The sequence below is a fragment of the Planosporangium spinosum genome (genome assembly GCF_049999945.1).
In the GTDB taxonomy this organism is placed as follows: domain Bacteria; phylum Actinomycetota; class Actinomycetes; order Mycobacteriales; family Micromonosporaceae; genus Planosporangium; species Planosporangium spinosum.
The window spans coordinates 1-53,768 of sequence record NZ_JBLYUB010000010.1 but is presented as its reverse complement, the minus strand read 5'-3'; the positions used below and the strand labels follow the sequence as shown (position 1 = coordinate 53,768).

The following is a 53,768-nucleotide window of genomic DNA, read 5'->3' as shown; positions in this document are numbered from 1 at the left end:
TCTCGTCGCAGCTCATCGGCGATGCGCTGGTACTTCGGGGCCTTGGCGCCCAGGTCGCTGGTCATGATTCCTCCTGCCCCGGCACCAATCGGGTAAGCGCTTGGCTCCAGCAGCGTCCCGACGACGAACCCCTGCTCGCGCTGGTCACCGCATACCACGGCATCGGCGCCCCGATCGCGTTCCTGCCTCTGCCACCGGCCCTCACCCTCCTCGACGGGGTGTGGAACCTCGTGAACCAGGCCGGCGACGACAAGGACACCTGCTCGTGACTGCCCACCAACCGCTCCGACCGAACTGGAGCTGCGTCGGTTGCGGGTACCCGTGGCCCTGCCCGAGTCGGCGCCGGCAACTGCTCGCCGAGTACGCGCACGCCCCGGTATCCCTGTGGCTCGTCCTCGGTTCCGCCCTGGTCGACGCGACAGCAGACCTGCCCACCACGGAAGCCGGCGAACTTCGCAGTCGGTTCCTGGGCTGGCTTCCGGCTTCCCGGCCGCGAGCGGAAACCACGATCCCGCGCGCCGACGCATCACGGCGCCGCATCAGTCCGGAAGACCGACTCAGTGATCCCGATGCCACCGGTACCGGGTGACGTCCTCGGATGGTCCCTTCTCCCCGACTAGCCAACGGGTCGGGAGCCACACCCTCCAGGCGTATCAGGCTGCGCGGCTTCGCATCCCCTACGGGCGCTTGTCCCCGCCCCGCCGCGACCGACGCCAGATCGCCTTGCCCGCGGCAATCCCCATGCCGACCAGGACACCGGCCACCGCGGACAGCAGCACGACCTGCCAGGAACTCATGCCGGAAGCCTAGATCTCCAGTCCCGCAGTACATCCGTCAGCCCAGGAGAACCGACGCCCGAACACACCGTGGTCATGCGCCGGCCGGCGGTACGGACCCTTCGGCGAGAAGTCGGGTGCCGTCGTGGAGTCGCACGGCGACGTCCCGGGCGTCGAGCGCGTCGAGCGCGTCGAGTACCCGTACCGCGAAGACCTCCGGCATCCGGGCGTTCACCTCGTCGGCGGTCCACCAGTCGACATTGGCGCTCTCCTCGGTCGGCCCGGCACGGCCGCCGACGACGCGGGCCCGGAAGACGAGCGCGACGACTCCCAGTTTCAGGTTCTTGTAGACACCGGTGAGCCGGTCGGGCTCGACCTTCAGGCCGGTCTCCTCCTCGACCTCGCGGCGGACACCATCCTGGATCGACTCGTACAGTTCGAGGACGCCGCCGGGTACCTCCCACCTGCCGTTGTCACGGCGCTGTACGACGAGCACCCGACCGTCGTCGTCAGTCACGACCGCCGCGACGCTGACGGAGTGCCGACTGTCGGCGGACGTCATACTCACTCCCCGTCGAAGAGGCAGAGGGCTACCGTGGCGTCGTCGTGGCGCTTGGAGTGAGGCTTGTAGTACCCGGCGAGTTCGGCTCGCCGTACCTGGCGGGTCAGTTCCGCCGGACCCCGAACCGTGAGCACGTCGAGCAGCTGTGGCCAGTCCAACAGACCGAACCGCTCGACCACGCGGGAAGCGCCGTCGGTGAGCAGAGCTGCCCGACGTACCCGCCCAGGCCCGTGTAACGGCAGAATGCCGGTGACTGCCTCGTACGCGGCCCGCGGATCAGCCGCGGCGATCCAGTACCCACCGGGCCGGTTGGTGTACCGGTACTTGCCCGGCGTGTACAGAGCTGCCCCCTCCTCACCGCCGGCCACCTCCGCTCCGCCGGACACCGGGGCCGCCTCGCGGATCCGGGCGACCGTCCGCGCGAACCGTTCGTCGGCGATTACCTCGACCCCGCCCCCGCCGCGGTCCAGCACGAGCGGGCTGTCACCGAGCACGAGGTACTCCAGATCCTCACCGTTGACCCGGAGCAGGCACACCGTCGACGCCGGGGTACGCGGACACGCCAGGTCGCAACCGTCGCCATGGTCGCCACGTACCTCCTCGATCGCGGTCGCGAGCAGCCGCGCCAGGCTCGCGGTGGGCACGTCGGCCTGCGCCCGGACGAGGTGCGCGACCAACCGCCGGACGTACCAGGCGGGGCCGTGCCGACAGCCGCTTTCCAGCCCCGGGCTCTCGGTCACCCCGTCGAGCACACCGGCGAGGTCGCCGTACACGAACGCGTGGTCCTCGTTGACGGGGCGGCCGGGCGCCGCCACGGACACGATCCGGACTTCCATCACCGCGACACGCTAGCCGCGGAGTCGTCGTAACGCAGCGCTCACAGGTGACCGGCCCCGACCGGTTCAACACTCGGCGCGTCGGCTCAGGCGCCGGGTCGTAGGCTGCAGGCCGATCAATACGCCCGCCGGGTCGATGATGTAGCACGCGGATCCGACGCCGGGCACGGCGAAGGGTTCGACGACGACGTGGCCGCCGTGCTGGCGAACGAGCACCATGGCGCCCTCAAGGTCGTCCACCCGGACGACCGGCACGATACGGGGCTGTCCATCCCTCGACGCCAGGAGGCCGGTATCCACACCGGGACCGTCGCCGTGCGGCGCGACGAGGTAGTGCGGCACGGCGAACGGCCGCAGTTCCCGCCCGAACACCGCGGACGCGAGGCAGCAAGATCAGCTTGGCTGGGAGCGGCACCATGGCCGACGTCAAGATCACCAGTGCGTTCACCGCTGAGTAGCCCGGTTGCGCCCAGGGTCGATCAAGCCATCGAGGGCACGGACGCGAAAGGGGCCGTTTCCGATCACCGAAAACGACCCCTGACCTCTCTGGTGGAGCTGAGGGAATTTGAACCCCTGACCCCCTCGATGCGAACTACCGGCGTAGCGGTCAGATGCGGCGTCGTCCGAGGTCACGCGGCTTGTCGGGGTACGACGCGGCCGGATGGGGCCGGCACGGCTGCTGTACTTCGCTGCTGTACTCCGCGAACCGGCCCGATGTCAGCAAGGTGTTACATCCAAGCCGTGCGCCAGCGCAGGAGCACTCCTCGTGCGGTCGAAGGTCGCCCGCGTCAGTGCTTCTTCACGTACACCGCCACGCCGGCCTGGGTCTCGGTCAGCCCCTCGGCGCGCAGCAGCATCATCGCCTTGCCGATGACCGTGTCCGAGCACTGATACTCGCGCATCAGCTCGGCCCGGCTCGGTAGGCGGGATCCGGGCGGATACTCGCCGTTCTTGATCTTTCCCCGGAGGTCGTCGGCGACCTCTTCGTAGCGCTGTTTGGGCATGGTGACACTCCCCGGTTGGCGGGGATATTCGATCACTGTGCCACCTTCTCCCGCAACCGCTACCGATCGATGGTCTGTCCTCCTACTGGTTGACCTCCAACTGGTACCAATCGTAGGTTAGAAGCGACCGCCCCGGTTGGCGCCGGGTGGTCAACCGGTCCAGGGCGGGAATCCCTCCCAAGACTCCCTGCCCTGGACCCCCGGCAACCCCTCACCTATCCCCCGGCGCACCGGGAAGGCCTGGCAATGGACCAGCGCACAGACATCGAGCAGACGCTGCGCGAGCACTACCGCCGCGCGCTACGACGATGGCGCTGCCGCTGCGGGCGACTGTGGCCCTGCACCGCCTGGCAGCTCGCTGCCGAACAGCGCTTCGACCTCAACTGCCGCGCCCGGCTGAATGACGTCATTGCCCAGATGGGCAACGACAGTGCGCCACCAGTCATGAAGGACAACCGGTGACCGCTGACCCCGCACCCTTTGAACACGCGCTGTCGACGGTGCTCGAATACGACCTCAGGCTCGACGAAGACGACGGCAAGCCCACCCTGGCCGTCCGCGACGGCCAGACCGTGGTCGCCCGAATCTCCGGGTCCGACGACCACGACGAGACCTTGGCCGGCATCCGCAAGCTAGTCAACGGCCTATGGCTACTACAGACCGCCGTCGTCGGGCAGAAGTACCAGCAAGAGCACCAGGCTCACGGGGCGGCCGATGAGTCTGCGGCCGTCGACAGCGACGGTCAGCCGGAAGACCTGGGGGGCACCGGCCCAGATACATCGACCCAATCACAGCGGTCTTGAAATGAACGTCCGGCTTCCGCATAGGCGTCCGGGATCCCATCCCTAACCCGCACCGACCTGGTCATCGGCTGTGCCGTCGTTGCTGCCGTCATTGTCATATGTACGGCCATGTACGGCGTCCGACGGCGGTTCCCGGACCAGCCATGGACCAGATGCAGAGTCGTCTGAACCCGCATCCCTTCCAAGTGCAGACAGTGAGGTCGCCTGCGGATGGATGCGAGGTCAGGCGGCGGCTGGTGGTTCGAGGACTGACCCAGGTGCATGAAGCGCCGGCTAGGCCGACTCTAAGCGCGTCAGGTTCGCAACCCGACTGCTCCGTTGATCTCTCCGGCTAGCCCCATCAGTGGCGCTACGCTCTGCAGACCTGTACGGAAGGCCGTACATTTTTCTTGACAGTCCGTACGGAACGACGTACGGTTTCAGTGGTCGGGAGGCTTGCAGAGTCCCCGGACCAAGACCAGAAGAGGGAGCCCCCATGACCCACATGGCGCCGTTGACTGAAGTTAGGGACAACCTACGAGAAGTTGTAGACACCGTTGTCAGTACGGGCGCTGAGTACGTGATCACTCGCCATGGGAAGCCTGTAGCTGTGGTGTTGGCGTATGACGAGTACGAGTCACTGGTGGAGACGCTCAACATTCTGTCCGATGAGGACACCATGGCCGCCATCCGCGAGGGTGAGGCCGAACTAGCCGAGGACAAGTAGACAGATGGCAGTGCTGACCAAGCGGGCCGCGCGGGATCTGGAAGAGTTACCTGAGCCGCTCCAGGCGAAAGCTCGCAATATCATTGAGCGACTTGATGCAGAGCCCTCGCTAGGCAAGAAGCTACTTGGACCTCTGGCAGGTAAGCGCTCGGTGCGCTTAGGTCGCACGCATCGCATCATTTACGTCACTGAACCGACGATCACCGTCCTTACAATAAGCATGCGAAGGGATGCATACCGGTGACAGGTGAGGGGCTGTTTGCATCCACGGGAAAGGAACGAGAGTTATTCCTTGTCGCCCTACGCGCGTTCAGTGACGAGTGTGAGGCGCCCAAGCTAACGCCCTCTTGCCCATTCTACCAGATGACGTCGGCCGGACCATTCTGTGGAGAGCAGTGTCATGACATGTTGGCGGCACATCACCATCAGCTGCCAACTCGCGGCGTGATTGATTTTGGTGACGGTATATTGGCCATTCCTCGCGCGCGTCGGCCGCGCCGGGGCCCAGAACCTACGGCGCGGCCGTTTGACGCCGGCGAGATCCGCCTGCGAGACGGGGATCGCCCGACTGATAATCGGCACACCGTTTCGCTGATAAGTGAGTTAGCGGAGCATTTGCGGACGCCGCCCGAACTCGCTGACGATCGTGAAGAACGAGCGTACTTAATCAGGGCATCCATCGACGAACTAGAAAAGCGAGGTTTCGATCGCTCCGACCTGTTGGCCGGAGCGGCCAGGATCGTTGCCACTACGATGGTTTCAGCGATAGCGGCCTTGCTATTCCTTGAGGCGTCCGAGCAAGAGAGCGAGAAGGGCAAACTAAATCCCGCGTGGGATAAGATCCGGCACGCGTGGGCACCGCAAGAAGAGGGACAAGCCCCGTGGGGGACACTTGACCGTATTCTCGCTCCCGAACTCGTTCTAAAGTTAGTAGCCTGGAACCTTTCTCGAACCGCTGAACAGCTCATCGAGTGGCAAGCGCCGCCTATCGACTTTCTCAACGTACCCTTAAGGTCTGCGTCGCTGAGTAGCACGGAACGCGGAACCTGGCTGTTTGACCGTTTTACGAAGACGTATTTTGCGGAATGGTCGATATATTCTCTTGATCTTGAATGGGAGTATCTCCACAGCGCAACGCCGGGATGTGGAGATGCAAGCCAGATGTCACTTCGCAGAATAGACGTTAACGCACTTGCCAAGGAACTGGCAGACCGATCGGTGCAGCGTAGAAAAGGAGAGAAAGAGGAAGACTCCCGATCGATCGATCCCACAGACTTCATCCCAATTGCTGTCGATCATTTACGGGCCGGTCGATACGAAGCTGCTGTGGCATTGTTCGAGGGTGTTCATAAACTTCGCCCAACCGATCCAGTTGTGTTGAATAACCTTGGCTTTTGCCTGATTCCGGTTGACCCCGACCGGGCCATAACGGCACTGGAAGAATCGGCACGATTGGCGCCGAATCCGCGCGCTTTGACTTACGCTAACCTTGCCTTCGTTTACCTTCGTCACGGCGACATTGCCGAGGCCCAAGAGTCGGTGGCGAGGTGCCTTGCTCTTCCCGCTGAGCAAAACGTATGGCTATGGAAGATCAATAAGAGCGGCGCGCTCGAAATCAATAACGGAAATCAGACATCGCAATACGTGCGGACTCTACTTGGTGAGATAGCGGAATCGGACTAGGCCATCCCGTCCGCCGTCGACCCGCCCTTCGGGAGCGGGCCGCCGCCTGGGCCGCCACGTCAAGCGGACCTTGACGCGCGTACGGGCGCTGGCGGCCCGGGCGGTGGTCTGCTCGGCTCGCCCCGGTCGACGGTGGGCGGGATGGCTCAGCGCAACCACCCACCTACCGCGACGGCCGCACGGAGACCCGGCCATCCCGGGGCCGGAGCGCCCCCGCCGGAGGCAAGGAGCCCGACCACCGCGGCGCGTACCTCGCGTTACGGCGCGGCGTGGCTGCCACGCCGCGCGCCCAGCTCGCCGCCGGCCGGCTGCCGGCCCACCTACATCAGCAGCCCTCGGCGCTGTCCGTACTTCGGCGGCCCCGAGTGCTTCTCGCTATCCGCGCCAGTCGATGGGCGTCGGCCTGGTCGCCGCCGAGCGACAGCGGGAGCGGCGGCCAGGCGCCCGATCGGCGGCGCGTGCGGCCCGGTTCGGGCCGCCTTGATAGATGTACAGAAAGTCCTCCCAGATCGCGGCAGACGGGCCGTGACGCGGCAGGCGGTTGGCTACCCGACATTGCGAGCGACCACGATGGATTGACTCGTCGGAATCCGGTGCTACTCTGGCGACGTCGAGCACGCCAGCGCGGCCATCCCGCCGCACCGCTGGTCCCGACTTCGAGACGCCGAGCGGCCTTCCTGCCGCTGATGCGGGCCATACCCGCCGGTTCTCAATCGCGCCGGCCTGACGTGCCGGTCCCTGAATCCGCTGAGCGGCCCAGCACGGCCTTTGCCGTCGATGATGGTCCGGATTCGCCGACCCCGCTGGTGGAGGGGCCTGCGGCAACTCGCCGGATGCCGATGATCAGGCTCCTCCACCCCTGCCAGCCTCGCCATCAGGTTGACAGCACCTCGGACAACCAACCCCGTCAGCGGTAATGGCCAGCCAGCCATCCGCCTCCGGCGTGAGCCGCCCCTCTTCGGCGGTGCCAGGAGACACCACGAACGCCACCAGCGGATTGCGTGCCGCACGTGGTGGCCGATCGTCGTTCGTCCCTACACCACCGAGAGGAGAGGTCATGTCCGCCCCACTCACATCGCTCGACGTCTACCGACCTGGCGTCCCGGCCGGTCGTGATGTCCGGGCCCTGTACCGGGCCGCCACCACCCCGGACTACGTCGGCTGGCTGGAGCACACGAAGGCAGCCGGCGGCTGTACCCGGCCGGTCCGGCTCGCCGGTGCCCTCACCGTCGTCGAGGCGGCTACCGGTCGCGTGCTCCGGGAACAGCGCACCGACGAGCTGCCCGACGGCATCGTGTACAAGGCCTGTGGCAACCGCCGTGCGGCCCAGTGCCCGGACTGCGCCTGGGTCTACGCCAGCGACGCTTTCCACGTGGTCCGCTGTGGACTCGCCGGCGGCAAGGGCGTCCCCGCCTCGGTCGCCCGGCATCCGGTCGTCTTCGCGACCTTCACCGCTCCGTCGTTCGGTGCCGTGCACCGCCGGCACATCCCACGCCATACCTGCGCCGACCGGCGTCGCTGCAGCTGCCGCCCCGAGCCCTGCCACGCCCGCCGGTCCGTGTCCGCCTGTGGCCACGGGCAGTCCGCGGCCTGCTTCGCCCGGCACGAGGCTGACGATCCGCAGCTCGGGCAGCCGCTCTGCCTGGACTGCTACGACCACGATCACCAGGTCGTCTGGAACTACTTCTCCGGCGAGCTGTGGCGGCGTACCAAGCAGGCCGTTGAACGGTATCTGGCCGCGCTGTGCCGACGACGCCGCATCCCCGCGGTCCGGGTGACCAGCAATTCCGGCGCGGTACGGACCGTCCCGCCTATCCGGGTCTCGCACGGCAAGGTGGCCGAGCTGCAACGGCGGGGTGCAGTGCACTTCCACGTGCTGCTCCGGGTCGACGGCGTCGACCCACTCAACCGGGACGCCCTGGTGCCGCCACCGGCCGGTATCACCACCGATGACCTGGACGCCGCCGCCAACGCCGCCGCCCGGCAGATCGCCTTCACCACGCCGGCCCATCCTGACCGGCCGCAGGGCTGGGCGGTGGCCTGGGGTGAGCAGATCGACGTCCGGCGCATCGGCACCGTCGACGGCGACCTCACCGACTCCTCGGTGGCCGGCTACCTCGCCACGTACGCCACCAAGTCGACCGAGGTGACCGGCCACTGCTTACCCCGGCTCACCCGGGACACCGTCGACGACTACGCCGACCCGGAAGGCGGTCACCTGGCCCGGCTCATCGACGCCTGCTGGCGTCTCGGCCGGCCCGCTCAGTCCACGACAGCCCGGAACGCCGCAACGGCACGCGACCGTCAACGCGGCCTTGACAGCAGACCCAACCCGTACGCCGGGCTGCGCCGCTGGGCGCACATGCTCGGGTTCGGCGGCCACTTCCTGACCAAGGCCCGCCGGTACTCGGTCACCTTCGGGCTGCTGCGCCGAGGATGACGCCGAAGAGACCAGCACCGTCGGCGCACTCCCGTTCGCCGCCCCGGTCTCCTTGCTGATCTTGACGTGCACCCCGGGCCGCGACACAGATCCTCCGGCACGCCGACTTCACGGTCACGATGGAGATCCACACCCAGGTCTCGTACAGGCAGACCCGCGATGCCCTCAAGCGGCTCGGCGAGAGCCTGGACGGATCATGACCGCTGCTGTACTTCGCTGCTGTACGGACGCGAAAGGGGCCGTTTCCGATGATCGGAAACGGCCCCTGACCTCTGGTGGAGCTGAGGGGATTTGAACCCCTGACCCCCTCGATGCGAACGAGGTGCGCTACCAGTCTGCGCCACAGCCCCTTTCGATCCGCTACCTCGCGGTAGCTGACCGGCGACCACCATAACAGGTCGCGAGCACAGCCGGCGAATCGGATCGCCGCGACACTCCGAGATCTTGGAAATTCCGACCGCACCCGGCGGTACCAGAGTTACCAAGATCCACGAAACGTCTCACCAGTCCTGCCCGACAGCGCGGGCCTCGTACGGGCGGCCACGCACCGCCGACTGCGCGGCGATCCGCGCCGCCTCCCGGCGGGCCCGCTCGCGCTCCAGCAACTGCTCGCGCAGCAGCTCCCGCCGGGCCGCCGCGCGGCGGGCCTGCTCGCGGCGCACGGCGGCCTGCCGGGCCGCCACCCAGGCCGCGTAACGCACCTCCTCGCGGCGGCGCCGCTGCTCGACCGTCGCCCGGTTCCGCAGGTGCGCCACGTACGCGACCAGCAGCATCCCGGTGACGCCGGCGCTGATCCAGAAGCCGGGGCCGACGCAGACGACCCCGACCAGCTCGACGAGGTTCAGCAGGACCAGCGCGGCGAACACCCGGCGGCGGCGGTAGACCGCGCTCGGGTGCCGCAGCCGCTTGGGCGCCCGCTTGGGCCGGCCACCGGCCCGACCTCCGGCGCGCTCCCCGGCACCATCCGCGGGCCGGTCGGCGGCGCGCTCCACCCGGGTATCCGTGCTCTCCGGCGGGGCGCCTTCAACGGCCGGCTCGGCCGAGCCGCCCACGGCGACCCCGGCCCCGGCCACGGCGACCCCGGCCCCGCCCACGGCGACCCCGGCGGTCATCCGGGCCACCACGAAGCGGGGCGGGTTGACCGGCCGGCGTCCGGGCACGGTGCGGCGTCGGCGGTGCGCCTGGGCTCCGATGCGGGCCAGTACGCGAGCCGTCGACAACGCCCGCTCCGCCACCAGCCGCTCGGTGGCGTCGTACCGGCGAACGAGCGCCGGTGCGAACGCCAGCAGGCCCGCGGCGGCGAGGACGGCGAGGAGCACCGAGGTCGGCACCCTCACCCCTCCCGTCACACCTGTTTGGCAAAAACCTGTTTGGCTAAGAAAGAGCTACCGCGCAGCAACTCCGTGCAGCCGAGGTTACGGCCACCGATCGAGTATTTTCTGGCGCCACGCTGCGTAATAGGTACATGGACCAATTGGCACCTAACAGACGCCACAGGAAGTCCGAAAGGATGATCAGGCGGCGGCGCGCAGCCGATGCCAGCGGGCCAGCAGTCCACCTTCGGCAAGGACGTCCTCTGTGGTCACCGCGTATCCGATGTGGTCGCGCCATTCGCCGTCGATGTGCAGGTACCGCTCGTGGTACGCCTCCTGGCGGAAGCCGAGCTTCTCCACCACGCGCCGGCTCGGCCCGTTCTCCGGCCGGATGTTGACCTCGACGCGGTGCAGCCCGCCGACGGCGAAGGCATGGTCGACCACGAGGGCCAGCGCGGTCGGGATGACCCCCTGGCCGGCGGCCCGCGAGTCGACCCAGTATCCGGCGTACCCGGAGCAGAACGCCCGCCGCACGATGCTGCCGAGGGTCAGTTGCCCCACCAGGCGCTCCTCGCCGCCGGTGACCAGGCACACCGCGAACGGCATCGCGATGCCCTGGCGGGCGGACCGGCGCAGGTCGGAGTGGACCGACCGGAACGCCGCCGGCGAGTTCAGGTCGTACCAGGATCCGTACGGCGTGGGCTCCCAGGGCGCCAGCCACGCCTCGTTGGCCCGCCGCACCTCCGACCAGGCGCCGGCGTCGCGACGCCGGTACGGCCGCAGCAGGACCGGCCCGTCGCGCAGTACCGCCGGCCAGCCCGGCTGCATCACCGCCGCCGGTCCAGCAGCAGAACGTCCACGGTGGACCCGGCCGGGGCCGTCGTCACCTTCTCCCCCAGCACCATCAGTCCGTTCGCTTCCGCCAGACCGGACAATGTGTACGGTCCACCCGCGAGCGGCGCGACCGTGTACCCACCGCCGCGGCGCTCGGCCACGTACGCCGGGCGGAACTCGCGCAGGCCGACCGGCGACTTGATGGTCTCCAGCAGGTGTGCCCGGACGCTCGGCCGGAAGACCGGGTCGGCTCCGGCGAGGACCTGGATGACCGGCCGGGCGAGGACCTCGAAGCCGATCAGGGCCGCGCCGGTGTCACCGGGCAGGCAGACGATGGGTACCCCCTCCGCCCCGGCCATCGACGGCACGGCGCCGTAACCCAACGACGTACACGGATACACCGACACGTCGGTGAACAGTACCGACGGCCGCGGTCCCTCGCGCCGGGAGAGCACCCGCCGCACCATGTCGCCGGGTCCGGTGCCGGTGCCGCCGGTGGTGATGATGAGGTCGGCCCGCAGCGTCTGGTCCTCCAGCAGGCCGCGCAGCCCCTCCGGGTCGTCGTCGCAGATGCCCACCCGGTACGCGTGCGCGCCGGCCTCCGCGGCCGCCGCGGTCAGCGCGTGCGAGTTGGCGTCGACGAGCTGGCCGGGCTGGCTGGTGCGGCCGACGTCGACCAGCTCGTCGCCGGTCGCCACGATCACCACGCGGGGGCTGGGCCGCACCACCACGTGGCCGATGCCGCAGCTGGCCAGCAGCGCCACCAGCGCCGGGTTGACGTACGTGCCGGCGCGGGCGAGGACCGCGCCGGCCGGGATCTCGTCACCGGCCCGGCGCAGCCCGTACCCGCGCTTGGGCGGCGCCCCGTACACCTCGACCGCGGCCATGCCCTGGTCGGTGAGGTGTGCGGGGACCACCACGTCGGCGGCGGCCGGCAGCAGCGCGCCGGACCCGATCGAGAAACAGGTACCGGGGGTCAGCCGCACCGGCCGCCAGCTCGCCGCACCGAGGTCGCCGATCACGTTGAGGCGTACCGGCCGGCCCGGCGAGGCGTCGGCGACGTCCTCGAACCGCGCGGCGTACCCGTCGATGGCCGCGTGGTCGAAGGCCGGCAGCGGCCCGGGCGCGTGCACGTCCTCGGCGAGGACGTTCCCGTACGCCTGGGTGAGGTCGAGGTCGAGCGCCGGCAGCGGGCGCAGTCCCCGCAACACCCCGGCCAGGTACTCGGCGAGCGGGGTCAGCTCGGCGCCAGCCGGATGGACGGTCGGGTCGAAATCCGTGGGGACCATCTTCATACCGCTCGCCTCCTTTCCAATCTCGAACTCTCCTGCCGGCCATATCCCGAGGGTCTCGGGCGGCTATGACTCCGCGGAGCCTTCAGAATCATCAATTGCGTCCACGAACCCGCGCAGCCACGTCTTGAATGCCGGTCCGATATCCGCCCGCAGCGTCGCCAACTGGACAACCGCCTGCAGATATCCGAGTGGCTGCCCGGTGTCGTACCGGATGCCCCGGTAAATGACACCGTGCACCGGTGTCCCCTCGGCGAGCAGCAGTGCCATCGCGTCGGTGAGCTGGATCTCCCCGCCGCTGCCGGGCTCGGTCCGCTTGATCGCGTCGAAGATGGTGGGCGGAAGCACGTACCGACCGACCACGGCGAGATTGCTCGGGGCCGCCTCGGGTGTGGGCTTCTCCACCAGACCTGTGACTCGTACCACTTCGTGGCCCAGATCGGGCAGGCCGGGTTCGGCCGGCTCGATCGAGGCGATGCCGTACCGGCGCACCTCGTCGGGTTCGACCTCGATGAAGGCGAGCACGATCCCGCCGGTACGGGCCTGCAGGTCCAGCATCGCCGGCAGCAGCGGTGACGACTCGTCGACGAACTCGTCACCGAGCAGCACCGCGAACGGTTCGCCGGCGACATGGGACTCGCCACTGCCGACCGCGTGGCCCAGGCCCAGCGGCTCGTGCTGCCGGCAGGTGTAGATCTCGGCCAGCTCACTGGGGCGCTTGACCGCGGCGAGCCGCTCCTCGTCACCTTTCTCGATGAGCCGGGCCTCCAGGTCAGGCCGGCGGTCGAAGTGGTCCACCATCGAGGTCTTGCCCCGCCCGGTGATGAGCAGCACGTCGGTGATCCCGGCGTGGGCCGCCTCCTCGACGATGTACTCCAGGACCGGCCGGTCCACCACGGGCAGCAGTTCCTTGGGAACTGCCTTGGTGGCCGGTAAGAAACGGGTGGCGAGGCCGGCTGCCGGAATGACAGCCTTGACCGCGCGGCGGTGTTCCGAAATGGACGGCAACGGGTCGCCGATGGTTTCCGTGGTTGTACGCGCGCTCTCGACCATGTCCGGAGACTAACCGCCATGGCTGCGTCGCGGCGTCTGTGGCACGTTGGGCGCGCCGCCCGACGTGACGGCCACCGCATCCGCGTTGTCGGCCGTCCCGTCCGATCCGGTACCGCCCACGCGTGCGGCAATGGTGACCTCCGCGCGGGGCCGGGCCACCCGGAACGTATCCCTCCCACCCGATTTTGCCTGGTAGAGCGCGTCATCTGCCGCTTCGAGCACGGCCGCGCCGGTGGCGCCGTGGTCCGGGTAGACCGCGATCCCGATCGACACGGTCACCGGAATCCGCACCGCCTGCCCCGACCGGGCGGACCGGACGAACACCGGGGTGCGCCGGATCGCCGCGGCCAGCCGGTCGGCCACCACGACGCCGCCGGCGGCGTCGGTCTCGGGCAGGATCACCACGAACTCCTCGCCGCCCTGCCGGAACGCGAGGTCGACCTCGCGGATCTCGACGCGTACCCGGCGGGCGAACTCGGCGAGGACGGCGTCGCCGGCCGCGTGCCCGTACGTGTCGTTGACCTCCTTGAAGCGGTCGAGGTCCAGCGCGAGCACGGCGAGCCGGCGGCCGAAGCGGCTGGACCGCTCCACCTCGCGGCGCAGCGCGTCCGTGAGGTACCGGTAGTTGGACAGCCCGGTCAGCGGGTCGGTCAGCGACAGCCGCTGCGCCTCCTGGTGCACCCGGACGTTGTCCAGCGCGACCGCGGCCTGGCCGGCGAACGTCCGCAGCGTCACCAGGTCGGCGTCGTCGAACTCGTCGAAGCCGTGCCGGTCGTACAGCGCCAGCACCCCGCGCGACGGCGCCGGCGCGCCGAACTCCGGGGTCGCCTCGGCGGCGGCCGGGCTCAGGCCGCCGGTGGGGCCGGCGACGGGGCTCAGGCCGGGCGCGGTGAACGGCACCACCACGTACGTGCGGCAGCGCGGCTCGTTCGGGGCCGGCCGGGGGCCGTCGCGCTCGATCACGCCCCGGCGCGCCTCGCCGCTGGCGGCCACCGTGCCGAGCAGCCCCTCCCCCATCCGGATCCGCAGCTCCTCGGCCGTGAACGGGGCGCCGCCGGCGTCCTGGTCGGCCAGCCCTTCCGCGCACCGGCCGACCAGGATGCCGGTCGCCGGGTCGCTCAGCAGCAGCACGCCGGCGCGCGCACCGGTCGCCGACAGCGCGCTGGCCAGGATCACCTCGAGGATCCGGTCGACGTCGTGGGTGCTGGACAGGGTGTCGCCGAGCAGTCCGAGATGCCCGCGCAACTGGTCCCGGCTGGCCGTGAGCGCCTGCAGGTAGTCCTGCATCTCGCGGGCCATCCGGTTGAACGTGGCGCCCAGCCGGCCGACCTCGTCGCGGCTGCGGACCGGTACCCGCACGCTCAGGTCGCCGCCGGCCGCCCGTTCGACGGCGTGGGACAGTTCGGTCAGCGGCCGGGCCGTCGAGCGGGCCAGCCACCGCGCCGCCAGCACCGACAGCAGCGCGGTGCCGGCCACCACGGCAACGAGGACCGCGTACAGGCTGCGCGGCTGTTCGCGGGGTACCGACAGCGCGAGCGGCAGCGGCTGTCCCGGGCCCGGGTCGATCCGGCGGACCGCGCGGCCGCCGTCGGTGCGGGTGGCGGTGCCCGGCCGCAGCGCGTCGGCTGCCCGGATGACCTGGTCGAGGTCGGCGTCGCGCTCGGTGGTCCAGCGGCGGTCCGCGTGCCGCACCGTCACCGCCGCCCCGGCCGCGGTCGCGAGCCGGCGCACCAGTGTGCGGTCGACCGGCTCCACGGCGTACGCACGCCCGAGCGGCTTGCCGCCGGCGTCGACCACCTCGACGCTCGCGGCGACGGCGGCGAACTCCGCGGTACCGGAGCCGGCGGTGCCTGTGCAGTCCGCCCACGGCCGCCCCGGCAGCGTGCCGGCGGTGTAGACGACCGTGCCGGCCGGGTCGACCAACTGGACCGCACCGGCGAGCTGCCGGTCGACGACCCGCTGCGCGGCGGCGGGGTCGAGACTGCCGCCGAGGACGGCCGCCGCCTCCGCCGCGGTACGCAGTCGCTGGCAGAGCGAATTCACTGCGGTACGCAGCCCGGTGGCGGCCAGATCGAGCCGTTCGGCGGCGCGGCCATCACCGACGGCATTGACGGTCACCGCCACGAAACCGGCCCCGAGCAGCACAGGACCGAGGACGACCGCGAGAAACGCGGCCGTCAACCGCGTGCGCAGCGTCACTCGTCCTCCCGGCGTCAGCGGGGTCGTTTGGTCACGCTCGTGTGATGCTGTCATAACGTACGGCGTTCCACTGACTACCGCTGAGGTCCTTGGTGTCCGGTTTATCTAGTCTGTGCATCTTAGCCCGAAAAGATGACGTTACCGTGTGTGCCGCGCCGGGACGCGTGAAGCAGGAGATCCGCCCGGCGGTGCTCGCCGCGCGCGGGACACTGTCACCGCGGGCACGAGCGGACGCCGACGCCGCGATCCGGGCCACCCTCGCCACGGTGGTCGCCACGGTCGGACCCGACACCGTCTGCGCGTACCTGCCGATGGTCGGTGAACCGGGCGGCCACCTCCTGCCCGACCTGCCCGGGGCCGGTCGGGTGCTCCTGCCGGTCCTGCGCACCGACCTCGATCTCGACTGGGCCTCGTACCCCGCCCCCCTCGTCCCCGGCCGGTACGGGCTGTCCGAACCCGACGGCCCCCGCCTCGGCGTCGATGCGATCGCCGGGGCCGACCTGGTGGTGGCCCCGGCACTGGCGGTGTCGACCGACGGCGTCCGACTCGGCCGCGGCGGCGGCTCGTACGACCGGGCACTGGCCCGGGTGTCGCCGTCGGCCGTCGTGGTCGTCCCGCTCTACGACGGCGAACTCATGGAGTGGCTACCGGCCGAGCCGCACGACCGACCGGTGGACGCGGTGGTCACGCCCTCGGGCGTACGTCTGGTGGCTCACACTGGACGAAACCGGCCCCGATGACGCACCATTGGCACTCGAAGACCCCGAGTGCCAACATCCCGGAGGCTGCCGTGCCCACCTACCAGTACGCGTGCACCGCGTGCGGCCACCAGCTCGAAGCGGTTCAGTCGTTCAGCGACGAGCCGCTGACCGAGTGCCCCGAGTGCGCGGGCAAGCTGCGTAAGCAGTTCTCGGCGGTGGGCATCGTGTTCAAGGGCTCGGGCTTCTACCGCACCGACTCCCGCTCGAACTCGTCGTCGTCCTCGACGACCAGCTCCTCGAAGGCCAGCTCCGGAGGCGGCGAGACCTCGAAGCCGGCGGCCGAGAGCAAGCCCGCGGCGAGCCCATCGGATACCACGTCCAACAAGACCCCCGCCGGCTCGACCTCGGCGAGCTGACCCGGCACACGGGCTGACGCCGTACCCGGGCTGACCACTGACCCGGCACACGGGCTGACCCCGTACCCGGGCCGATCAACGCATGGAGCAACCCGGCCCCGGGCGGCGGGCGGCGGGCGGCGGCAGCCTCTACGAAACGACGGACGCCGGCCCGCGGGAACGGGTGGCGTCAACCTCGACGCGCGGCGTCAGCCCCAGTGCGGCGGCCGGTCGGCCAGCAGACGCTCGTCGTTGCTGCTGGCGCGCTCCCCCCAGCCGGCGTCGGTGTCGTCGCCGGTCTGGTCGGGCAGGATCACCAGGTCGTCGACGAAGGCCACCTCGCGGTGATCGTCGGCGGATTCGGGCCGGTAGTCGGGCTCTTCGGTTCTGCGAGACACACACGCAGCGTAGTCGCATGCGCCCAGATATGAGGGTTCCGTCCCCGGGCGGTGTGCCGCACACTGGTGCGGTCACCCATCGAAGGGAATCTCCATGGGTATCGAGGAGCAGCCCCCGAACATCGACGTGCCGGCCCCCTTCGGCACGAAGAGCGCCGCGCCGAGCCGGCCGCCGGCCCCGACCTGGGCCGACGAGTCCACCGTCGCGGTACCGCTGGCCGAACTGTTCGGCGACGACGCCGAGGAGTGAGCACCGGCGTCCGGTAGCGTCGGGCCCGTGAGCAGCCCGAGCGCCGACGACCGGTCCGGCCCGCAAAGCCCCGCCGAGCGGCCCGGCCCTTACGCCGGGCCCGGCCCGCAGACCAGCCCCGCCGGGCGGCCCGGACCCGGCGACGACGCGGATGCGCAGTGGCGACGCCCTGACACCGGGACCCCGTCACTGATACCGCCACCCGGCGCCGTACCCGCGCGCGAGCCGGTGGCGTACACCGGGCCGCCGCCGACCAACCGGCCGCCCGCCGGTTGGCGGCCACGTCTGGTCGTACAGGCGCCGCCGCCCAGAAGACTGCCGGCCCAGGACCCGCCCGCGATGGACGAGGCCGAGCAGCGGGCCCGTACGGTCACGCTCGGCGTCGCCCTGGTGGGCGGCGCCGTCATGATCGTCCTGATGCTGGTGCTGTGCGGCCGTGCGCTGTTCTTGTGACGACGTCCATGCCGTCGCCGACGGCCTCCACGTCTCTTCCGACCGCGTCCACGTCTCGTCTGACGGCGTCCACGTCTCGCCCGACGGCGTTAGCGGCATAACACCGACAAAATGGGCACGACTGTGACCAGGCTCCCTTGAGCAGCGGCATCCCGCGTGTTCTGATGGATGGATGTCCGGCGAAGAAGTGCTACGGTCCCGCGGTCTGCGGGTCACCCGGCAGCGCCTTGCCGTCCTCGAGGTCCTCGAGAACGACCACGGACACCTCGACGTGGAGCAGATCACGGCGAAGGTGCGCACCCGGCTGGACTCCATCTCGGTACAGGCCGTCTACGACGTACTGGCCGCCCTGTCCCGGGCCGGCCTGGCCCGGCGGATCGAGCCGGCCGGCGGTCCCGCCCGGTTCGAACGCCGCGTCGGCGACAACCACCACCACATCGTGTGCCGAGGCTGCCTCGCGATCGCCGACGTGGACTGCGCCGTCGGCTCCGCGCCCTGCCTGGACCCCTCCCAACTGCACGGGTACGAACTCGACGAGGCCGAGGTCACGTTCTGGGGCCTGTGCCCGCAGTGCCAGGCCCGGCGCGCCGACGACTGAGTTCGTGGCACGCTGGCCGCATGAGCACTGGTACGGCGGACGATCTGGGGCTGTTCGGCCCCGGCTCGGTGACCTGGCGGGTGCACGCGGAACCGATCCTCGCCCTGGGCGGCCTGCGGGCGCTGTACCTGCAGACCGTGCATCCGCGGGCGATGGCCGGCGTCGCGCAGAACTCCGGGTACCGGTCCGACCCGTGGGGTCGGCTGGAACGCACGGCGATCTACGTCGCCACGGTGGTGTACGGCACGACCGCCGAGGCACGGTACGCCGGTGACCGGCTGCGTGCGTTGCACGCACGCATGTCGGCGACCGATCCCGACACCGGAGAGCGGTTCCGCATCGACGAGCCGGACCTGCTCCGCTGGGTACACGTCACCGAGATCGACTCGTTCCTGACCATCGCCCGCCGGGCCGGCCTGGCGCTCACCGACGCCGAGGCCGACCGGTACGTCCACGAGCAGCGGCGGGCCGCCGAACTGGTCGGCCTGGCACCGGACGACGTGCCCGGCTCCGTCGGCGAGGTGGCCGACTACTACCGGGAGGTGCTCCCCCGGTTGCGGATGACCCGCGAGGCAGCGGAGAGCCTGCTGTTCCTGAGCGTGCCCCCGATGCCGTGGGGTCTCGGGTACACCCCGGCACGCGCCGGCTGGGCGGGGCTCGCCGCGCTCGCGGTCGGCCTGCTGCCGCCCTGGGCACGCACGCTGTACGGCCTGCCGAACCTGCCCGGCACCGACCTGACCGCGTCGCTGTCGACCCGCGCGCTGCGCCTCACCCTCCGGACCCTGCCCCGTCGCCTGTTCGAGGGGCCGATCTACAGGTCGGCGATGGCGCGGGCCGCACTGGCCGCCAACGCCGCCCCGGCCGCCTAGCCGCGCTGCTCCCCCGCCTGCTCCGGCCCCCGCTGTCCTCCTCCGCCGCCTCCGGCCAGTGCGGTGTCGCCCTCCGTCCCGGCGGCCGAGTGGCGCTCGATCGCGGCCCACGGCTCGCGCTCGGAGGCGCCGGCACCGGCCGGGCAGACCCGCCGGAAGTCGCACCAGGAGCAGATCGGCCCCGGCGTGGTGGGGAACGCCTCGTCCGGGTCGGCACCGGCCGCCACCGCCTCCTCCGCGGCGATCGCGTCCTGAGCGGTCTGCTCGGCCCGGCGCAGATGCCTGGCCAGGGACTCCTCGGTGTGCTCGTGTGCGGCCACGGTGCCGGTCGGCAGGTGGTGCAACTCGACCCGACGGCAACGGCGCCGGAACACCCGCTCCGCGGCGTACGCGTACAGGGCCAGCGCCCGCGAGCCGCGCGCGTCGTCGCTGTCGAGGTCGGCGCGCCCGGTCTTGTAGTCGACGATCACCAGCTCGTCGCCGACCTGGTCGATGCGGTCCACCCGCCCCGACAGCGCCAGCACCTCGGTCCGCGCGGCGACCACCCGCTCCACGCCGACCGGTTCGGCGTCGGGGTCCAGGCCCGCCACGTAGGCCTCCAGCCACCCCAGGGCGCGGTGGAACGCCTCCCGCTCCTGCTCCTCGTCGCGGTAGCCCTCGGTGACCCAGGTGGCGCGCAAGAGCCTTGGCAGAGCCACCGGGGTGCGCTCGGGCACGGGCAGCGCGTACCAGTTCTTCAGCGCCGTGTGCACGCTCGCGCCGAGGGAGTTGTGCGCCCAGGGCGGCCCGCGACGCGGCGCCGGCCGGTCGACGTAGGTGTACCGGTAGCGGCGGGGACAGTCCTCGTACGCCCCCAGCCGGCTCGGCGTACAGCTGAACAGCCGCTTGGGCGCGGCGAAGAGGCCCAGCTGACCGTCCGGCTCGACGGATGGGGCGGGGGCGGATGCGCGGGTCGGCCGCTGGTTGGGCACGTGACGATCCTGCCACCCGGGTGCGACACTTGTCCGACCGCCATCGTGGCGGTGCGGTTTGCGTCCGACGCGCCACGGTGGCGTGGCCAGCTTCCGCAGTGGCGGCACCGGGAGGTCCCATGGGGTTCATGCGATGGTTGCGCGGAGGTGACGAGGACAGTAGCGCCACGAGCATGGTCTCCGCGGGTCTTGCCGAGATCGACGGGCTGTTCCGGCCGTCGAAGCACAAGCAGACCGAGCACGTCGAGGAGCAGAAGCGACGCCGGATCGACGTCTCCCACGCCGGCGGCATCGACCTCGACCGGGGCGTGGCGGTGATCCGCCCGCAACGGTCCGCGCCGGCCACCACGCCTCCGGGCGACCACCCGGAATAAGCCGGGCGACCACCCGGAGCCGAAGGGGCTCAGCCGGAGCAGAAGCGGTCCGGCCCGCGCGGGTACGGGCTCAGTGCGTGTAGGCACGGATGAACGCGGCCGCCGCGTCCGCGATCAGCTGCACCGCGATCGCGGCGACCAGTAGGCCGGCGATCCGGGTGAGCACCTCGATGCCGCTGGGGCGCAGCACCCGCACGATGACGCCGGAGAACCGCAGCGCCAGCCAGACCAGCAGCAGCACGACCACCATCCCCAGCGCGATGGCGGCGTAGTCGCCGCCTTCGTGCGACCGCCGCACGAACAGCATCGTCGCCACGATCGCACCGGGGCCGGCCAGCAGCGGTGTACCCAGCGGCACGAGGGCGATGTTGGAGGTCGTCTGCTGGGAGGACGGGTCGTCGGCCTTGCCGGTCAGCAACTCCAGCGCGACCAGCAGAAGCAGCAGGCCACCGGCCCCTTGCAGGGCCGGCAGGTCGATGCCGAGGTATCGCAGGATCTGCTGCCCGGCGACCGCGAAGACCACGATGACGCCGCCGGCCAGCGCGACCGCCTGCCAGGCCGCCTGGTTACGCGCCCGCGCCGGCAACTTCCCCGTCATGGCGAGGAAGATGGGCACCATGCCGGGCGGGTCCATGATCACGAAGAGGGTGACCAGTACCTCGCCGAGCAATTTTGTGTTCATTGCACCGGATCGTACCCTTTTGCCGCCCCGATGATCCGCTCGTACACCTCCGGCGCGGTCGTACAGGCGCCCAGCGGCACGGTCTTGTTGGTGCCGTGGAAGTCACTGGACCCGGTCACCACGAGCCCGAGGTCGGCGGCGAGGGCCCGCACGTGCGCGCGCTCGGCGGGCGTATGGTCCTCGTGGTCGGCTTCCAGCCCGAACAGCCCCGCTGCCGCCATCTGCGCGATCGCCTCGTCCGGCACGACCAGCCCCCGCCGGCGCGCGTGCGGGTGGGCGAACACCGTCACCCCGCCCGCGTCGTGGACCAGCCGCAGCGCGTCGAACACGTCGATGTCGTGCTTGGGCAACCGGTACCGGGCCCCGAGCAGGTGGCTGCCGAACGCCTCGGAGACGCTGCCGGCCAGCCCGCGCCGGATGAGCGCCTGGGCCAGGTGCGGGCGGCCGACGGTACCGCCCGCGGCGTAGTGGACGATCTCGTCCCACGTCACGTCGATGCCGTCGGCGCGCATCAGGTCGACCATCCGCTGGGCGCGCCGCTCCCGGTCGGCCCGTACCGCGGCCAGCTCCGCGCTCAACGCGGGGTCCGTCGGGTCGAACAGGTAGGCGAGCAGGTGCAACGCGATCGTCTGGTCCGAGCCGTACCAGCGGCAGGACAGCTCCGCGCCGGGCACCAGGGTCAGGCCCTTCGGCAGCGCCTCCCGGGCGGCGTCCCAGCCTCTGGTCGTGTCGTGGTCGGTGATGGCGACGACGTCCAGCCCGGCGGCGGCCGCCGCGGTCATCAGCTCCGCCGGGCTCAGCGTGCCGTCACTGGCCGTGGAGTGGGTGTGCAGGTCAACTCGCATCAAGGTCGACGCTACGTCATGCGGCCGGTCGGCCTTCGGCTCACCCGCCGGCCCGCGCGACCACCAACCACCGTTCTGATGTGGACGGCACCGGCAGCTCCCGCGGGTGCCCGGGGTCGGCCACGTCGACCTCCAGCAGCCGGTTGTCCCCGGCGACGACGAAGGTGCCGGAGTCGACCCACACCGGCACCGCCGGCCACATCCCGTTGGTCGCCGGCACCCTGGCGACCAGGACACCGGTCGCGGCGTCCGCGATGCCGACCTCCTGCTCGACCAGGGCGAGGAACCGCCGCCCGTCCGGTGACACCGCGTGCCAGTCGACGCTCAGGTACGGCTGGCCGCACACCCGGTCGACGACGGTGAACCCGGCCGCCGGGTCGAGCCTGGCCGCACAGGTCTGACCGGTGCCGTTGTCCCTGGTCGCACCGACCACGTACCGGACGTCCGGCGTGGCGACGTAAACGCCGGTCACCGCGGGGTTGAACGTCGGCGTGTACGACTCGCTGGAGATGTCGAGCAGATCGAATCCCTGGTAGTCGAGTCCCGCCCGGTTGCCGATCACCAACCGCCCGCCGGCCCAGCCCACCAGTTCGGCACCGGTACGCCCCTGGGACCCGTCGGTGCCGGGCACCTGGAAGGACGCCTTGAGGGACGCCGTGCCGTTGCCGATCGTCTGCACGGTCACCGTGTTCCCCTGCTGGTACGCGATCGACCGCCCGTCGTCGGCGATCACGAAGTTCGTCGGCAGGGCGTCGATCAGCAGGGCCGCCTGCCCCTTGCCGCTGACCTGCCACAGCTGGTGGGTGGCCTTGGCGCCGCGTACCACCAGCCAGCCTTCGTCCGTCCGGACCGCGTCGTACACGTCGCCCGTGCCGGGCAGCCGGATCGGCGCGCCGCCCGCCGGGCGCAGCTCACCGCCCACCACCAGGTCCAGGCGGATCTGGTGGGAGGGGCGGGCCGAGCCGGTCGGTACCCCCGGGGCGGCCAGCCGGGCCCGCTGCTCCGACTGCCCGCCCGCCCGCCAACCGCCGAACCAGGCGCCGGAGAGCACCACCGCGACCGCGACGACGGCGGCCGCACCGGCGGTGATCCGGTGTCGCCGCCGCACGGCGCGACCCCGGGCGATGGCCGTACCGGCCCGGTCGCGGACAGGCGGCACCTCGGCCACCCGGCCGGAGAAGGTGGCGCGCAGCTCGTCCTCAAGCATGGTCACCGGAGTGTCCCCTCCATTCGCGGCGCGGCGCGCTCCGGGCCCGCCGCCGGTTCGATGCCCTGCTCGCCCATGCGCTTGCGGAGCGTGGCGAGGGCACGGGAGCACTGGCTCTTGACCGTGCCGACCGACACGCCGAGCAGCGTGGCGGTATCCACTTCGGAAAGATCTTCGTAGAAGCGCAGCACCAGCACGGCCCGCTGACGGGCCGGCAGTTCCTTCACCTGCGCCCACAGCGCGTCCCGTTCGAGCCGCGCGTCCAGGCCGTCCGGCTCCGCACGCTCCGGCAGCACCTCCGTGGGGCGCTCGCCGTGCCACCGGCGCCGCCACCAGCTGGTGGCGGTGGTGACCAGCACCCGGCGCGTGTACGGCTCGACCGCTTCGATGTGACCGAGCCGACGCCAGGCGAGATAGGTCTTGGTCAGGGCGACCTGGAGCAGGTCCTCCGCGGCACCCCAGTCCCCCGACAGCAGGTAAGCGGTGCGCAGAAGGGCCGTGGAGCGGGCCGCGACGAACTCGCGGAACTCCACGTCCAGGTCGCTGGCCGGTGGCGCCACGCCGACTCCTTCCTCCGATGTACCCACACAACGCGCTGGGGTACCGGAAAGGTTGTCAGCGGGAATGGACAGATTCGCATGCCGTGTCGGTGCCGGCCTGTCGGTCGGCCCGTCAGGTGCCGTCGTCCTCGCCGTACTCGCCCTCGGTGGCGCGGCCCAACCGGGCCTCCACCGCCTCCGGCTCGTACATCTCCTCGACGATGCGCAAGTACAGCTCATTGGGGTTGGGAAGGTTCGCGACCTTGCGCAGGGCCTGTTCCTGGCCGGCGGACTCCAGTTCGAAGCTGCCGTAGTTGAGGAGCCGGCCCAGGGGCGACTGCACGTACTTCATGTCGGTGACCCGCGTCAGGGGCATCATCGCCACGTTGCGGGTGACGATGCCACTGACGACCATGACCCGCTTGTTGGTGAGGATGAACCGGTCGAACCACCAGTCGCCGACGCGCCAGCCGAGCCAGACCATCACGAAGAGCCAGAGCAGGATGACGATGGTGACGCCGCTGGGGATGTTGTGCTTGGCCATGAACCCGGTCGCGTACCCCATGACGATCGTCACCACGAGGCCGATGGCGATCTCCTTACCGAGCTGGACCCAGTGGCGCTTCCACTCGCCACGGAACTTCTCGGTGGGGAACAGGTACCGCTGGACCACCCCGCTCGGCTCGTCCTCCAGCGGCATGACCCGTCGGGTGGTCAGCACCGGCGGAGCGACCGGCTCGCCCCGCAGGCCGGCCAACTCCTCCTCAGTGAGTGGGAGTGGCTCGTCGACGACGTAGTAGGCGCCGCCCGCCCCGACGCCACCGTATCCGCCGGCGCGCGCCTCCGCCGGCTCGTCCACCGGTGGCCGGGAGAACTGCTCGGTGTCCTGGTCTTGCCAGCGACGGGAGGGCTCGTCCCCGTCGGGCGGCTCCGGCGTCGTCATCGTCAGCTGACGAGCCTCGTGAAGAAGTCACCGAAGCCCGATCCGATGTCGACGATGCCGCTGCCGAGGGACTTCACCACCTGGGCGGCGGAAGCCGGGCGATAAGCAATGAAGAACACCAAGAATGCAACGGAAGCCCAGGTGAGGACCTTCTTGACCATCTCGGCCTTCCCTCCCCACGGCCTCGGTGTCGTGCCGCGGCCAACTCACCGTATCAACAGGGCGCCTCAGGGTGAATGTTCACTCATCCGTCCGGCTACCCCGATCCTAGTGGTGTACGCCTATGCCGAGCTATGCGGAACCGTGGAGATAGGGCGACGGGGCCCCAAAAACAAGTTCACTCGGGAGTAACTCCACCAGGTCACAGAGTGACAAATCCTCCGCCACCAGGTACCCGGCGGAGGCCGGCCACGCGACCGCGTACAACCACATGCCCTTGGCCTCGCCGACGTACGCCGAGCGGTCGTCGGCGGATTTCACCGACCACAGCGCGGTCGGCCACCCGGCGGCCCGCACCTTCGCGTGCGGCGGCGAGCCGTCGAACACGCCCTCGAGGTACGGGCCCGGATCGGGGCCCGGGATGCCGGCGAACCGCGCGCCGAGCCCGACGCCGGGCTCCTCGGCCACCAGGAGGAGGTCGGCCGGGCCGCGGTCGACCGGAGCCGGGCCGCTACAGGCGAGGGCGGTGGCGCGCACCCCGGAGCGGCAGTCGCCGGCCCAGCCGACGCCGGTCACCGTCCAGCCGGACGGCAGTGGCCACAGGGCCCACAGCGGCGTGGGCGTCGGCGCACCGCCCGCCGCCACCTTGGCGACGGCGGTCTCGACGATCTCGGCGTTGATGTGCTCGGCAACGTGGAACGGCAGTACCGGACCGTCGATGTCACACCGCCAGGCACTGTTCATCAGGTCGGGCGGCCGGACCCGACCGCCGCACCTGGGACAGCTCACCGCCACACCCATAGTGACTACGGTGCGTCGCGGTCACCGGGCAGTCAAGCCGACGACACGAAGGTGTCTCGTACGGTTTGCCCCAGTAGCTGATCCCCGGCGCGGTACACCGGCGTCACCGCGGCGGACCGGCATGGGCGCGGATCCACGCGTGCATAGCGATCCCGCTGGCCACGCCGGCGTTGATCGAGCGCGTCGAGCCGTACTGGGCGATCGAGTACACCCGGTCGCAGGCGGCCCGGGCGGCGTCGGACAGTCCCGGGCCCTCCTGGCCGAAGAGCAGCACGCACCGGCGGGGCAGGACGACCGACTCCAGCGGTGACGCCCCGGGCAGGTTGTCGATCCCGACGACCGTCAGGTCCTCGCTGTGCGCCCAGGCCAGCAGGTCCCTGATCGTCTCGTGGTAGCGCACGTGCTGGTACCGGTCGGTCACCATCGCGCCGCGCCGGTTCCAGCGGCGCCGGCCGACGATGTGCACCGCCGCGGCCAGGAACGCGTTCGCGTTGCGTACGACCGTGCCGATGTTCAGGTCGTGCTGCCAGTTCTCGATCGCCACGTGGAAGTCGTGGCGGTGGGTGTCGAGGTCGGCGATGATCGCGTCGACCCGCCAGTAGCGGTACCGGTCGACGACGTTGCGGCGGTCACCGGCCGCCAGCAGTTCCGGATCGTAGTGCGGCTCGACCGGCCACGGCCCCACCCACGGGCCGACGCCGACCGCGGGCTCGACCTCCACGGTTTCACTCACGACGGCAAAGGTACGGGTTCAGACGATCAACGCCAGCGCCAGGTCGGCGAGGAAGCGCTGCTCGGCCGGCGCGGCGCGGCCGCGCACCCGCGCCGCGGAACAGACCGCGGCGGCGATGTCGACCAGCCAGTCCCGGTAGGCGGCGGCGTCCCCGGTGGCACCGCGCCGTTCGAGGATCCGGACGGCGGTGCGGCAGTCGGCGAGCACGCGGGCGATGCCCGACCGCGGGTCGGCGAACTCCGCCGGGTCGATGTCGTCGACCTGCTCGGCGTAGATCGCCGCCACCACGTCGTGCAGCAGGTGGCCGGGCGCGGTCCGGCCGGCCGCGATCGCCTCGACGCCGGCAAGGTTCTCGGCGACGGTGTGCGTGGGTCGGTCCCGCGCGACCAGCGTGGCGGCGATCAGTACCCGACCGGGTAACCGAACCAGGAGATCCCACTCCGCCCGCGGAAACGACAGCGCGACGGTTGACCGGCCTGGTGGATGGTGCGGCATGACGACCCTCCCGCGCTCAGCATAGGCGCGCCGGCGAGCATGATCGTCGCAGCCCGGCACCGCGGGCCGGCGGCCCCGGCGGCCGACAGGACGCGGCGGTCGGGGCACCCGGACGCGGCGGTCGGGGCACCCGGGTACGGCGATCACGTCACCGGCGCGCAGGCGTCAGGAGGTGGCCTTGGGCTCCGGGAAGCTGGGCTGCTCCGGCCCCGCGAACTCCTTCTTGGGCACCATCACCCGGCGGCGGAACACGCAGACCAGGGTGCCGTCCTGCTTGTAGCCGCGGGTCTCCACGCTGACCACGCCACGGTCGGGCTTCGACTCCGACTCCCGCTTGTCGAGCACGGTCGTCTCGCCGTAGATCGTGTCGCCGTGGAAGGTCGGCGCGACATGGCGCAACGACTCGACCTCCAGGTTGGCGATCGCCTTGCCGGACACGTCGGGCACGGACATGCCGAGCAGAATCGAGTAGATGTAGTTGCCGACGACCACGTTGCGCTTGAAATGCGTGGACGTCTCGGCATAGTGAGCGTCCATGTGCAGCGGGTGGTGGTTCATCGTCAGCAGGCAGAAAAGGTGGTCGTCGTACTCGGTGACCGTTTTACCGGGCCAATGCCGGTAAACCGCGCCGACCTCGAATTCCTCGAAGTACCGACCGAACTGCATCGCGACCCCTTCCCCTCGTCCGGAGCTGACATTACCCGCTGGTAACCACACCGGATACGGAGACGTCGACCACAGAATGCAATGAACGGCGGGGCCCTCCCCGGCACCCGCCGCCCACGCTCTGTTGCGGAGAATCCTGCCCGGTGTCGCAACGCTACGTATAGAGACGCGGATCACAGTTACCAAATCGTGAAGTTTTATCTCGACATTACCGCGCAGGCCACGGAGGGTCGGTTACGAGAAGTGCACAAAAACTCACTACGGGCTGTAAGTGAAATGACGCCCACCGATTCTCTTACCCAGCGTGGCCGCCGGTGGCGGATGGTGGCCACGCTGACCGTCGCGGGGCTGCTGCTGGCCGGCACGGTCGCGGGCAGCGACGACGACTTCCCCTTCGGCCCCTTCCGGATGTACGCCAGCGCCGACAACCCCGACGCCCCGGTCGCCGATACCCGGATCGAGGCGATCGACACGGCCGGCAACCGACGGACGCTGACCGAGACCGACACCGGCATCCGCCGCGCCGAGATCGAAGGCCAGCTCGACCGATTCGCCGCGAACCCGTCCCGGCTGTCCACCGTGGCCCGGGCGTACCAGCGACGCAACCCGGGCGCCGCACCACTGGTGCGGATCAGTGTCGTGGTGCGCTGGCACGAGGTACGCGACGGCCGGCCGACCGGGCACTCCTGGGACGACACGACCGTGGTGTGGCGGCCGTGACCGGTTGGCTGACCGAACCGGTACCCCGCGCCCGGGTCGCCTGGCTGCGCACCCTCGTGTACCTGTTCATCGCGGCCGATCTCGTCGTCTTCACCCCGTGGGTACGCCACCACGGCCAGGTGCCCGGCGAGTTCTACCGCCCGCTGCTACTGGGGCGGCTGCTGCACCTACCCACTCCCACCGGCCCACTGGTCGACACGGTGTACTGGCTGCTCCTGCCCGCCGCGGTCGCGGCGGCCAGCGGCCGAGCGCCGCGCCTGCTGGGCTGGACCGTCTTCGCCCTGTACACCGAGTGGATGGTCGTGGCGATGAGCTACGGCAAGGTCGACCACGACCGGTTCGCGCTGCTGGTCGCGCTCGCCGTACTGCCGACCGCCGGACCGGCCCGGCACCGCGACACCGGGTACACCGAACGCGGCGGCTGGGCGCTGCGCATGACCCAACTCGCGGCGGTCGCCACGTACTTCCTGGCAGCCTGGGCCAAACTGCGCTTCGGCGGGCCTGGATGGGTCACCGGAGCCACACTGAACTGGGCGCTGCTGCGCCGCGGTACCGAACTGGGCCGGGCGCTCACCGGGCTGCCCTGGCTGCTGGTCGCCGCCCAGTTCGGCATCATGGCGTTCGAACTGGGCAGCCCACTGGTGTTCGCCGTACCGCGGCGACGGCGGGCCGTCGTGGTCACCTTCTTCTACGCATTCCACCTGGCCGTGTTCGCAACGGTCACCATCTCGTTCATCCCGCAGCAGGTGGCCCTGGCCAGCTTCCTGCCGCTCGAACGCCTGGGCCGACGCCGGGACCGCGACTCCCCCGTACCCCGCCAACCCCCCACGGACCGCGGGACAAACCAGCCGGACGCCGCCCCGGTCTCCTAGACCGACGGAGTCTCGTAGACCGACGGGGTCTCTAGACCGACGGAGGCGACGCCGGCACGGGCGTACGGGGCAGCGCACACGCCGCGGTCCCGCCGGGCAGACGATGCCGGTTGCGGGCCACCCATCGGTACACCGGCCAGGCCACCGCGAGCGCGGGCCGGGTGCCGAGCACCGCACCGGCCGGCCGCCACACCAGGCGACCGCTGACCCCGCCGGCCTGCCGCAGCAGGCGGGCGATGGCCGACGGCCCGGCCGCGACCTCGCCGTCGGCGCCGACCCACTGCACGGCATCGGCGCACCGCTCGTCGCTCAGCCCGAGCGCGGCCAGATCGAGCCGCTGCCAGGCCGCGACGAACGCGGGCGTGTGGATACGCCGCTCGATGAAGCGCGCACACGTCGAACAGAAGGCGCAGTCACCGTCGTAGACGAACGTCGCTCGCATGGATCAATTGTGCGGTGGTTTAGCCGGTCGGTGGGGGGTACGCCTGAGGTGACAATCCGCACGCTGTGGACTGGAATCGCGGCGACCGGCCGGTCGTTGCAGACGGAGTACCCGCAGGATGCAGATCGGAGACGAGACAATGGCGACAGTAGCGCTCACCGCTGAGAACTTCGCGGAGACCGTTTCCGGCGAGGGAATCGTGCTCGTCGACTTCTGGGCCGGCTGGTGTGGACCCTGCCGCGCGTTCGCGCCCGTCTACGAGCGCGCCTCGGAGAACCACCCCGACATCACCTTCGCGAAGGTCGACACCGAAGCCGAGCAGCTGCTCGCGAGCGAGTTCGAGATCCGCTCGATCCCGACCGTGATGGCGATCCGCGACGGAATCATGGTGTTCGCGCAGCCGGGCGCCCTGCCGGAGAGCGCACTGGAGTCGCTCATCAGCCAGATCCGCGCCCTCGACATGGACGAGGTACGCCGCCAGGTCGCCGCGAACGCGTCCTGACCACACCACCCCACGTCACCGCACCACCCCACGTCCCGGCGCGCCCGCTGGACAGCCGGTCGAACTAGTGTTCGAATAGGCGGGTGCGCTGGGAGAACCTTTCGATCAACGGCACGAGCGGCAAGGGCGCGGACGGCACCGCTGCCGGAGGCGGCAGCAACGGCACCGCCCCCGACGGCGAGCCCGCCCTGCCCATCCCGATCGCCGGGGCCGTCGCGCGCACGTTCGACACACCCGAGTTCCGCGGCATGACCTTCTACGAGGTGCGCGCGAAGTCCATCATCAACCGGGTGCCGGGCACCTCCCGGGTTCCGTTCGAGTGGACGCTCAACCCGTACCGGGGATGCAGTCATGCGTGTGCCTACTGCCTGACCGGCGACACCCCCGTCCTGATGGCGGACGGCCGCACGAAGCCGATCGCGGACCTCAAGGTGGGCGACCGGATCTACGGCACGGTCCAGGAGGGCGACTACCGCCGCTACGTGCCGACCGAGGTCCTGGCCCACTGGTCGACGGTCAAGCCGGCGTACCGGCTGACGTTGGAGGACGGCACGCGACTCGTCACGAGCGGCGACCACCGGTTCCTGACCGAGCGGGGTTGGACGTTCGTGACCGGTGGGCACCAGGGCGCGGCGCGCCGGCCGCACCTGACGACCGGCAACAAGCTGATGGGTACGGGGCAGTTCGCCCCGCCACCGAAGGACTCGCCGGAGTACCGGCGGGGCTACCTGTGCGGCATGATCCGCGGAGCTGGCCACGTCGGGCCGTACACCTACGCGGAGGAGAGAGTCCACCGCTTCCGGCTGGCCCTCGACCGGGAGGCGCTGGACCGGGCACGTGACTACCTCGCCGACTTCCACGTTCCCACCGCGGAGTTCGTCTTCCAGCAGGCGACCGGGAGCAGGCAGGACGCTTCGGCGATCCGGGCATCGGGCCAACCGGCGGTCGCCACGCTCCGCAAGCTGATCCGCTGGCCGGAGCAGCCGGACGACGACTGGCGCCTCGGGTTCCTGGCCGGCATCTTCGACGCGGAAGGTGGGAACAGCGGACGCGTCCTGCGCATCACGGACACTGATCCCGACATGCTCCGGTGGACCCTCGGCTGCCTGCGGCACTTCGGCTTCGATCCGGTTCTGGAACGGACCAACCACGCGAATGGTCTGTGTCACGTCCGGGTCCGTGGTGGACTGTCCGAGCACCTCCGCTTCTTCCACAGCGTCGATCCGGCGATCACCCGTAAGCGCACGATCGACGGCACGGCCATCAAGAGCAAGGCGAAGCTCGGGGTCGTGTCGATCGAGTCACTCGAGCTCGATCTCCCGCTCTACGACATCACGACCGGCACCGGAGACTTCATCGCCAACGGGGTGGTCAGCCACAACTGCTTCGCCCGTCACACGCACACGTACCTGGACCTCGATGCCGGTCACGACTTCGACACCCGGGTCGTGGTGAAGGTGAACGCCGGTGAGCTGCTGCGCAGGGAACTGGCATCACCGCGCTGGCGGGGCGAGCAGATCGCGATGGGCAGCAACGTGGACTGTTACCAGCGGGCCGAGGGTCGGTACCGGCTGATGCGCGACATCCTCGCCGCGCTGCGCGACTTCGCCAACCCGTTCTCGATCCTCACCAAGGGCACCCTGATTCTGCGCGACCTCGACCTGCTAAAGCAGGCCGCCGAGGTCACCGGGGTCGGACTGTCCATGTCGGTCGGCTTCGTCGACGAGGCGCTGTGGCGCTCGGTCGAGCCGGGCGCCCCGAGCCCCCGTCGCCGCCTGGACGTGGTGCGGCGGCTGTCCGACGAGGGTTTCGCGGTCGGGGTGCTGATGGCGCCGATCCTGCCGGGCATCTCCGATACCGCGGAGTCCATCGACGAGACGGTGGACGCGATCGCGGCCGCGGGTGCCGCCAGCGTGGTGCCGCTGGGGCTGCATCTGCGGCCCGGCGCGCGGGAGTGGTACCTGGCCTGGCTCGCCCGGGAGCGGCCGGACCTGTTGCCGCGTTACCGCGAGTGGTACCGCGACGGCGCGTACCTCGGCCAGGGGTACCAGCGGGAGCTGACGGCCCGGGTGCGGCAGGCGGCGCGCCGGTACGGACTGCGCTCCGGTGGCACCAACACCGCCCGGCAGGTGCTGGCCAGCCCGCAGGAGGTGCGGGTGCTCGGGGCCGGCGCCCGGGGTGCCGGCCCCGTCGGCGGCGGCCCGGCCGGCGGCGGTCCGGCCGGCGGCGGTCCGGAAGCTGAGCAGTTGACCCTGCTGTAGTGGCGTCCGCCTATTCTCGGCCCATGCCGCCGACTGCGATGCCGCGCCCGACCCGGAGTGAGCTGGCTTGGCTCTTCGGCCCGTTCGTCGCCGCGCTCGTCGCGGCCGCCGGGGTCTACGCCGCCGGCGGCCCGGACGCGGTGCGCCGGTACGGGCTCGTGCTGGCGTGGCCGTTCTTCGGGCTGGCGTTCCTGGGCAGTCTGCGCGCGGCAGGGCGGGGCGTCCCGCCGCCCGCCGCGCTGGCGGTGACCCGGCTGGGTGGCCGTCCCGCGTTCGCCGCGCCGCCGGTCCACCGGGTGACGTGTCCGCGGCTGGGCGGCTTCCTCACGTACGGGGTCGTGGTGGCGGTGCTGCTGGTCAGCACCTGGTGGGCGCTGGTCGCCGTCGGGCTGGTCGTGGCCGCCGCGCTCGTCGTGGCGGTTCGGTTCGCGACGGGGGCGCCGACCGTCGCCCTGACCGCGGACGGTGTCGTGCGTGGCTACCCGGTACGCCGGACCGTCGCCTGGGACGCCGTCGGGTCGACGGTGGTACGGGCGGCCGGGGCGCGGAGCGCTCTCGACCTCGGGGTGAAGGGCCGCCGGTGGAGGTGGTCGTGGCCGGAGGTGACGACCGGGGTGAATCTGCTCCACCTGATGAACGTGATCGACTACTACGTCGCCCATCCGGAACGGCGGGCGGCTATCGGCGGCGCGGACGAGCAGGAGCGGGTGCGGGAACTCCTCGCGACCGAACAGGAGCGGTCGGTGGCCGAGCGGTCGGACGGCCACCCGGCCCGCCACCAACACGTCCACAGTGGATTGTCGGCAGAGTCGGCCGAACCGAGCTAACCTTTCGCAGGTGAGGACCGCACGGCAGATTCTCGGAGAGTCGGTCACCATCGCGGTGGTCGGCGCCTCCCGTGACCCCGACAAGCCGGCACATGAGGTGCCGGCGCAGATGCTGCGCCACGGTTGGCGGGTCATCCCGGTCAACCCGTACGTGGATGAGATCTGGGAGCAGCGCGCCTACCCGGTGCTGGCCGAGATCCCCGAACCGGTGGACCTGGTCAACGTCTTCCGCCCGAGCGCGGAGGCCGCCGAGGTCGTGCGGCAGGCCATCGCGATCGGCGCCAAGGCGGTGTGGCTGCAGCAGGGCATCACGTCGCCCGAGGCCCGCGAGATCGCCGAGGAAGCGGGCATCGACTACGTCGAAGACCAGTGCATCGCGGTGGTCCGCGCGCACGCCAGCCTCACCCGCAACATCGAACCGGCCTGAGCGTGCCGGTCGGCACCGCTTTCCGGGGTCCGGGGCCACCGGACTCCCCGAAGCGGTGCCGACCGTACCGACACGGGCGTCAGCGCTGCCTGTACTCCTTGAGCAGGCCCCGCGAGATGATGGTCTTCTGGATCTCGGACGTACCCTCGCCGATGAGCAGGAACGGCGCCTCGCGCATCAGCCGCTCGATCTCGTACTCCTTGGAGTAGCCGTAGCCGCCGTGGATGCGGAACGCCTCCTGCACCACCTCAGCGCAGTACTCGCTGGCCAGTAGCTTCGCCATACCGGCCTCGACGTCGTTGCGCTTGCCGGCGTCCTTCAGTCGGGCGGCGTTGACCATCAGGGCGTGCGCCGCCTCGATCTTGGTACCCATCTCGGCGAGCTTGAACGCGATCGCCTGGTGGCCGGCGAGCGGCTTGCCGAAGGTCTGCCGCTGCTGGGCGTACGCGACGGCCAGTTCGAAGGCGCGGATGGAGATGCCGCAGGCACGGGCGGCGACGTTGACCCGGCCAACCTCGATACCGTCCATCATCTGGTAGAAGCCGCGGCCGAGGCCGGCGTCGACACCGCCGAGGACGGCGGTCGCCGGTACGACGTGACCGTCGAGGACCATCTCGGTCGTCTCGACGCCCTTGTACCCCATCTTCTCGATCTTGCCGGGGATGGTCAGCCCGGGCGCGGTCTCGCCGAAGCCGGGCTCCTTCTCCAGCAGGAAGGTCGTCATGTTCCCGTACACGGTCTCGGCACCGAGGTCCGTCTTGACCAGGGTCGCGACCACCGACGACTGCCCGCCGTTGGTCAGCCACATCTTCTGGCCGTCGATGGTGAACCGGTCACCGTCACGGACCGCCTTGGTACGGATCGCCGAGACGTCCGAGCCGCAGCCCGGCTCCGACATCGAGAAGGCGCCCCGGACGGCACCCTCGGCCATCTTCGGCAGGAAGTACCGCTTCTGCTCCGGTGAACCATGGTGCGAGATCAGGTACGCGACGATGAAGTGGGTGTTGATGATGCCGGAGATCGACATCCAGCCGCGCGACAGCTCCTCGACGACGAGGGCGTAGGTCAGCAGGGACTCCCCCAGCCCGCCGTACTCCTCGTCGATCGTGATGCCGAACAGTCCCATCTCCCGCATCCCGGCGACGATGTCCTCGGGGTACTCGTCGGCGTGCTCCAGGTGCTGCGCGTGCGGGATGATCTCCTTGTCCACGAACTCCCGGACGGTTTCCAGGATCGACTGCTGGACGTCGGTCAGGCCGGGCGTCTGGGCGAGGCGTGCCATGGTGACCCTCCAGGGCGCTATGGGGTGAAGGCGCAATGCGCGGAGACGGCGCTGCCGGTGGACGACGCGACGGCACGCGCTGCCGCACTGTTGAACGCAGATTAAGTTACTGACAGGTCACCTGCGACCGCTGATGCTGTGAATACCGTCACCGGAAATCCCGCCACCCGCAATGATGCGCCTGACGGCTACGGTTGACCGGTGACGTCGACGTACGGCGATGAGCCCACGCAGCCCCACGGCGATGAGCCCACGCAGCCCCTGGGCGGTCCGGTCGAGCCGCCCACGCTGATCGACCCGTACGGTGCGCCGATCGTGTCCGCCGCCGGGTACGGCGTCCCCGGATACGGCGACCCCGGTTACCCGCCGTCGGCATACGCCCCGGTGGGGTACGACGTCGCCGGCGCACACCAGCCCGTACCACCGGCGCCCCGCCCCACCAACGCGATGGCGATCCTGTCCCTGGTCTTCGCGTTCGTGTTCTGGCCGCTGGCGATCATCTTCGGCCACGTCGGGAAGCGCCAGATCGCGCGTACCGGCGAGGGCGGCAGCGGGCTGGCCACCGCCGGGCTCGTCCTCGGGTACCTCTGGCTCGCGCTGAGCGTGTGCCTGTGCTGCGGCGCCCTCAACGTCATCCCGCACGCCAACGGCTCCCGGTAGCTACCGGTATTGCGCCTCCTGCACGCTGTTGCCGCCGTCGACGATGAGCATCTGGCCGGTGATGTACGACGCCGACGGTGAGCACAGGAACGCGATCGTGGCGGCCACCTCGTCGGGGGTGCCGGGACGCCCCATCGGGGTGCCGTACCCCTGCTTGAGCTCCACGAGGGTGGACGCGCCGGTGTGGATGATGCCGGGCGCCACCGCGTTGACGGTGATGCCGTCGGCCACCAGTTCCATGGCGAGCGCCCGGGTCAGGCCGACCACACCGGCCTTGGCCGCCGCGTACCCGGCCTCGGCCGGCAGCGCGTTCACCGGCCCGGCGGTGGCGGCCAGGTTGACGATGCGCCCCCAGCCGTGCTCGGCCATCCCGCCGACGAAAGCACGGCTGACCAGGAACGCCGTGCTGAGGTTGCGGTCGATCTCGGCGCGCCACTCGTCGTAGGTCAACTGGGCGACCGGCCGCAGCACCTCGGGGCTGGCCTTGCTGGCCAGGCCGGCGTTGTTGACGACGATGTCGACGGCGCCCAACTGGTCGCCGATCGCGTCGGCGAGCGCACCCACCTCCGCCTCCACGGTCAGGTCGGCGACGAAGCCGGTGACGCCCAGCTCGCCCGCCCGCTCATGGATGCGCCGGGTGGTGGACACGATCGCGACGGTGGCGCCGAGCGCGCGCAGCCGGCGGGCCGTCGCGTAACCGATACCGTCCGGGCTGCCGGCGCCGGTGACCAGCGCCACCTTGCCGTCAAGCCGGTCGGTCGCCAACGGGGCGGACTGCTCGGTCACGGCCGGTACGTCCTCGGGCTGCTCGCCGTTGGGGACCGCCCGGAGGGTACGCCGGGCCTGGCCTGGCCGGCTGACGTCGCGCCGGCCGCTCTTCGCGCCGGCCGCGACATCGCGTCGCGAATCAGGTGCCATGCCAGCGATCCTGCCCGTTACGGAGGTGCGGGGCAACGACAACGCGAATGTTGCGCGCAGAGGATGAGCCGAACCGGGGGACAGTCGGAACGGGCACCGGCCGCTACCCTGGCGAAGCCCGGCGTCGAAGGACGGTGGGTCGCGGCCGCATGCCGCGCCTCGTGAGCATACGGAGCAACCACATGACACAGCCGCCGCAGCAGCCGGAGAGTTGGCAGAACCCGCCCTGGCCGCCGGCCGAGCAGCAACCATACCCGCCGCAGCAGCAGTCGCAACCGGACCAGCAGCAGCCGGGCCAACAGCCCTACGCCGACCCGTACGCCGCCACCACGGGCGCACCGGGCTACACCGATCCGTACGCCACCACCCCGGGATACGCCGCACCGGGCAGCCCGGCCGGCTACCCCGCCCAGCCCGCGTACGGCTACGGCTACGGCTACGGCGCTCCGGTACCGGCGGCTCCGCCCACCAACACCCTGGCGATGGTGTCGATGATCCTGTCGCTGGTCGGCCTGGGCTGCGGCATCACCGCGCCGGTAGGCGCGATCATGGGACATGTCGCCCGTAAGCAGATCCGCGAGCGCGGCGAGGGCGGCGCCGGCATGGCCCTGACCGGCATCATCGTCGGCTGGATCATCACCGGCCTGGGCCTGCTCTACATCGGCTTCATGATCGTGATGATCATCCTGGCGGTCAACAGCGACACCACGATGAACTACTGAGCGAACCGGCCGGACCGTCCGGGGACGGCCGGCCGGTTCTCCCACGGAGCGGGTCAGCTCTTGTCGGGCGGGGTGAACATGCTGGTCCGCGACATGCCCGCGGCCCGTCCCTTGCCGGCCACCACGAGCGCCATCTTGCGCGAGGCCTCGTCGATCATCTCGTCACCGAGCATCACGGCGCCGAGCTTGCCGCCGGCCTCGGAGGTGTAGTACTCGTACGCGTCCAGGATCAGCTCGGCGTGGTCGTAGTCGGCCTGGGACGGCGAGTACACCTCGTTGGCGGCGTCGATCTGGCCCGGGTGCAGCACCCACTTGCCGTCGAAGCCGAGCGCCGCGCTGCGCTTGGCAACCTCGGTGAACGCCTCGATGTCGCGGATCTGCAGGAACGGCCCGTCGATGGCCTGCAGGTCGTGCATCCGGGCGGCCATCAGGATGCGCATGAGGATGTAGTGGTACGGATCGGCCGGGTACCCCGGGATGAGCTGGCCGACCACCAGGGACTTCATGTTGATGGACGCCATGAAGTCGGCGGGGCCGAAGATGATGGTCTCGACGCGGGGCGACGCCGCGGCGATCGCGTCGACGTTGACCAGACCGGCGGCGTTCTCGATCTGCGCCTCGATACCGATGCCGCCGACCGGCAGCCCCATCGTCTTCTCGATCTGGGTGAGCGTGAGGTCCAGCCACTGCACCTGCGCGGCCGTCTGCACCTTCGGCAGCATGATCGCGTCGAGGTTGGCGCCGGCGCCCTCCACGACCTCGATCACATCGCGGTACGTCCACGGTGTGGTGAGATCGTTGACGCGCACCACCCGTACCTTGCCGTTCCAGTCGCCCTCGTTGAGGGCGGCCACGATGTTCTTGCGGGCATCCGGCTTGGCCAGCGGAGCCACGGCATCCTCGAGGTCGAGGAAGACCTGATCGGCCGGGAGGCCCTGCGCCTTGCCGAGCATCTTTACGCTCGAACCCGGAACGGCGAGGCACGACCGGCGGGGTCGTCCGAGAGCGCCCATATCGAACGGCTCCTTAAGGATCGGTAAGTTGGTTACTCAACCGTAATCGTGCCGTGTGATCGGGGAGAACAGAGCTGTGGAAGATCTCACGGTCGTGGTGACCGGTGCGAGTTCCGGCGTCGGCCTCGCCGCCGCGGAGGCGTTCGCACGCGGTGGCGCGCGGGTCGTCGTGGTCGGGCGGGACCCGGGCCGGCTCGCGGAGGCGGTGGACCGGGTACGCGCGGCCGGCGGCCGGGCACCCGACAGTGTCCAGGCCGACTTCAACCGGCTCGACGACGTCCGGACACTCGCATCGCACCTCGCCGACCGCTATCCCACGATCGACGTGCTGGCCAACAACGCGGGCGGTCTGGTCCACTCGTACGCGACCACACCCGACGGCTTCGAGGCCACGATCCAGGCTAACCACCTGGCGCCGTTCCTGCTCACCAACCTGCTGCGGGACCGGTTGCGCGGCGGCCGCGTGGTGAACACCGCGTCCGACGCGCACCGCAGCGGCCCTCCGGACCCCGACGACCTGGTGGGCCGCCCCGATCGGTACAGCGCCTGGCGGGCGTACGGCGCGAGCAAGGCGGCCAACATCCTCTTCGCCGCCGAGGCGGCGCGGCGCTGGCCGGACGTGCTGTCCACGTCGTACCACCCGGGCGTCGTCCGGAGCCGGTTCGGCGCGGGCAGCACGTGGCTGAACCTCTTCTACAGGGCGGCGCCGTTCCTGGTCACCCCTGAAGCCGGCGCCGACACGCTCGTCTGGCTCGCCACCGCGCCGGCCGAGGAGATCACCCCCGGCGGGTACTACGCCAAGCGGCGGCTGCGCCGGGCCGTCGCCGGTGCGGACGACCCGCGGCTCGCCGCGCGGCTGTGGGAGGCGAGCGCGCAGGCCGTCGGCCTCTAGTTCAGTGATCGTGGATACGTGGCGGGCCTACGGCACCGCCACGTATCCACGATCGCGGAGAGGCCTACCGCTTGCGGACCTTGTGCAGCCGGAACGGGCGCCGGACCGGCCGGGCCGCCGGGGTCGGCGGAGGCGGCGCGGCCAGCGACGCGGCAGGCAGCGTGGGGCCCGCCTCGGTGGGCTCGGCCACCGGCGTCAGCCGGCTCACCACGCACTCGGCCGCCCACCGCGTCACGATCTCGTCGGTCGTACCGCTGGCGTTGAGCCGCTTGGCCGCCAACTGCGGCGCGACCGCGTCCCACTCGTCCGTGCCGAACGTCAGGCGCGACACGCCCGCCGGCCACGTCACGATCCGCCCGCCGTGGTCGCCGCGCGCCGTCACGCAGACCTGCCCAGCCTCGGCCAGGCCCGGCGCCGGCTGCTCCCCCGGGCCGCTGACGACGTACAGCGCGCCGTCGACCCACACGCACCACACCGGATAGGCCGGGCCGACCTCCGGCACGGTCAGCCACGCCACGGCGGCCTTCTTCATCGCCTCGTCGATGAGCGGAACGCGCTCCATCCCTGCATTATGCGGCCGGCGCCCAGCACGCGGCCGGCGCCCAGCACGCGGCCGGCACCGCCGCACCGGGCGGCGCCGTGGCCCGGCCGCACCGGGGCCGGCGCCGTGGCCCGGCCTCACCCGTCCGGTACCCGCTCGACCAGCTCCAGCACCTCGGTCAGCGAACCGACCGCCGGCCCGCGCCAGTCCGGATCGCCCCGGAAGACCAGATGGCCGGCCAGGTCGGGAGCCGCCAGCCGGACCGCCGTCATGCCGACGTCGCGCGCACCGGACAGCTCGCGGCTGCCGCCGTCCCCGACGTACAGGCACTCGTCCGGGTCCAGCCGGAGCTGGCGGCACGCTTCCAGGTACGTGGCGGGGTGCGGCTTGCAGTGGCCGACCCGCACCGAGTACACGCAGCCCTCCAGCAGCGGCGCCACCGGCAACCGGGGCAGGAACGCCGGCAGCTCGTACCAGCAGTCGCTGACCAGCACGGCGGGCACCCCGCGCCGGCGCAGCCGGGCGAGAACGCCGACCGCGTCCGGGCGCAGCGTGGTGTCCGCGCGCACCGCCGCCACGCGCGCCGCCACGGCGTCGCGGAGCTCGGCGAGGGTGGGCCGTCCCCCGGCGGCGTACGCGACCCGGCGCAGCCCGTCGACCGGGTCGCCGTAGCGCCCGGCGGCGCGCAGGTAGAACGTCCGGTCCAGCTCCGCGGCGAACGCCTCCGGGTCACAGCCGAGCCGCCGGGCGATCACCGCGTGGCGGGGGCCACGGCGGACGGCGGTCGTGAGGGTGCCGAAGAAGTCGAACACCACCGCGCGCGGCGGGGCGGAGCCGAGGTGCATGCGGAGGCCTTACCGGAGGGAACCAACGGCAACGAGCGTAACCAGGCAGGCACCCGTGGTCAGGCACGGTCGCTCCGCGCCGCATGGCACCATCACCTGCCATGCGTACGCTCGGCGCTCCCACCACGGCCGCTCTCGTCATCGCGGTGCTGGCCGTCTCGTCGTCCGCCCCCCTGATCGCGTATGCGGCCGCTCCGGCGCTGGCCATCGCATTCTGGCGCAACGCCCTCGCCGTCGGCGCACTCGCACCGGTGACGCTCACCCGGCGTCGCGGCGAACTGCGCGGGCTCGACCGGCGTACCGGGTGGGCGTGCGTCCTGGCCGGCGTCGCGCTCGCCGCGCACTTCGCGGCCTTCGTGTCCAGCGCCAAGCTCACGACGGCCGCCGCGGCGACCGCCATGGTGTGCACCCAGCCGGTGTGGGCGGCGCTGATCGCCGCCGCCCGCCGGGTACCGGTCGCCGCCATGACCTGGGCCGGTATCGGCGTCGCCGTCCTCGGCGCGGCGCTCGCGACCGGCGCCGACCTCACCGTGTCGGGGCCGGCGGTCACCGGAGACCTGCTCGCGGTCGCCGGCGGTGTCGCCGGGGCGGTGTACACCACCCTGGGCGAACGGGCCCGGGCGAACACCAGCACCACCGTGTACACGACGATCTGCTACGCCGCCTGCGCGGTCGTGCTCGGCGCGGGCTGCCTGGCCGGCGGTGTGCCCCTGCACGGTTTCGAGCCGGGCGCGTGGCTCGCGATCGGCGCCCTGACCCTGGGCCCCCAACTGCTCGGCCACTCGCTGCTCAACTTCGCCCTGCACCGGGTGTCAGCGACCACCATCTCGGTACTCCTGCTGCTGGAGGTGCCGGGCGCCGCGCTGCTCGCGTGGGCCTGGCTGGGCCAGGTGCCCGCCGCCCGCAGCCTGCCCGGACTGGCCGTACTGGTCGCCGGCGTCGCCGTGGTCGTCCTCGGCGCGGCCCGTCGCGGCGCCACGGTCACGACAGCGGCGGACGCCACCACGAGCACCTGACGACGGGACGCCGCCACCGTGAGGTCCTGACGACGGGACGCCGCCAGGAGCCCTTGCCGGCGGTCAGCCGATGAACGGGGGCACGGCGATCTCGCCCGCGGCGACCGGTACGACGTGGCCGCTGACCGTCGCGGAGGTGGCGACCCCGCCTGCCGCGGTGACCATGCAGTCCAGGGTGGAGGGGCGGTGTATCTCCGCGCCCTGGAGCACCCGGTAACTCGACGTGCCGTCGCCGGGCAGCAGCCCGGACCCGACCAGCCAGACACCGAGGCCCAGCGCGGCGGAGCCGGTCGCCGGATCCTCCGGTACGCCGACGCCGGGCCCGAACATCCGGGCGTGGGCGGTCGACGTGCCGGGATCCCAGCAGAAGACCTCGATGTCGCCGAAGCCGGCGGCGCGCAGCGCGGCGGCGTCGCACGCCGCCCTGCCCACCGCCGCGGGCACCACCGACAGGAACGGGAACTCCAGGCCGCAGCCGGCGACCCGGGGCGCCGGGCCGGCGAAGTCCTCCGGCCCGAGCCCGACGGCCGCCAGCAGCGGATCCGGGTCCAGTTCGGGGCCGAGGGTCGGGGTACCACCGGTCAGCGTCGCCCGCCCGGTCGACTCGACCACGATCGGCAGCAGTCCCGCGCCGCACTCCTGGATCACCGTGCCGGGCGGGAACCGTCCGGCACGCTGGAGCGTCACCGCGACGCCGACGCTGGGGTGCCCGGCGAAGGGGATCTCACCGCCGGGGGTGAAGATCCGCACCCGGTAGGTCGCCCCGGCCGCCTCCGCCGGCAGCACGAAGATCGTCTCGGACAGGTTGAACTCGCGGGCCAGCGCATGCATCTGGGCCCCGGCCAGTTCGTCCGCGCCGTACACCACCGCCAGCGGGTTACCGGCGAACGGCCGGTCGGTGAAGACATCGACAACCTCGTACCGCAGCGTCGTCATGGTCGCCAGCCTAGAACGATCGCCGGGCTCCGTGCGGCGCGGACGCGGCGTGCGGAGAATCGAACGCGACTAGTCTGCATTACGTGACAACCGCGACGAGGGTGTACGTCGCCCGCCTCGCCGGCCTGCCCATGTTCGACCCGAACGGCGACCAGGTCGGGCGGGTGCGGGATGCCGTCGTGCGGGTACGTCCGGGCCAACTGCCGCCCCGGGTCGTGGGGCTGGTGGCCGAGATCCCGATGCGCCGGCGCATCTTCGTACCCATCGGTCGGGTGACGGCGATCGAGGCCGACGCGGTCCTGCTCAACACCGGCACGCTCAACCTGCGCCGGTTCGAGAAGCGCCCCGGTGAGCTGCTGGTGCTCGAGGACCTGCTGGACCGGCGGGTCACCGTCGTCGACACCGACCACCCCAGCACCGTCGTCGACCTCGCCATGGAGGCCGACCGTACCGGCGAGTGGTCGCTGGCGCGGGTGGCGGTCCGGGAGCTGACCGGCCGGCTGACCCGCCGCGGTCACCTGCACCAACTGGAGTGGAACGAGGTGCGCGGCCTGGTCGGCGCGGCCGACTCGCAGGGTACCGCCGGGCTGCTCGCCGTCCTCGACAGCATGCGCCCCGCCGACCTCGCCAACGCCCTGCAGGAACTCTCGGACGCCCGGCGGGTCGAGGTCGCCACGGCCCTGGACGACGAGCGCCTCGCCGACGTCCTGGAGGAGCTGCCCGAGCACGACCAGGTCGAGATCATCGCGGCGCTGGGGCGCGAGCGCGCCGCCGACGTCCTCGAGGAGATGGACCCCGACGACGCCGCCGACCTGCTCGCCGAGCTACCCAAGCCGGACCAGGAGGCGCTGCTGGACCTGATGGAACCGGACGAGGCGTCCAAGGTCAGCCAGTTGCTGGACTACACGCCGGGTACCGCGGGCAGCCTGATGACCTCCGAACCGATCATCCTCACGCCGGACGCCACGGTGGCCGAGGCGCTGGCCCGGATCCGGGAACCGCAGCTGTCGCCGGCAGTCGCCGCCGGGGTGTTCATCGCGCGGGCGCCGAACGCGACGCCGACCGGCCGGTACCTGGGGGTGGTGCACTTCCAGCGGCTGCTGCGGGAGATGCCGTCGGCGCTGCTGGGCGGCGTGGTCGACAACGACATCGACCCGCTCGACCCGGCGACACCGCTGTCGGAGATAACCCGGCGGATGGCCACGTACAACCTGGTCTGCATGCCCGTGGTGGACAGCAACGACCGGCTGGTCGGCGCGGTCACCGTCGACGACGTCCTCGACCACCTGCTGCCACCGGACTGGCGCGACCGCGACCACGTCGAACCCCTCACCGCCGGGAGCCCGGCACTGCGAACGCCCCAGAGCGCCGGCCACCCGTCGGCGCCGACCAGGGAAGATCGCAACCGTGGCTGACTCCCGCCGGGCCGGACGGCTCGACCAGCCGCGCGAACCGGGCCGCATCATGCTGCCGCGCCTGGACAAGGATGCCTTCGGGCGCTTCGCCGAGACGTTCGCCCGGTTCATGGGTACCGCCCGGTTCATCGTCTACATGACGATCTTCGTGATCGTCTGGGTCGCCCTGAACCTGGTCGGGATCTTCGGCCTGCGCTGGGACCCGTACCCGTTCATCCTGCTCAACCTCTTCTTCAGCACCCAGGCGTCGTACGCGGCTCCGCTGATCCTGCTCGCCCAGAACCGCCAGGCCGACCGGGACCGGCTGTCGCTGGACGAGGACCGCAGGCGGGCGCAGATGCAGAAGGCGGACACCGAGTACCTGTCGCGGGAGATCGCGGCGCTGCGGATCGCCCTCGGCGAGGTGGCCACCCGCGACTTCGTCCGCTCGGAGCTGACCCGGCTGGTCGAGGAGCTGGACGAGGCGGCGCACCGTCGGCACAAGCACGAGCGCAAGGAGCAGCGCAAGGACATGCGGCGCGTGGCGCGGCAGGCGGTGGAGGAGGCCGGGTACGGCGAGGAGCTCGAACACGACCGGCCGGAGATGGCCGCGCTGGCGTCCGACCCGGAAGCGTTCGACCCGGTCGCCGACCCGGAAGCGTTCGACCCGGTCGCCGACCCGGTCGCGTCCGGTCCGGACGCGGGCCCGGAGCAGCCCGGTCCGGGGCAGCCCGACCAGGACTCGCCGACAGACGACGGGTCGACCGCGCAGATGCAGGCGCCGCGCGCCTCAAGGGGCTAGGCGCGCGGCGTCATCCGCACCGATGCTCCCACCGGCCGCCTTCCGGCGTCCAGCCCCAACCCGGCGGCAGCGACCGGGCATCGCCGGGGGCCCGGCGGCCAGCGACGGAAGACCGGCGGGCGCCCGGCGGCCAGCGACGGGAAGACCGGCGGGGGCCCTGCGGCAGCGACGGGGACACCGGCGGCGAGGTTCCATGATCACCGCCTGCACTCCCGGGCCTCCCGGGACCGCTGTGGCCTGCCCCACCCACCGGGTCCCGATCCTGGTCGGGTGGCCGGACGTAGCATTGGCGGCATGTCTGCCCCCGCCACCACCAGCGAGGCCGCGCTCCAGGCCGCCCTCGCGACCGTCAACGACCCTGAGATCCGCCGTCCGATCACCGACCTGGGCATGGTCAAATCGGCGATGGTACGCCCCGACGGTGTCGCCGAGATCGCGATCCTGCTGACGGTCGCCGGCTGCCCGCTGCGCGACAAGCTGCGCACCGACATCACGGCGGCGGTGGCCCAGGTCCCCGGGGTGAGCAGCGTCGAGATCGATTTCGGCGTCATGAGCGACGAGCAGCGCCGCAACCTCCAGACGACCCTGCGCGGCGGCGGCACGGCCGAGCCGGTCATCCCGTTCGCGCAGCCCGGCTCCCGCACCCGGGTGTACGCCGTCGCCAGCGGCAAGGGTGGCGTCGGCAAGTCCAGCGTCACGGTCAACCTGGCCGCGGCCCTCGCCGCCAAGGGACTGTCCGTCGGTGTGGTGGACGCCGACATCTACGGCCACTCGGTGCCCCGCATGCTCGGTACCGAGTCCCGCCCGACGCAGGTCGAAGAAATGATCATGCCGCCGCAGGCGCACGGCGTGAAGGTGATCTCCATCGGGATGTTCACCGCCGGCAACGCCGCTGTGGTGTGGCGCGGCCCGATGCTGCACCGGGCACTCCAGCAGTTCCTCGCCGACGTGTACTGGGGCGACCTGGACGTGCTCCTGCTCGACCTGCCGCCGGGTACCGGTGACGTGGCGATCTCGCTGGCCCAGCTGCTGCCGAGCGCGGAGATCCTCGTCGTCACCACGCCGCAGATGGCGGCGGCAGAGGTCGCCGAGCGGGCCGGTGCGATCTCGCTACAGACCCACCAGCGCCTGGTCGGCGTGGTGGAGAACATGTCCTGGCTGGAGCTGCCGTCCGGCGAGCGGATGGAGGTCTTCGGCGCCGGCGGCGGCCAGACCGTCGCCGAGTCGCTGACCCGCCTGGTCGGTGCCCAGGTGCCGCTGCTCGGCCAGATCCCGCTGGACACCCGGGTACGGGAGGCCGGCGACGCTGGGCGCCCGATCGTCCTCTCCGCCCCTGAGGCGCCGGCGGCCAAGGCGTTGAAGGCCGTGGCCGACCGCCTCGCGGTCCGTCGGGAGAGTCTGGTGGGCAAGCCCCTCGACCTGCGCCCCGCCGGCCGCTGACGTAAGCGCGGTCGCCGACGTCAACGCACGGTCGCCGACGTAAGCGGGCGGTCGCCGACGTAAGCGGGCGGCGAAAAGGCAGCCACAGCAAGGCCGGAGGCCCCGCCGTTCTCGGCGGGGCCTCCGGGCTGTTCGTGCGGCTCTGTTCGTGCGGCTCTGTTTGTGCGGCTCTGTTCGTGTCTGGTCGTGGCAGCGTCGCCGCCCCGAGCGCCCGGGCCGGGATTTCAGGTCGCGTCGTCGTAGGTGTGCCGACTGACCTGTGCCCGGGCCGGCGGCGCGGCCGGAGCCGGCTGGTGCACGTCCAGTGCCTTCGCGGTCGCACTGAGGTCGTCCCGGACGCCGTCGGCGGTGCCGCGCAGTTCGTCGTAGATGCCCTGCAGCGGCTTGCGGAGAGCCGCCTCGTCCTCCTCGCTGAGCACGTGCTTGCGCAGGAACGTCTTCGGGTGGAGGTCTTCGAGCTGGATGTCGGTGCCCAGTTCCCGGCTGAGGTCACCGGTCGCGTTGCGGGCCATCTGCCGTAGCTGCCGCAGCATCCGGACACCGTCGCTGATCGCCTTGGGCAGCTTGTCGGGGCCGAAGATGAACAGGCCGACCAGGACGACCAGGATCAGCTCCCAGCCGCCGATGTTTTCCAGCCCCATGGCGCCTCCCTACCTCACGGCCAGCGTACGCACCCGCTCCGGGGCGGCGGGAGGGGCCGGGCGGCCGCTACTTTCCATCCGCAGCGAGGACGACCTGCGCGTTGTGCTTGGCACCGTCACGGGTGTACTCGACGCTGACCCCGGCGCCGGGGGCGTACTTGCGAACCAGTGCGATCAGGTCACCCGGCTCCTCGATCTGGCCCCCGCCGATGCGGGTCAGCACATCGCCCGGGCGCAGGCCGGCGTTCGCCGCCGGGCCACCCGCCGTGACGTTCTGCAGCCGTACCCCACCGTTCGGCCCCCGGTAGGACGCCTCGATCTCGGCTCCGATCACGGTACGGCGCGCCTTGCCGGTATCCACGATGTCCTGGGCGAGGCGTTTCGCCTGGTTGATCGGGATGGCGAAAGCGAGCCCCACGTTGCCGGCCTGTTCCTGGTCGGAGGCGAGCGACTTGATCACGGCGTTGATACCGATCACCCGGCCCGCCGCGTCCACGAGGGGACCGCCGGAGTTGCCGTGATTGATAGCCGCGTCGGTCTGGATCGCCGCGTAGTACCGCGTCGGGCCGCCGACCTCACCGGCCGCTATCGGGCGGTCGACGGCGCTGACGATCCCGTACGTCACCGTGTTGGCCAGCGCCAGCGGCGACCCGATCGCCAGCACCGGGTCGCCGACCTGCGCGGAGTCCGAGTCGCCGAACTGGACCGGGGTGAGGTTGGCAGCGTCGATCTTGAGCACCGCCACGTCGGACTCGGGGTCACTACCGACGATCTTGGCAGACGCGGTGTTGCCGTCGCTGAACGTCACCATCGTGGGTCCGGACGACCCGGCGACGACATGGTCGTTGGTGATCGCGTACCCGGTGTTGGAGACGATGAAGCCCGAGCCGATGCTGGTGCCGCCGGCTGACTGCGTCTTCACCGTGATCACGCTGGGCAGCACCTTCTTGACCACCCCGGCGAGCGAGTCGGGTGCCCGCTGGGTCAGCGGCGCCGGGTTGCCCCCGCCGAGCTCGGGCCCGCGCCCGATCCCACCCCGACTGGCGAAGACGAAGCCGAGCGTTCCGCCGAGCGCCCCGGCGATGAGCGCCGTGATCACCGACACCAGGACCACGAGGCCGAGGCCGCCGCGGAGGCCGCGGGACTCCCGTGGCTCCGGCGGTTCGAGCGGGGGCGCGTCGACGGTCTGCGGCGTGACCACGACGGCGGCGGGCGCCGCCGGATCGCGCCACGGGTCGGCCAGCGCATCGGACCACCAGGGCGAACCGGCTGCGCCGGTGGGGCCGACGGGGCCCTGCTGGGCCCCCGGGACGGCGGTTCCGGGCTCGGGACGGGCCCACGAGCCGGACGGTTCGGCAGCGGTCGTCTGCCGCCGCGTGCCCGGGTCACTCACGATCGGCACTCCTTTGTCCATCCGTCCACAAGGATTACACGTACCGACATCCCCCACACCGGCCCACCGTTCCCTAGGCTCGTACCTGACTCATCGCCGACCGGTCAGGAGGTGCGCCATCGCATCGTCCACCAGGACTCCCCAGCATCACGCCACCCACGCCCACGAGTTCGCGGACGCCTACGTCGCCGAGGACGCCGTACTGTCCGCTGCCCGCGCACAGGCCGGGGAGGTGGCGCTGACCCCGGTCGGCCCCGCCGCAGGCGCCGCCCTGCGCTTCATCGCCGCGGCCAGCAACGCCAAGGCGGTGGTGGAGGTGGGTACCGGCACCGGGGTCAGCAGCGTGTGGCTGCTGCGTGGCATGCGTCCCGACGGCGTCCTCACCACGATCGACATCGAGGGTGAGCACCAGCGGGTGGCCCGCCGGGTCTTCGCGGAGGCCGGGTTCGCGCCGTCGCGTACCCGTATCATCACCGGCCGCGCCCTCGACGTGCTCCCCCGGCTCGCCGACGGCGTCTACGACCTGGTCTTCGTCGACCACGACGCCAACGAGTACGCCTCGGCCGTCACCGCGGCGGCCCGACTGCTGCGCCCCGGTGGGGTGCTGGTGCTCGGCGCCGCCCTGGCCAACGGCAAGGTGACCGACCCGGCGGTGCGGGACCCGGAGACGGTGGCCCTGCGCGAGGTGGTTAAGGCGCTGCGGGAGGCCGACGAGTGGATCCCGGCGCTGCTGCCGACCGGCGACGGGCTGCTCTGCGCCGTCAAGCGGGCCTGACGCCGAACAGCACGTAATGGCGGACAGCACGGACCCGACGCTCAGCCACGGTAGGCATCCCTCCCCCGCCACCGGGGGCCACGAGCCGGAACGCCCGTGCGGCTCCGGACGCGGGACAGTGTCGTATCCCGGCGCCACGGTCTGCGTATGACGACGCCACTCAGCGAACGGCACCGCGGCGCACTGGCCGCCACCCCGCCCTGCTCGCTGTCGCACACGCTACCCGTGCCCTGGCCGGTTTCGTCCCGTCCGTAGGCGACCAGTCGATCACCGTCGGGCGCCTCCGCGAGGCCCTCCCGCGACCGGGAGTCCAGCCGGACGAGGCCGTGGTGGTCAAGGTGGGTCGCCCGCCGGACGACCGGCCAGGGGTCAGCCTGGCCGTGTACGCGCGGAGCGCGCTCGACCCGGCCGAGATCACGGCGGTGGAGCGAGCGGTGAGCCGCTGGCTCGGTCTCGACGACGACGTGAGCGACTTTCTCGCCGTCGCCCGCGCCGATCCCGCGATGGCGCCGGTGCTCGCTGTCACCGCAGGTCTGCACCAGGTGCGGTTCCCGTCGCTGGCCACGCTGGTGACAGTCGGCGAGGACGGACTGATCCGGTTTGCCGGAAACCGTCAGTGAGCCGCCCGGCTCACCGGAATCCGTCAGTGGGCCGCCGGTCGCCGACGCGCTCTACGGCGATCCGGCGCCTACCGGCGCCCAGTTACGCGAGCGGTACGGGCGCCACATCGGCTGGTTGGTCCGCCTGAGCCGGACGGGGCTGGGGTGGAGCGCCGGCGAGGGTCGGCCGGACCAGGCGGCCGCCGCGCCCCAGCCGGCCGGTACGGCGCTCAGCCGGCCGGTACGGCGGCGACCGCGTCGAGCCAGCGAAGCAGGGTTCGCACGCCCCAACCGGTGGCCCCCTTCGCCAGTTCCCGGTCCGGAGAGTCGGCCCAGGCCGGCGAGGACATGTCCAGGTGGGCCCAGCGGTCGCGCAGCGCCCCCGCGAACTCGCGCAGGTACATCGCCGCCATCACCGATCCGGCACCGACCTGCGTGGAGTTGACCAGGTCGGCCACGTCACTGTCGAGATCGTTGCGGTAGTCGTCGGGCATCGGCATCCGCCACATCCGCTCGCCGGCCGCCGTCGCCGCAGCAGCGAGCGCCTCGGCGAGCGTGTCGCTGTCGCTGTAGAGCGCGGCGGTGCGCTTGCCGAGGGCGATGCTCTGAGCGCCGGTCAGGGTGGCGAGGTCGATCATCAGGTCCGGTTCGAGATGGCGCACCGCGTACGCCATGGCGTCGGCCAGCACCAGCCGGCCCTCGGCGTCGGTGTTGAGGACCTCGGTGGTCATGCCGCCGTAGTGGCGTACGACGTCGCCGGGCCGGTAGGCGTCGCCGCTGGCCATGTTCTCGGCGAGCGGCGCCAGCGCGGTCACCCGGACCGGCAGGCGCAGCGCCGCGGCGCCGATCGTCGCGGCGGCCACGGCAGCAGCGCCGCCCATGTCCTTGCGCATCAGCTTCATGCTGTCGCGCGGCTTGATGCAGATGCCTCCGGTGTCGAAGGTGATCCCCTTACCGACGAGGACCACGTGGGTGCGCGCCTGCGGCGGTCGCCACGACAGCTCCACCAGCGCGGGCGGCCGGGTGGAGCCACCGCCGACGGCGAGGACGGCGCCGAAGCCCTCGGCGGCCAGTTGCGCCGGTTCGCGGACGACGACGCTGAGGCCCTCGTACGGCTCGGCGGCCTTGCGGATCTGGTCCGCCAGCCAGGCCGGTGACTTCTGCTCGCTCGGGGTGTTCGTCAGGTCCCGGGCCAGGATGGTCGACTCGGCCACGGCACGGGCGACGCCGAGGGCTGCCTCGTACCGTTCGGGCTCGTCCACCACGACCGTGACGCTGGTGAGCCGGGGCGCCCGGTCCGGGGCGTCGGTGACCAGCCGGAACCGGTAGGCGGCGAGCCAGATCCCTTCGGTCAGGCCACGGACCGCTTCCGGGTCGACCCCGGTGGGCAGTGCGACCACGACCGAGGGCTGCTGGGCGGCGGCGCGGGCGATCGCCGCCCCGGCTGCACGCCAGCCGGCCTCGTCGCCGCTGCCGACGCCGGCCAGGAGTACCCGGCGGGGGCTGGCCAGCGGACGGGGCAGCGTGTGCACGATACCGGCCGTACCAGAGTGACGAACATCATCGATGAAGGCCAGCGCCTCCTCGCGTACCCCGGCGTCGGCGTCGCCCGCGGTCGGCGGCAGCTCACCGACGGCGGCGGTGGCACCGTCGCCACCGGCCCCGGTCGGGCCGTCGCCACCGGCCGTCGGACCGGTCCCGGCAGCCGTACCCTGCTTTCTGGCCGCCGGACCGGCCCCGTTGGCGTACCGCAACGGCAGCGCCAGGGTGTCTGACACCGTCGGGTCGACCGCGAGCCGAATGTCGAGCACGGCCCCCTCCTCCACACTTCGCCGGCCGGTCCGCCGGCCGCAGGTACGCGGACGGGGAGTTCTGCGCGGGGGCACGCCGAACTCCCCGTGTCGGGCTACGGATAAACGCTGGACAATGCGGGAACGCTCCAACAGCCGCCATGGAACCACCCGCCGCACCTGTTGCGTCCGGGTACGGCAGGCGTCGGCGACTCCGAAACCGCGGTCAGCCCGTGGCCGACTTCAGCGCCTCGCTCAGCGCGTTGGCCTCGTCGGGCGTCATCTCGACGACGAGCCGGCCACCACCCTCCAGCGGGACCCGCATGACGATGCCGCGGCCCTCCTTGGTGACCTCAAGCGGACCGTCGCCCGTCCGCGGCTTCATGGCCGCCATGTTGTCTCCCCTCACACTTTATGGTGTTCAGATCCCGGGCACGCCGGCCGCACCCGTGAGCTGCGCAGGCGCCGAGCGGTGACCCGTTCGCACGAACGAGCACCGGAAACGGTGCCGACCAATGATTTTCCCTGATGATGGCCCCAAGACCCAAACCGGGGCTGATTTGCTGTGACAGCGTCTGGTATCCCTACATTAGAACTGTCACAATATGCGGCCATGCAGGCACGGTCGGCGCTCTTCGACCTGTACGGCGACTACCTCCGGCCGCGAGGCGGCCGGGCACCGGTCGCTGCCCTGGTACGCCTGCTGGCGCCGCTGGGGATCGCCGCTCCGGCGGTACGCACCGCGGTGTCCCGGATGGTCCGGCAGGGCTGGCTGCACCCACTGCGCCTGTCCACCGGACCGGGCTACCTGCTGACTCCGAAGGCCGCCCGCCGGCTCGACGAGGCGGCCGCCCGCATCTACCGCACCACGGACAACTCCTGGGACGGCCGGTTCGACCTGGTGGTGATCGACCCGCCCGCGCAGCGCGCCGACCGGGGGCGCATCGCGTCGAACCTGTCGTTCCTCGGCTACGGTTCGATCGACGCCTCGACGTGGGTGGCCGCTCGCACCACCGACGAGGTCGAGACCCTACTGAACGAGGCGGGTATCCGGTTCGAGCGGTTCGCCGCGAGCCACGCCGGAGGCGTCGACGGAGCGGTCTCCCTGGTACGGCGGGCCTGGGACCTGGCCGAGATCGGCGCCGCGTACGAGGAGTTCGTGCGGGAACTGACCCCCACGGTCAGCGCGATCAGCGCCACCAGCGACGATGAGGATGCGTACGCGGCGCGGTTCACGCTCGTACATGCGTGGCGCGCGTTCCTGTTCCGTGATCCTCAACTGCCGTCAGAGCTGCTACCCGATCCCTGGCCGGGCACCGACGCCGCCCGATTCTTCGACAGCCACGCCACCCGACTGCGCCCCGCCGCCGACCGGTTCGTGGACCGCTGCCTGGAACTTGCTGCCTCCCGGCTGCCGGTGGCCACGTCCGACCCGGCCCCCAGATGACCTGCCCACAGATGGCCTGCCCGGCCACAGATGATCGTGGCTCGGCCACAGATGATCGTGGCTCGGCGACGACCGGCCCGCCCACAGACGACCGACGCGCCGACCGCCCGCCGACCGGCCGACGCGGAGACGGCCGGTCCCCGGATGACCAGAAAGGCACCACCGTGACCGATGTCCTGCTCGTCGAGCGCACCGACGGGATCGCCACGCTCACCATGAACCGACCCGACTCGCTCAACTCTCTCGACCTGGCCCTCAAGGAGGCCCTGCGCGAGACGCTCGCCGAACTGGCCACCGACGACTCATGCCGGGCGGTGATCCTCACCGGCGCGGGCCGCGCGTTCTGTGTCGGGCAGGACCTCCGCCAGCACGTGGGGAAGCTGGAGGAGGGCGCCAGCGACCCGCTGTCGACCGTACGTGAGCACTACAACCCGATCGCGACGTCGCTGGCCGAGATGCCCAAGCCGGTCGTCGCCGCGGTCCGCGGTATGGCGGCCGGAGCCGGCGCCTCGCTGGCGATGCTCGCCGACTTCCGCATCGGCGGTCCACGTACCGGGTTCCTGATGGCGTTCGCCAACGTCGGCCTGGCCGGCGACACGGGTGTGTCCTGGGCGCTGCCCCGACTGGTCGGCCACGCCAAGGCCACCGAGCTGCTGATGCTCGCCGAGCCGATCGACGCGCAGGAGGCGGTGCGGCTCGGCCTGCTGACCCGGATGGTCGACGACGACGAGGAGGTACTGCCGGCGGCGCGGGCGCTGGCGTCCCGGCTGGCCAGCGGCCCGACCGTCGCGTACGCCCAGATCAAGCGTCAGCTGCGGATCGGCGGCACCGGCACGATCGCGGAGGCCCTCGACGCCGAGTACGAGGCGCAGAGGGCCACCGGCGCCACCGCCGACCACCGCAACGCCACCTTCGCCTTCGTCCGCAAGGAGCGGCCGGTCTTCGAAGGCCACTGAGCGCCCGCCCCCCTCCCCCAAGATCCGCGCAATGTCGCGAACATTGCGGCCTCGGAGTGTTCGGAAGCCGCAATG

General features: G+C 71.3%; 62 protein-coding genes, 1 tRNA gene and 2 pseudogenes (1 of these 65 running past the window's edge). 31 read left to right on the top strand and 34 right to left on the bottom strand.

Annotation, left to right across the window (positions count from 1 at the left end):
* The 5 genes from ACNTMW_RS15510 to ACNTMW_RS15490 form a co-directional block, all read right to left on the bottom strand.
* Positions 1-65 carry the 5' end (the start) of a GntR family transcriptional regulator gene (locus ACNTMW_RS15510; protein WP_426634267.1) on the bottom strand. 736 nt of this gene lie to the left of the window's left edge, so the window shows 65 of its 801 coding nt (coding positions 1-65); it begins with the start codon at positions 63-65; its stop codon lies beyond the left edge, outside the window.
* Positions 66-870: 805 nt separating this feature from the next.
* Positions 871-1,338 carry an NUDIX hydrolase gene (locus ACNTMW_RS15505; RefSeq protein WP_426634266.1) on the bottom strand — a complete coding sequence of 156 codons (468 nt, stop codon included), beginning with the start codon at positions 1,336-1,338 and terminating at the stop codon, positions 871-873.
* A 2-nt stretch (positions 1,339-1,340) separates the two neighbouring features.
* Positions 1,341-2,174 (bottom strand): hypothetical protein, encoded by an 834-nt coding sequence (locus ACNTMW_RS15500; protein WP_426634451.1) that lies wholly within the window; start codon positions 2,172-2,174, stop codon positions 1,341-1,343.
* Positions 2,175-2,240: 66 nt separating this feature from the next.
* A complete protein-coding gene (locus ACNTMW_RS15495) occupies positions 2,241-2,546 on the bottom strand; it encodes a VOC family protein (protein ID WP_426634265.1) in 306 nt (101 codons plus the stop codon).
* A gap of 416 nt (positions 2,547-2,962) precedes the next feature.
* The gene (locus ACNTMW_RS15490) at positions 2,963-3,178 is read right to left on the bottom strand and encodes a winged helix-turn-helix domain-containing protein (RefSeq protein ID WP_426634264.1); all 216 of its coding nucleotides are present in this window, start codon (positions 3,176-3,178) and stop codon (positions 2,963-2,965) included.
* A gap of 246 nt (positions 3,179-3,424) precedes the next feature.
* Here ACNTMW_RS15490 and ACNTMW_RS15485 point away from each other — a divergent pair, with 246 nt between their 5' ends.
* The 7 genes and pseudogenes from ACNTMW_RS15485 to ACNTMW_RS15455 form a co-directional block, all read left to right on the top strand.
* Complete coding sequence (locus ACNTMW_RS15485; protein WP_426634263.1) at positions 3,425-3,640, top strand: hypothetical protein; 216 nt, start codon at positions 3,425-3,427, stop codon at positions 3,638-3,640.
* The gene (locus ACNTMW_RS15480; RefSeq protein ID WP_426634262.1) at positions 3,637-3,981 is read left to right on the top strand and encodes a hypothetical protein; all 345 of its coding nucleotides are present in this window, start codon (positions 3,637-3,639) and stop codon (positions 3,979-3,981) included. Before ACNTMW_RS15485 ends, ACNTMW_RS15480 begins: the two co-directional genes overlap by 4 nt.
* Positions 3,982-4,456: 475 nt before the next feature.
* A complete protein-coding gene (locus ACNTMW_RS15475; protein WP_426634261.1) occupies positions 4,457-4,687 on the top strand; it encodes a type II toxin-antitoxin system Phd/YefM family antitoxin in 231 nt (76 codons plus the stop codon).
* Between the two features lie 4 nt (positions 4,688-4,691).
* Positions 4,692-4,931: a type II toxin-antitoxin system RelE family toxin gene (locus tag ACNTMW_RS15470; RefSeq protein WP_426634260.1), complete on the top strand. Its 240-nt coding sequence runs from the start codon at positions 4,692-4,694 to the stop codon at positions 4,929-4,931.
* Between the two features lie 161 nt (positions 4,932-5,092).
* Entirely contained in the window at positions 5,093-6,370 is a 1,278-nt protein-coding gene (locus ACNTMW_RS15465; protein WP_426634259.1) for a tetratricopeptide repeat protein, read from the top strand.
* 1,057 nt (positions 6,371-7,427) lie between these two features.
* The gene (locus tag ACNTMW_RS15460) at positions 7,428-8,810 is read left to right on the top strand and encodes a replication initiator (RefSeq protein WP_426634258.1); all 1,383 of its coding nucleotides are present in this window, start codon (positions 7,428-7,430) and stop codon (positions 8,808-8,810) included.
* A gap of 48 nt (positions 8,811-8,858) precedes the next feature.
* Positions 8,859-9,010 (top strand): annotated as a pseudogene (locus ACNTMW_RS15455) (site-specific integrase); the annotation flags it as partial.
* A gap of 73 nt (positions 9,011-9,083) precedes the next feature.
* Here the strand turns inward: ACNTMW_RS15455 and ACNTMW_RS15450 are convergent.
* The 6 genes from ACNTMW_RS15450 to ACNTMW_RS15425 form a co-directional block, all read right to left on the bottom strand.
* Positions 9,084-9,160: transfer RNA gene (locus tag ACNTMW_RS15450), tRNA-Ala, on the bottom strand.
* Between the two features lie 150 nt (positions 9,161-9,310).
* The gene (gene sepX, locus ACNTMW_RS15445) at positions 9,311-10,147 is read right to left on the bottom strand and encodes a divisome protein SepX/GlpR (protein WP_426634256.1); all 837 of its coding nucleotides are present in this window, start codon (positions 10,145-10,147) and stop codon (positions 9,311-9,313) included.
* A gap of 177 nt (positions 10,148-10,324) precedes the next feature.
* The gene (locus ACNTMW_RS15440) at positions 10,325-10,951 is read right to left on the bottom strand and encodes a GNAT family N-acetyltransferase (RefSeq protein ID WP_426634254.1); all 627 of its coding nucleotides are present in this window, start codon (positions 10,949-10,951) and stop codon (positions 10,325-10,327) included.
* Complete coding sequence (locus tag ACNTMW_RS15435) at positions 10,951-12,246, bottom strand: molybdopterin molybdotransferase MoeA (protein WP_426634450.1); 1,296 nt, start codon at positions 12,244-12,246, stop codon at positions 10,951-10,953. Before ACNTMW_RS15435 ends, ACNTMW_RS15440 begins: the two co-directional genes overlap by 1 nt.
* Before the next feature lie 69 nt (positions 12,247-12,315).
* On the bottom strand, positions 12,316-13,248 hold the full coding sequence (locus ACNTMW_RS15430; protein WP_426634449.1) for a UTP--glucose-1-phosphate uridylyltransferase: 933 nt from the start codon (positions 13,246-13,248) through the stop codon (positions 12,316-12,318).
* A gap of 63 nt (positions 13,249-13,311) precedes the next feature.
* A complete protein-coding gene (locus ACNTMW_RS15425; protein WP_426634253.1) occupies positions 13,312-15,555 on the bottom strand; it encodes a GGDEF domain-containing protein in 2,244 nt (747 codons plus the stop codon).
* 110 nt (positions 15,556-15,665) lie between these two features.
* Between ACNTMW_RS15425 and ACNTMW_RS15420 the strand changes: the two genes are divergently transcribed.
* On the top strand, positions 15,666-16,241 hold the full coding sequence (locus ACNTMW_RS15420; RefSeq protein ID WP_426634252.1) for a 5-formyltetrahydrofolate cyclo-ligase: 576 nt from the start codon (positions 15,666-15,668) through the stop codon (positions 16,239-16,241).
* Positions 16,238-16,618, top strand: coding sequence for an FmdB family zinc ribbon protein (locus ACNTMW_RS15415; protein WP_426634250.1), 381 nt, complete (start codon positions 16,238-16,240; stop codon positions 16,616-16,618). Before ACNTMW_RS15420 ends, ACNTMW_RS15415 begins: the two co-directional genes overlap by 4 nt.
* Before the next feature lie 188 nt (positions 16,619-16,806).
* On the opposite strand, the gene ACNTMW_RS15410 is transcribed toward ACNTMW_RS15415, so the two are convergent.
* The gene (locus tag ACNTMW_RS15410) at positions 16,807-16,995 is read right to left on the bottom strand and encodes a hypothetical protein (RefSeq protein WP_426634248.1); all 189 of its coding nucleotides are present in this window, start codon (positions 16,993-16,995) and stop codon (positions 16,807-16,809) included.
* Between the two features lie 94 nt (positions 16,996-17,089).
* Here ACNTMW_RS15410 and ACNTMW_RS15405 point away from each other — a divergent pair, with 94 nt between their 5' ends.
* From ACNTMW_RS15405 to ACNTMW_RS15390, 4 genes are all read left to right on the top strand, one after another.
* A complete protein-coding gene (locus ACNTMW_RS15405; RefSeq protein WP_426634247.1) occupies positions 17,090-17,245 on the top strand; it encodes a hypothetical protein in 156 nt (51 codons plus the stop codon).
* A 27-nt stretch (positions 17,246-17,272) separates the two neighbouring features.
* Positions 17,273-17,698, top strand: coding sequence for a translation initiation factor 2 (locus ACNTMW_RS15400; RefSeq protein ID WP_426634246.1), 426 nt, complete (start codon positions 17,273-17,275; stop codon positions 17,696-17,698).
* A gap of 172 nt (positions 17,699-17,870) precedes the next feature.
* Positions 17,871-18,296: a Fur family transcriptional regulator gene (locus tag ACNTMW_RS15395; protein WP_426634245.1), complete on the top strand. Its 426-nt coding sequence runs from the start codon at positions 17,871-17,873 to the stop codon at positions 18,294-18,296.
* A gap of 20 nt (positions 18,297-18,316) precedes the next feature.
* Positions 18,317-19,165: an oxygenase MpaB family protein gene (locus tag ACNTMW_RS15390; RefSeq protein ID WP_426634244.1), complete on the top strand. Its 849-nt coding sequence runs from the start codon at positions 18,317-18,319 to the stop codon at positions 19,163-19,165.
* A gap of 77 nt (positions 19,166-19,242) precedes the next feature.
* On the opposite strand, the pseudogene ACNTMW_RS15385 reads toward ACNTMW_RS15390, so the two are convergent.
* Positions 19,243-20,136, bottom strand: a pseudogene (locus ACNTMW_RS15385) (RecB family exonuclease); the annotation flags it as partial.
* A 128-nt stretch (positions 20,137-20,264) separates the two neighbouring features.
* Here ACNTMW_RS15385 and ACNTMW_RS15380 point away from each other — a divergent pair.
* Positions 20,265-20,510: a hypothetical protein gene (locus ACNTMW_RS15380; protein WP_426634243.1), complete on the top strand. Its 246-nt coding sequence runs from the start codon at positions 20,265-20,267 to the stop codon at positions 20,508-20,510.
* A gap of 70 nt (positions 20,511-20,580) precedes the next feature.
* Here ACNTMW_RS15380 and ACNTMW_RS15375 read toward each other — a convergent pair whose 3' ends face one another.
* The 10 genes from ACNTMW_RS15375 to ACNTMW_RS15330 form a co-directional block, all read right to left on the bottom strand.
* Positions 20,581-21,192, bottom strand: a complete 612-nt coding sequence (locus tag ACNTMW_RS15375) for a MarC family protein (protein ID WP_426634242.1) — start codon at positions 21,190-21,192, stop codon at positions 20,581-20,583.
* Positions 21,189-22,037 carry a PHP domain-containing protein gene (locus ACNTMW_RS15370; protein ID WP_426634241.1) on the bottom strand — a complete coding sequence of 283 codons (849 nt, stop codon included), beginning with the start codon at positions 22,035-22,037 and terminating at the stop codon, positions 21,189-21,191. Before ACNTMW_RS15370 ends, ACNTMW_RS15375 begins: the two co-directional genes overlap by 4 nt.
* A 40-nt stretch (positions 22,038-22,077) precedes the next feature.
* Positions 22,078-23,250: a hypothetical protein gene (locus ACNTMW_RS15365; RefSeq protein WP_426634240.1), complete on the bottom strand. Its 1,173-nt coding sequence runs from the start codon at positions 23,248-23,250 to the stop codon at positions 22,078-22,080.
* A complete protein-coding gene (locus ACNTMW_RS15360; RefSeq protein ID WP_426634239.1) occupies positions 23,247-23,804 on the bottom strand; it encodes a SigE family RNA polymerase sigma factor in 558 nt (185 codons plus the stop codon). Before ACNTMW_RS15360 ends, ACNTMW_RS15365 begins: the two co-directional genes overlap by 4 nt.
* A gap of 112 nt (positions 23,805-23,916) precedes the next feature.
* Entirely contained in the window at positions 23,917-24,726 is an 810-nt protein-coding gene (locus tag ACNTMW_RS15355; RefSeq protein WP_426634238.1) for a PH domain-containing protein, read from the bottom strand.
* A 2-nt stretch (positions 24,727-24,728) separates the two neighbouring features.
* On the bottom strand, positions 24,729-24,887 hold the full coding sequence (locus ACNTMW_RS15350; protein WP_426634237.1) for a hypothetical protein: 159 nt from the start codon (positions 24,885-24,887) through the stop codon (positions 24,729-24,731).
* 130 nt (positions 24,888-25,017) lie between these two features.
* Positions 25,018-25,674: a DUF6758 family protein gene (locus tag ACNTMW_RS15345; RefSeq protein ID WP_426634236.1), complete on the bottom strand. Its 657-nt coding sequence runs from the start codon at positions 25,672-25,674 to the stop codon at positions 25,018-25,020.
* Positions 25,675-25,789: 115 nt separating this feature from the next.
* Entirely contained in the window at positions 25,790-26,407 is a 618-nt protein-coding gene (locus ACNTMW_RS15340; RefSeq protein ID WP_426634448.1) for a TrmH family RNA methyltransferase, read from the bottom strand.
* A 30-nt stretch (positions 26,408-26,437) separates the two neighbouring features.
* Complete coding sequence (locus tag ACNTMW_RS15335; RefSeq protein WP_426634235.1) at positions 26,438-26,914, bottom strand: hypothetical protein; 477 nt, start codon at positions 26,912-26,914, stop codon at positions 26,438-26,440.
* A gap of 165 nt (positions 26,915-27,079) precedes the next feature.
* Positions 27,080-27,580 (bottom strand): MaoC family dehydratase, encoded by a 501-nt coding sequence (locus tag ACNTMW_RS15330; RefSeq protein WP_426634234.1) that lies wholly within the window; start codon positions 27,578-27,580, stop codon positions 27,080-27,082.
* 276 nt (positions 27,581-27,856) lie between these two features.
* Here ACNTMW_RS15330 and ACNTMW_RS15325 point away from each other — a divergent pair, with 276 nt between their 5' ends.
* Both ACNTMW_RS15325 and ACNTMW_RS15320 read left to right on the top strand, forming a co-directional pair.
* Positions 27,857-28,300: a hypothetical protein gene (locus tag ACNTMW_RS15325; RefSeq protein WP_426634233.1), complete on the top strand. Its 444-nt coding sequence runs from the start codon at positions 27,857-27,859 to the stop codon at positions 28,298-28,300.
* On the top strand, positions 28,297-29,172 hold the full coding sequence (locus tag ACNTMW_RS15320; RefSeq protein WP_426634232.1) for an MFS transporter permease: 876 nt from the start codon (positions 28,297-28,299) through the stop codon (positions 29,170-29,172). Before ACNTMW_RS15325 ends, ACNTMW_RS15320 begins: the two co-directional genes overlap by 4 nt.
* Before the next feature lie 31 nt (positions 29,173-29,203).
* Here the strand turns inward: ACNTMW_RS15320 and ACNTMW_RS15315 are convergent, their stop codons facing one another.
* The gene (locus ACNTMW_RS15315; RefSeq protein ID WP_426634231.1) at positions 29,204-29,614 is read right to left on the bottom strand and encodes a thiol-disulfide oxidoreductase DCC family protein; all 411 of its coding nucleotides are present in this window, start codon (positions 29,612-29,614) and stop codon (positions 29,204-29,206) included.
* Between the two features lie 139 nt (positions 29,615-29,753).
* Between ACNTMW_RS15315 and trxA the strand changes: the two genes are divergently transcribed.
* The 4 genes from trxA (at position 29,754) to ACNTMW_RS15295 (ending at position 33,631) form a co-directional block, all read left to right on the top strand.
* The gene (trxA, locus tag ACNTMW_RS15310; protein ID WP_426634230.1) at positions 29,754-30,116 is read left to right on the top strand and encodes a thioredoxin; all 363 of its coding nucleotides are present in this window, start codon (positions 29,754-29,756) and stop codon (positions 30,114-30,116) included.
* Between the two features lie 83 nt (positions 30,117-30,199).
* Entirely contained in the window at positions 30,200-32,377 is a 2,178-nt protein-coding gene (locus ACNTMW_RS15305) for an intein-containing Rv2578c family radical SAM protein (protein WP_426634229.1), read from the top strand.
* 23 nt (positions 32,378-32,400) lie between these two features.
* Complete coding sequence (locus ACNTMW_RS15300) at positions 32,401-33,204, top strand: hypothetical protein (RefSeq protein WP_426634228.1); 804 nt, start codon at positions 32,401-32,403, stop codon at positions 33,202-33,204.
* Between the two features lie 10 nt (positions 33,205-33,214).
* Positions 33,215-33,631, top strand: coding sequence for a CoA-binding protein (locus ACNTMW_RS15295; protein ID WP_426634227.1), 417 nt, complete (start codon positions 33,215-33,217; stop codon positions 33,629-33,631).
* 79 nt (positions 33,632-33,710) lie between these two features.
* Here the strand turns inward: ACNTMW_RS15295 and ACNTMW_RS15290 are convergent, their stop codons facing one another.
* Entirely contained in the window at positions 33,711-34,913 is a 1,203-nt protein-coding gene (locus tag ACNTMW_RS15290) for an acyl-CoA dehydrogenase family protein (RefSeq protein WP_426634225.1), read from the bottom strand.
* Positions 34,914-35,114: 201 nt separating this feature from the next.
* Here ACNTMW_RS15290 and ACNTMW_RS15285 point away from each other — a divergent pair, with 201 nt between their 5' ends.
* On the top strand, positions 35,115-35,573 hold the full coding sequence (locus tag ACNTMW_RS15285) for a DUF4190 domain-containing protein (RefSeq protein ID WP_426634224.1): 459 nt from the start codon (positions 35,115-35,117) through the stop codon (positions 35,571-35,573).
* On the opposite strand, the gene ACNTMW_RS15280 is transcribed toward ACNTMW_RS15285, so the two are convergent.
* Positions 35,574-36,491 carry an SDR family NAD(P)-dependent oxidoreductase gene (locus ACNTMW_RS15280; RefSeq protein WP_426634223.1) on the bottom strand — a complete coding sequence of 306 codons (918 nt, stop codon included), beginning with the start codon at positions 36,489-36,491 and terminating at the stop codon, positions 35,574-35,576.
* 182 nt (positions 36,492-36,673) lie between these two features.
* Between ACNTMW_RS15280 and ACNTMW_RS15275 the strand changes: the two genes are divergently transcribed.
* The gene (locus tag ACNTMW_RS15275; RefSeq protein WP_426634222.1) at positions 36,674-37,213 is read left to right on the top strand and encodes a DUF4190 domain-containing protein; all 540 of its coding nucleotides are present in this window, start codon (positions 36,674-36,676) and stop codon (positions 37,211-37,213) included.
* Between the two features lie 53 nt (positions 37,214-37,266).
* On the opposite strand, the gene ACNTMW_RS15270 is transcribed toward ACNTMW_RS15275, so the two are convergent.
* Positions 37,267-38,226: an HpcH/HpaI aldolase/citrate lyase family protein gene (locus ACNTMW_RS15270; RefSeq protein ID WP_426634221.1), complete on the bottom strand. Its 960-nt coding sequence runs from the start codon at positions 38,224-38,226 to the stop codon at positions 37,267-37,269.
* Between the two features lie 76 nt (positions 38,227-38,302).
* Here ACNTMW_RS15270 and ACNTMW_RS15265 point away from each other — a divergent pair, with 76 nt between their 5' ends.
* Positions 38,303-39,118, top strand: coding sequence for an SDR family NAD(P)-dependent oxidoreductase (locus tag ACNTMW_RS15265; RefSeq protein WP_426634220.1), 816 nt, complete (start codon positions 38,303-38,305; stop codon positions 39,116-39,118).
* A gap of 64 nt (positions 39,119-39,182) precedes the next feature.
* On the opposite strand, the gene ACNTMW_RS15260 is transcribed toward ACNTMW_RS15265, so the two are convergent.
* Both ACNTMW_RS15260 and ACNTMW_RS15255 read right to left on the bottom strand, forming a co-directional pair.
* Positions 39,183-39,680 carry a hypothetical protein gene (locus ACNTMW_RS15260; protein ID WP_426634219.1) on the bottom strand — a complete coding sequence of 166 codons (498 nt, stop codon included), beginning with the start codon at positions 39,678-39,680 and terminating at the stop codon, positions 39,183-39,185.
* A gap of 116 nt (positions 39,681-39,796) precedes the next feature.
* Positions 39,797-40,504: an HAD family hydrolase gene (locus ACNTMW_RS15255; RefSeq protein ID WP_426634218.1), complete on the bottom strand. Its 708-nt coding sequence runs from the start codon at positions 40,502-40,504 to the stop codon at positions 39,797-39,799.
* 83 nt (positions 40,505-40,587) lie between these two features.
* Between ACNTMW_RS15255 and ACNTMW_RS15250 the strand changes: the two genes are divergently transcribed.
* Entirely contained in the window at positions 40,588-41,520 is a 933-nt protein-coding gene (locus ACNTMW_RS15250) for a DMT family transporter (protein ID WP_426634217.1), read from the top strand.
* A 63-nt stretch (positions 41,521-41,583) separates the two neighbouring features.
* Here the strand turns inward: ACNTMW_RS15250 and ACNTMW_RS15245 are convergent, their stop codons facing one another.
* Positions 41,584-42,456, bottom strand: a complete 873-nt coding sequence (locus ACNTMW_RS15245) for a PhzF family phenazine biosynthesis protein (protein WP_426634216.1) — start codon at positions 42,454-42,456, stop codon at positions 41,584-41,586.
* Positions 42,457-42,539: 83 nt separating this feature from the next.
* On the opposite strand from ACNTMW_RS15245, the gene ACNTMW_RS15240 reads away from it, so the two are divergent.
* From ACNTMW_RS15240 to ACNTMW_RS15230, 3 genes are all read left to right on the top strand, one after another.
* On the top strand, positions 42,540-43,871 hold the full coding sequence (locus ACNTMW_RS15240; protein WP_426634215.1) for a magnesium transporter MgtE N-terminal domain-containing protein: 1,332 nt from the start codon (positions 42,540-42,542) through the stop codon (positions 43,869-43,871).
* Entirely contained in the window at positions 43,864-44,652 is a 789-nt protein-coding gene (locus ACNTMW_RS15235) for a DUF1003 domain-containing protein (RefSeq protein ID WP_426634214.1), read from the top strand. Before ACNTMW_RS15240 ends, ACNTMW_RS15235 begins: the two co-directional genes overlap by 8 nt.
* Positions 44,653-44,946: 294 nt before the next feature.
* Positions 44,947-46,092: an Mrp/NBP35 family ATP-binding protein gene (locus tag ACNTMW_RS15230; RefSeq protein ID WP_426634213.1), complete on the top strand. Its 1,146-nt coding sequence runs from the start codon at positions 44,947-44,949 to the stop codon at positions 46,090-46,092.
* 224 nt (positions 46,093-46,316) lie between these two features.
* Here ACNTMW_RS15230 and ACNTMW_RS15225 read toward each other — a convergent pair whose 3' ends face one another.
* Positions 46,317-46,733, bottom strand: coding sequence for a Sec-independent protein translocase subunit TatB (locus tag ACNTMW_RS15225; protein ID WP_426634211.1), 417 nt, complete (start codon positions 46,731-46,733; stop codon positions 46,317-46,319).
* Positions 46,734-46,800: 67 nt separating this feature from the next.
* Positions 46,801-48,126: a S1C family serine protease gene (locus ACNTMW_RS15220; protein ID WP_426634210.1), complete on the bottom strand. Its 1,326-nt coding sequence runs from the start codon at positions 48,124-48,126 to the stop codon at positions 46,801-46,803.
* Positions 48,127-48,358: 232 nt separating this feature from the next.
* On the opposite strand from ACNTMW_RS15220, the gene ACNTMW_RS15215 reads away from it, so the two are divergent.
* Both ACNTMW_RS15215 and ACNTMW_RS15210 read left to right on the top strand, forming a co-directional pair.
* A complete protein-coding gene (locus ACNTMW_RS15215) occupies positions 48,359-48,901 on the top strand; it encodes an O-methyltransferase (RefSeq protein WP_426634209.1) in 543 nt (180 codons plus the stop codon).
* 338 nt (positions 48,902-49,239) lie between these two features.
* Entirely contained in the window at positions 49,240-49,521 is a 282-nt protein-coding gene (locus tag ACNTMW_RS15210) for a DNA glycosylase family protein (protein WP_426634208.1), read from the top strand.
* A 209-nt stretch (positions 49,522-49,730) separates the two neighbouring features.
* Here ACNTMW_RS15210 and ACNTMW_RS15205 read toward each other — a convergent pair whose 3' ends face one another.
* Entirely contained in the window at positions 49,731-51,311 is a 1,581-nt protein-coding gene (locus ACNTMW_RS15205; protein ID WP_426634207.1) for a leucyl aminopeptidase, read from the bottom strand.
* A 205-nt stretch (positions 51,312-51,516) separates the two neighbouring features.
* Positions 51,517-51,684, bottom strand: a complete 168-nt coding sequence (locus tag ACNTMW_RS15200) for a DUF3117 domain-containing protein (RefSeq protein WP_167924232.1) — start codon at positions 51,682-51,684, stop codon at positions 51,517-51,519.
* Between the two features lie 219 nt (positions 51,685-51,903).
* Between ACNTMW_RS15200 and ACNTMW_RS15195 the strand changes: the two genes are divergently transcribed.
* Together ACNTMW_RS15195 and ACNTMW_RS15190 are read left to right on the top strand one after the other, a co-directional pair.
* Positions 51,904-52,737: a PaaX family transcriptional regulator gene (locus tag ACNTMW_RS15195; protein ID WP_426634205.1), complete on the top strand. Its 834-nt coding sequence runs from the start codon at positions 51,904-51,906 to the stop codon at positions 52,735-52,737.
* A gap of 164 nt (positions 52,738-52,901) precedes the next feature.
* On the top strand, positions 52,902-53,693 hold the full coding sequence (locus tag ACNTMW_RS15190; RefSeq protein ID WP_426634204.1) for an enoyl-CoA hydratase-related protein: 792 nt from the start codon (positions 52,902-52,904) through the stop codon (positions 53,691-53,693).
* Positions 53,694-53,768 lie beyond the last annotated feature (75 nt).

Excerpts from the sequence above, each read along its gene's own strand:
- ACNTMW_RS15465 (WP_426634259.1), top strand. The coding sequence starts at position 5,093 with ATGTTGGCGGCACATCACCATCAGCTGCCAACTCGCGGCGTGATTGAT.
- ACNTMW_RS15260 (WP_426634219.1), bottom strand. The coding sequence starts at position 39,680 with ATGGAGCGCGTTCCGCTCATCGACGAGGCGATGAAGAAGGCCGCCGTG.
- ACNTMW_RS15315 (WP_426634231.1), bottom strand. The coding sequence starts at position 29,614 with ATGCGAGCGACGTTCGTCTACGACGGTGACTGCGCCTTCTGTTCGACG.
- ACNTMW_RS15490 (WP_426634264.1), bottom strand. The coding sequence starts at position 3,178 with ATGCCCAAACAGCGCTACGAAGAGGTCGCCGACGACCTCCGGGGAAAG.
- ACNTMW_RS15485 (WP_426634263.1), top strand. The coding sequence starts at position 3,425 with ATGGACCAGCGCACAGACATCGAGCAGACGCTGCGCGAGCACTACCGC.
- ACNTMW_RS15505 (WP_426634266.1), bottom strand. The coding sequence starts at position 1,338 with ATGACGTCCGCCGACAGTCGGCACTCCGTCAGCGTCGCGGCGGTCGTG.
- ACNTMW_RS15370 (WP_426634241.1), bottom strand. The coding sequence starts at position 22,037 with ATGCGAGTTGACCTGCACACCCACTCCACGGCCAGTGACGGCACGCTG.
- ACNTMW_RS15250 (WP_426634217.1), top strand. The coding sequence starts at position 40,588 with ATGGCACCATCACCTGCCATGCGTACGCTCGGCGCTCCCACCACGGCC.
- ACNTMW_RS15475 (WP_426634261.1), top strand. The coding sequence starts at position 4,457 with ATGACCCACATGGCGCCGTTGACTGAAGTTAGGGACAACCTACGAGAA.
- ACNTMW_RS15255 (WP_426634218.1), bottom strand. The coding sequence starts at position 40,504 with ATGCACCTCGGCTCCGCCCCGCCGCGCGCGGTGGTGTTCGACTTCTTC.
- ACNTMW_RS15440 (WP_426634254.1), bottom strand. The coding sequence starts at position 10,951 with ATGCAGCCGGGCTGGCCGGCGGTACTGCGCGACGGGCCGGTCCTGCTG.
- ACNTMW_RS15270 (WP_426634221.1), bottom strand. The coding sequence starts at position 38,226 with ATGGGCGCTCTCGGACGACCCCGCCGGTCGTGCCTCGCCGTTCCGGGT.
- ACNTMW_RS15245 (WP_426634216.1), bottom strand. The coding sequence starts at position 42,456 with ATGACGACGCTGCGGTACGAGGTTGTCGATGTCTTCACCGACCGGCCG.
- ACNTMW_RS15300 (WP_426634228.1), top strand. The coding sequence starts at position 32,401 with ATGCCGCCGACTGCGATGCCGCGCCCGACCCGGAGTGAGCTGGCTTGG.
- ACNTMW_RS15395 (WP_426634245.1), top strand. The coding sequence starts at position 17,871 with ATGTCCGGCGAAGAAGTGCTACGGTCCCGCGGTCTGCGGGTCACCCGG.
- ACNTMW_RS15355 (WP_426634238.1), bottom strand. The coding sequence starts at position 24,726 with ATGACGACGCCGGAGCCGCCCGACGGGGACGAGCCCTCCCGTCGCTGG.
- ACNTMW_RS15460 (WP_426634258.1), top strand. The coding sequence starts at position 7,428 with ATGTCCGCCCCACTCACATCGCTCGACGTCTACCGACCTGGCGTCCCG.
- ACNTMW_RS15195 (WP_426634205.1), top strand. The coding sequence starts at position 51,904 with ATGCAGGCACGGTCGGCGCTCTTCGACCTGTACGGCGACTACCTCCGG.
- ACNTMW_RS15390 (WP_426634244.1), top strand. The coding sequence starts at position 18,317 with ATGAGCACTGGTACGGCGGACGATCTGGGGCTGTTCGGCCCCGGCTCG.
- ACNTMW_RS15435 (WP_426634450.1), bottom strand. The coding sequence starts at position 12,246 with ATGGTCCCCACGGATTTCGACCCGACCGTCCATCCGGCTGGCGCCGAG.
- ACNTMW_RS15325 (WP_426634233.1), top strand. The coding sequence starts at position 27,857 with ATGACGCCCACCGATTCTCTTACCCAGCGTGGCCGCCGGTGGCGGATG.
- ACNTMW_RS15405 (WP_426634247.1), top strand. The coding sequence starts at position 17,090 with ATGGGTATCGAGGAGCAGCCCCCGAACATCGACGTGCCGGCCCCCTTC.
- trxA (WP_426634230.1), top strand. The coding sequence starts at position 29,754 with ATGGCGACAGTAGCGCTCACCGCTGAGAACTTCGCGGAGACCGTTTCC.
- ACNTMW_RS15200 (WP_167924232.1), bottom strand. The coding sequence starts at position 51,684 with ATGGCGGCCATGAAGCCGCGGACGGGCGACGGTCCGCTTGAGGTCACC.
- ACNTMW_RS15500 (WP_426634451.1), bottom strand. The coding sequence starts at position 2,174 with ATGGAAGTCCGGATCGTGTCCGTGGCGGCGCCCGGCCGCCCCGTCAAC.
- ACNTMW_RS15335 (WP_426634235.1), bottom strand. The coding sequence starts at position 26,914 with ATGCCGCACCATCCACCAGGCCGGTCAACCGTCGCGCTGTCGTTTCCG.
- ACNTMW_RS15225 (WP_426634211.1), bottom strand. The coding sequence starts at position 46,733 with ATGGGGCTGGAAAACATCGGCGGCTGGGAGCTGATCCTGGTCGTCCTG.
- ACNTMW_RS15350 (WP_426634237.1), bottom strand. The coding sequence starts at position 24,887 with ATGGTCAAGAAGGTCCTCACCTGGGCTTCCGTTGCATTCTTGGTGTTC.
- ACNTMW_RS15425 (WP_426634253.1), bottom strand. The coding sequence starts at position 15,555 with ATGACAGCATCACACGAGCGTGACCAAACGACCCCGCTGACGCCGGGA.
- ACNTMW_RS15230 (WP_426634213.1), top strand. The coding sequence starts at position 44,947 with ATGTCTGCCCCCGCCACCACCAGCGAGGCCGCGCTCCAGGCCGCCCTC.
- ACNTMW_RS15375 (WP_426634242.1), bottom strand. The coding sequence starts at position 21,192 with ATGAACACAAAATTGCTCGGCGAGGTACTGGTCACCCTCTTCGTGATC.
- ACNTMW_RS15330 (WP_426634234.1), bottom strand. The coding sequence starts at position 27,580 with ATGCAGTTCGGTCGGTACTTCGAGGAATTCGAGGTCGGCGCGGTTTAC.
- ACNTMW_RS15275 (WP_426634222.1), top strand. The coding sequence starts at position 36,674 with ATGACACAGCCGCCGCAGCAGCCGGAGAGTTGGCAGAACCCGCCCTGG.
- ACNTMW_RS15290 (WP_426634225.1), bottom strand. The coding sequence starts at position 34,913 with ATGGCACGCCTCGCCCAGACGCCCGGCCTGACCGACGTCCAGCAGTCG.
- ACNTMW_RS15380 (WP_426634243.1), top strand. The coding sequence starts at position 20,265 with ATGCGATGGTTGCGCGGAGGTGACGAGGACAGTAGCGCCACGAGCATG.
- ACNTMW_RS15415 (WP_426634250.1), top strand. The coding sequence starts at position 16,238 with ATGACGCACCATTGGCACTCGAAGACCCCGAGTGCCAACATCCCGGAG.
- ACNTMW_RS15280 (WP_426634223.1), bottom strand. The coding sequence starts at position 36,491 with ATGGCACCTGATTCGCGACGCGATGTCGCGGCCGGCGCGAAGAGCGGC.
- ACNTMW_RS15470 (WP_426634260.1), top strand. The coding sequence starts at position 4,692 with ATGGCAGTGCTGACCAAGCGGGCCGCGCGGGATCTGGAAGAGTTACCT.